Annotated in this window: 58 protein-coding genes and 6 pseudogenes (2 of these 64 running past the window's edge); 23 read left to right on the top strand and 41 right to left on the bottom strand. The window is 67.7% G+C overall.

Annotation, left to right across the window (positions count from 1 at the left end):
• The 3 genes from E5671_RS43545 to E5671_RS47185 all read right to left on the bottom strand — a co-directional run.
• Positions 1–167, bottom strand: the 5' end (the start) of a protein-coding gene (locus tag E5671_RS43545) for a flavin-containing monooxygenase (protein ID WP_237330379.1). It extends 964 nt beyond the left edge of the window; the window shows 167 of its 1131 coding nt (coding positions 1–167); it begins with the start codon at positions 165–167; its stop codon lies off the left edge, out of view.
• A 205-nt stretch (positions 168–372) separates the two neighbouring features.
• Positions 373–1035: a restriction endonuclease gene (locus E5671_RS43540; RefSeq protein ID WP_237330378.1), complete on the bottom strand. Its 663-nt coding sequence runs from the start codon at positions 1033–1035 to the stop codon at positions 373–375.
• 159 nt (positions 1036–1194) lie between these two features.
• Positions 1195–1326 carry a hypothetical protein gene (locus E5671_RS47185; protein ID WP_272902852.1) on the bottom strand — a complete coding sequence of 44 codons (132 nt, stop codon included), beginning with the start codon at positions 1324–1326 and terminating at the stop codon, positions 1195–1197.
• Positions 1327–1569: 243 nt separating this feature from the next.
• Here E5671_RS47185 and E5671_RS43535 point away from each other — a divergent pair, with 243 nt between their 5' ends.
• Both E5671_RS43535 and E5671_RS43530 read left to right on the top strand, forming a co-directional pair.
• Positions 1570–1839, top strand: coding sequence for a DUF1905 domain-containing protein (locus E5671_RS43535; RefSeq protein WP_160510809.1), 270 nt, complete (start codon positions 1570–1572; stop codon positions 1837–1839).
• Between the two features lie 414 nt (positions 1840–2253).
• Positions 2254–2439, top strand: a complete 186-nt coding sequence (locus tag E5671_RS43530; RefSeq protein WP_160509705.1) for a hypothetical protein — start codon at positions 2254–2256, stop codon at positions 2437–2439.
• 457 nt (positions 2440–2896) lie between these two features.
• On the opposite strand, the gene E5671_RS43525 is transcribed toward E5671_RS43530, so the two are convergent.
• From E5671_RS43525 to E5671_RS43500, 6 genes and pseudogenes are all read right to left on the bottom strand, one after another.
• Positions 2897–3307 (bottom strand): hypothetical protein, encoded by a 411-nt coding sequence (locus tag E5671_RS43525; protein WP_160509704.1) that lies wholly within the window; start codon positions 3305–3307, stop codon positions 2897–2899.
• Positions 3308–3334: 27 nt separating this feature from the next.
• Positions 3335–3925 (bottom strand): hypothetical protein, encoded by a 591-nt coding sequence (locus E5671_RS43520; RefSeq protein WP_160509703.1) that lies wholly within the window; start codon positions 3923–3925, stop codon positions 3335–3337.
• Positions 3926–4714: 789 nt separating this feature from the next.
• A complete protein-coding gene (locus tag E5671_RS43515; RefSeq protein ID WP_160509702.1) occupies positions 4715–5203 on the bottom strand; it encodes a hypothetical protein in 489 nt (162 codons plus the stop codon).
• Positions 5204–5295: 92 nt separating this feature from the next.
• Positions 5296–5667: pseudogene (locus E5671_RS46695) on the bottom strand (NF041680 family putative transposase); the annotation flags it as partial.
• A 282-nt stretch (positions 5668–5949) separates the two neighbouring features.
• Entirely contained in the window at positions 5950–6600 is a 651-nt protein-coding gene (locus tag E5671_RS43505) for a phosphatidylglycerol lysyltransferase domain-containing protein (RefSeq protein WP_160509701.1), read from the bottom strand.
• Positions 6545–6949 (bottom strand): hypothetical protein, encoded by a 405-nt coding sequence (locus E5671_RS43500; RefSeq protein WP_160509700.1) that lies wholly within the window; start codon positions 6947–6949, stop codon positions 6545–6547. The genes E5671_RS43505 and E5671_RS43500 overlap by 56 nt, the downstream gene beginning before the upstream one ends.
• A 159-nt stretch (positions 6950–7108) precedes the next feature.
• Here E5671_RS43500 and E5671_RS43495 point away from each other — a divergent pair, with 159 nt between their 5' ends.
• Positions 7109–7414 carry a hypothetical protein gene (locus E5671_RS43495; RefSeq protein WP_160509699.1) on the top strand — a complete coding sequence of 102 codons (306 nt, stop codon included), beginning with the start codon at positions 7109–7111 and terminating at the stop codon, positions 7412–7414.
• Here the strand turns inward: E5671_RS43495 and E5671_RS43490 are convergent.
• Positions 7403–8437 carry a DUF6236 family protein gene (locus E5671_RS43490; RefSeq protein WP_160509698.1) on the bottom strand — a complete coding sequence of 345 codons (1035 nt, stop codon included), beginning with the start codon at positions 8435–8437 and terminating at the stop codon, positions 7403–7405. The two genes, E5671_RS43495 and E5671_RS43490, sit on opposite strands and share 12 nt — an antisense overlap.
• 176 nt (positions 8438–8613) lie before the next feature.
• On the opposite strand from E5671_RS43490, the pseudogene E5671_RS43485 reads away from it, so the two are divergent.
• Positions 8614–8880: pseudogene (locus tag E5671_RS43485) on the top strand (helix-turn-helix domain-containing protein); the annotation flags it as partial.
• A 19-nt stretch (positions 8881–8899) separates the two neighbouring features.
• Here E5671_RS43485 and E5671_RS43480 read toward each other — a convergent pair.
• Positions 8900–9385, bottom strand: a complete 486-nt coding sequence (locus E5671_RS43480) for a nitroreductase family deazaflavin-dependent oxidoreductase (protein WP_160509697.1) — start codon at positions 9383–9385, stop codon at positions 8900–8902.
• 236 nt (positions 9386–9621) lie between these two features.
• Positions 9622–10548: a 2-oxoglutarate and iron-dependent oxygenase domain-containing protein gene (locus E5671_RS43475; protein WP_336606013.1), complete on the bottom strand. Its 927-nt coding sequence runs from the start codon at positions 10546–10548 to the stop codon at positions 9622–9624.
• A 155-nt stretch (positions 10549–10703) separates the two neighbouring features.
• Here E5671_RS43475 and E5671_RS43470 point away from each other — a divergent pair, with 155 nt between their 5' ends.
• Positions 10704–11726: a DMT family transporter gene (locus tag E5671_RS43470; RefSeq protein ID WP_272902851.1), complete on the top strand. Its 1023-nt coding sequence runs from the start codon at positions 10704–10706 to the stop codon at positions 11724–11726.
• Between the two features lie 237 nt (positions 11727–11963).
• Here E5671_RS43470 and E5671_RS43465 read toward each other — a convergent pair whose 3' ends face one another.
• Complete coding sequence (locus E5671_RS43465; protein ID WP_160509695.1) at positions 11964–12404, bottom strand: VOC family protein; 441 nt, start codon at positions 12402–12404, stop codon at positions 11964–11966.
• A gap of 354 nt (positions 12405–12758) precedes the next feature.
• Here E5671_RS43465 and E5671_RS43460 point away from each other — a divergent pair, with 354 nt between their 5' ends.
• The gene (locus tag E5671_RS43460; protein ID WP_160509694.1) at positions 12759–13688 is read left to right on the top strand and encodes an ADP-ribosylglycohydrolase family protein; all 930 of its coding nucleotides are present in this window, start codon (positions 12759–12761) and stop codon (positions 13686–13688) included.
• A gap of 426 nt (positions 13689–14114) precedes the next feature.
• On the opposite strand, the gene E5671_RS47845 is transcribed toward E5671_RS43460, so the two are convergent.
• The 5 genes and pseudogenes from E5671_RS47845 to E5671_RS46675 form a co-directional block, all read right to left on the bottom strand.
• Complete coding sequence (locus E5671_RS47845; RefSeq protein ID WP_443032815.1) at positions 14115–14492, bottom strand: hypothetical protein; 378 nt, start codon at positions 14490–14492, stop codon at positions 14115–14117.
• Between the two features lie 24 nt (positions 14493–14516).
• Positions 14517–14909, bottom strand: a pseudogene (locus E5671_RS43450) (GNAT family N-acetyltransferase); the annotation flags it as partial.
• 534 nt (positions 14910–15443) lie between these two features.
• Positions 15444–16277: a PIG-L family deacetylase gene (locus tag E5671_RS43445; RefSeq protein WP_160510806.1), complete on the bottom strand. Its 834-nt coding sequence runs from the start codon at positions 16275–16277 to the stop codon at positions 15444–15446.
• A 473-nt stretch (positions 16278–16750) separates the two neighbouring features.
• Positions 16751–16948 (bottom strand): hypothetical protein, encoded by a 198-nt coding sequence (locus tag E5671_RS46680; protein WP_237330377.1) that lies wholly within the window; start codon positions 16946–16948, stop codon positions 16751–16753.
• A gap of 175 nt (positions 16949–17123) precedes the next feature.
• On the bottom strand, positions 17124–17306 hold the full coding sequence (locus E5671_RS46675; RefSeq protein WP_237330376.1) for a hypothetical protein: 183 nt from the start codon (positions 17304–17306) through the stop codon (positions 17124–17126).
• 397 nt (positions 17307–17703) lie between these two features.
• Between E5671_RS46675 and E5671_RS43435 the strand changes: the two genes are divergently transcribed.
• Entirely contained in the window at positions 17704–18126 is a 423-nt protein-coding gene (locus E5671_RS43435) for a VOC family protein (RefSeq protein ID WP_160509693.1), read from the top strand.
• A 106-nt stretch (positions 18127–18232) separates the two neighbouring features.
• On the opposite strand, the gene E5671_RS43430 is transcribed toward E5671_RS43435, so the two are convergent.
• Positions 18233–19429 carry a sensor histidine kinase gene (locus E5671_RS43430; RefSeq protein ID WP_160509692.1) on the bottom strand — a complete coding sequence of 399 codons (1197 nt, stop codon included), beginning with the start codon at positions 19427–19429 and terminating at the stop codon, positions 18233–18235.
• A gap of 480 nt (positions 19430–19909) precedes the next feature.
• Between E5671_RS43430 and E5671_RS43425 the strand changes: the two genes are divergently transcribed.
• Positions 19910–20374 (top strand): hypothetical protein, encoded by a 465-nt coding sequence (locus E5671_RS43425; protein ID WP_237330965.1) that lies wholly within the window; start codon positions 19910–19912, stop codon positions 20372–20374.
• Positions 20375–20422: 48 nt separating this feature from the next.
• Here the strand turns inward: E5671_RS43425 and E5671_RS43420 are convergent, their stop codons facing one another.
• The 7 genes from E5671_RS43420 to E5671_RS43390 form a co-directional block, all read right to left on the bottom strand.
• The gene (locus E5671_RS43420) at positions 20423–21124 is read right to left on the bottom strand and encodes a response regulator (protein WP_160509690.1); all 702 of its coding nucleotides are present in this window, start codon (positions 21122–21124) and stop codon (positions 20423–20425) included.
• A 351-nt stretch (positions 21125–21475) separates the two neighbouring features.
• Complete coding sequence (locus E5671_RS43415; RefSeq protein WP_160509689.1) at positions 21476–21880, bottom strand: hypothetical protein; 405 nt, start codon at positions 21878–21880, stop codon at positions 21476–21478.
• A 31-nt stretch (positions 21881–21911) separates the two neighbouring features.
• Positions 21912–22298, bottom strand: a complete 387-nt coding sequence (locus tag E5671_RS43410; RefSeq protein ID WP_160509688.1) for a hypothetical protein — start codon at positions 22296–22298, stop codon at positions 21912–21914.
• Positions 22295–22702, bottom strand: coding sequence for a hypothetical protein (locus tag E5671_RS43405; RefSeq protein WP_160509687.1), 408 nt, complete (start codon positions 22700–22702; stop codon positions 22295–22297). The genes E5671_RS43410 and E5671_RS43405 overlap by 4 nt, the downstream gene beginning before the upstream one ends.
• A 34-nt stretch (positions 22703–22736) precedes the next feature.
• Positions 22737–23741 (bottom strand): peptidoglycan-binding domain-containing protein, encoded by a 1005-nt coding sequence (locus E5671_RS43400; protein WP_336606012.1) that lies wholly within the window; start codon positions 23739–23741, stop codon positions 22737–22739.
• The gene (locus E5671_RS43395; protein ID WP_160509686.1) at positions 23729–24127 is read right to left on the bottom strand and encodes a hypothetical protein; all 399 of its coding nucleotides are present in this window, start codon (positions 24125–24127) and stop codon (positions 23729–23731) included. The genes E5671_RS43400 and E5671_RS43395 overlap by 13 nt, the downstream gene beginning before the upstream one ends.
• Positions 24127–24561 carry a DUF2690 domain-containing protein gene (locus E5671_RS43390; protein WP_160509685.1) on the bottom strand — a complete coding sequence of 145 codons (435 nt, stop codon included), beginning with the start codon at positions 24559–24561 and terminating at the stop codon, positions 24127–24129. The genes E5671_RS43395 and E5671_RS43390 overlap by 1 nt, the downstream gene beginning before the upstream one ends.
• Positions 24562–24958: 397 nt before the next feature.
• Between E5671_RS43390 and E5671_RS43385 the strand changes: the two genes are divergently transcribed.
• The gene (locus tag E5671_RS43385) at positions 24959–25396 is read left to right on the top strand and encodes a hypothetical protein (RefSeq protein ID WP_160509684.1); all 438 of its coding nucleotides are present in this window, start codon (positions 24959–24961) and stop codon (positions 25394–25396) included.
• A 239-nt stretch (positions 25397–25635) separates the two neighbouring features.
• Here the strand turns inward: E5671_RS43385 and E5671_RS43380 are convergent, their stop codons facing one another.
• Complete coding sequence (locus E5671_RS43380) at positions 25636–26094, bottom strand: ATP-binding protein (protein WP_160509683.1); 459 nt, start codon at positions 26092–26094, stop codon at positions 25636–25638.
• Between the two features lie 170 nt (positions 26095–26264).
• Here E5671_RS43380 and E5671_RS43375 point away from each other — a divergent pair, with 170 nt between their 5' ends.
• Together E5671_RS43375 and E5671_RS43370 are read left to right on the top strand one after the other, a co-directional pair.
• Positions 26265–26738, top strand: a complete 474-nt coding sequence (locus tag E5671_RS43375; protein ID WP_160509682.1) for a hypothetical protein — start codon at positions 26265–26267, stop codon at positions 26736–26738.
• Between the two features lie 87 nt (positions 26739–26825).
• Positions 26826–27125, top strand: a complete 300-nt coding sequence (locus E5671_RS43370; protein WP_160509681.1) for a hypothetical protein — start codon at positions 26826–26828, stop codon at positions 27123–27125.
• Between the two features lie 506 nt (positions 27126–27631).
• On the opposite strand, the pseudogene E5671_RS43365 reads toward E5671_RS43370, so the two are convergent.
• Positions 27632–28134: pseudogene (locus E5671_RS43365) on the bottom strand (transposase); the annotation flags it as partial.
• Positions 28135–28223: 89 nt separating this feature from the next.
• Positions 28224–29453 carry an epoxide hydrolase family protein gene (locus E5671_RS43360; protein ID WP_202121485.1) on the bottom strand — a complete coding sequence of 410 codons (1230 nt, stop codon included), beginning with the start codon at positions 29451–29453 and terminating at the stop codon, positions 28224–28226.
• 193 nt (positions 29454–29646) lie between these two features.
• On the opposite strand from E5671_RS43360, the gene E5671_RS43355 reads away from it, so the two are divergent.
• Positions 29647–30222 (top strand): CGNR zinc finger domain-containing protein, encoded by a 576-nt coding sequence (locus tag E5671_RS43355; protein WP_160509680.1) that lies wholly within the window; start codon positions 29647–29649, stop codon positions 30220–30222.
• A gap of 52 nt (positions 30223–30274) precedes the next feature.
• Here the strand turns inward: E5671_RS43355 and E5671_RS43350 are convergent, their stop codons facing one another.
• Positions 30275–30847 (bottom strand): helix-turn-helix domain-containing protein, encoded by a 573-nt coding sequence (locus E5671_RS43350; RefSeq protein WP_160509679.1) that lies wholly within the window; start codon positions 30845–30847, stop codon positions 30275–30277.
• A 222-nt stretch (positions 30848–31069) separates the two neighbouring features.
• Between E5671_RS43350 and E5671_RS43345 the strand changes: the two genes are divergently transcribed.
• Both E5671_RS43345 and E5671_RS43340 read left to right on the top strand, forming a co-directional pair.
• Positions 31070–32026 (top strand): alpha/beta fold hydrolase, encoded by a 957-nt coding sequence (locus E5671_RS43345; RefSeq protein WP_336606011.1) that lies wholly within the window; start codon positions 31070–31072, stop codon positions 32024–32026.
• Positions 32027–32359: 333 nt separating this feature from the next.
• Positions 32360–32950 carry a DUF6461 domain-containing protein gene (locus E5671_RS43340; protein WP_160509678.1) on the top strand — a complete coding sequence of 197 codons (591 nt, stop codon included), beginning with the start codon at positions 32360–32362 and terminating at the stop codon, positions 32948–32950.
• Between the two features lie 28 nt (positions 32951–32978).
• Here the strand turns inward: E5671_RS43340 and thrS are convergent.
• Positions 32979–34211: pseudogene (gene thrS, locus E5671_RS43335) on the bottom strand (threonine--tRNA ligase); the annotation flags it as partial.
• Between the two features lie 218 nt (positions 34212–34429).
• On the opposite strand from thrS, the gene E5671_RS43330 reads away from it, so the two are divergent.
• Positions 34430–34924, top strand: a complete 495-nt coding sequence (locus tag E5671_RS43330) for a hypothetical protein (protein WP_160509676.1) — start codon at positions 34430–34432, stop codon at positions 34922–34924.
• Positions 34925–35056: 132 nt separating this feature from the next.
• Here E5671_RS43330 and E5671_RS43325 read toward each other — a convergent pair whose 3' ends face one another.
• From E5671_RS43325 to E5671_RS43305, 5 genes are all read right to left on the bottom strand, one after another.
• Positions 35057–36511 (bottom strand): cellulose binding domain-containing protein, encoded by a 1455-nt coding sequence (locus tag E5671_RS43325; RefSeq protein ID WP_160509675.1) that lies wholly within the window; start codon positions 36509–36511, stop codon positions 35057–35059.
• Positions 36508–38076, bottom strand: coding sequence for a family 20 glycosylhydrolase (locus tag E5671_RS43320; protein ID WP_160509674.1), 1569 nt, complete (start codon positions 38074–38076; stop codon positions 36508–36510). Before E5671_RS43320 ends, E5671_RS43325 begins: the two co-directional genes overlap by 4 nt.
• Before the next feature lie 50 nt (positions 38077–38126).
• On the bottom strand, positions 38127–38969 hold the full coding sequence (locus E5671_RS43315; RefSeq protein WP_160509673.1) for an ABC transporter permease subunit: 843 nt from the start codon (positions 38967–38969) through the stop codon (positions 38127–38129).
• Positions 38966–39850: a carbohydrate ABC transporter permease gene (locus E5671_RS43310; RefSeq protein WP_202122754.1), complete on the bottom strand. Its 885-nt coding sequence runs from the start codon at positions 39848–39850 to the stop codon at positions 38966–38968. Before E5671_RS43310 ends, E5671_RS43315 begins: the two co-directional genes overlap by 4 nt.
• Before the next feature lie 165 nt (positions 39851–40015).
• On the bottom strand, positions 40016–41284 hold the full coding sequence (locus E5671_RS43305; RefSeq protein WP_160509671.1) for an extracellular solute-binding protein: 1269 nt from the start codon (positions 41282–41284) through the stop codon (positions 40016–40018).
• 275 nt (positions 41285–41559) lie between these two features.
• Here E5671_RS43305 and E5671_RS43300 point away from each other — a divergent pair, with 275 nt between their 5' ends.
• Positions 41560–42378: a GntR family transcriptional regulator gene (locus tag E5671_RS43300; protein WP_336606089.1), complete on the top strand. Its 819-nt coding sequence runs from the start codon at positions 41560–41562 to the stop codon at positions 42376–42378.
• 93 nt (positions 42379–42471) lie between these two features.
• Here E5671_RS43300 and E5671_RS43295 read toward each other — a convergent pair.
• Positions 42472–43613: pseudogene (locus E5671_RS43295) on the bottom strand (alpha/beta hydrolase); the annotation flags it as partial.
• Positions 43614–43689: 76 nt separating this feature from the next.
• Between E5671_RS43295 and E5671_RS43290 the strand changes: the two are divergent.
• Together E5671_RS43290 and E5671_RS43285 are read left to right on the top strand one after the other, a co-directional pair.
• Positions 43690–44052, top strand: coding sequence for a VOC family protein (locus E5671_RS43290; protein ID WP_160509669.1), 363 nt, complete (start codon positions 43690–43692; stop codon positions 44050–44052).
• Positions 44053–44124: 72 nt separating this feature from the next.
• The gene (locus E5671_RS43285; protein ID WP_160509668.1) at positions 44125–44493 is read left to right on the top strand and encodes an SH3 domain-containing protein; all 369 of its coding nucleotides are present in this window, start codon (positions 44125–44127) and stop codon (positions 44491–44493) included.
• A 52-nt stretch (positions 44494–44545) separates the two neighbouring features.
• Here E5671_RS43285 and E5671_RS43280 read toward each other — a convergent pair whose 3' ends face one another.
• The 3 genes from E5671_RS43280 to E5671_RS43265 form a co-directional block, all read right to left on the bottom strand.
• Positions 44546–46636: a SpoIIE family protein phosphatase gene (locus E5671_RS43280; RefSeq protein ID WP_160509667.1), complete on the bottom strand. Its 2091-nt coding sequence runs from the start codon at positions 46634–46636 to the stop codon at positions 44546–44548.
• A 206-nt stretch (positions 46637–46842) separates the two neighbouring features.
• Positions 46843–47508: a class I SAM-dependent methyltransferase gene (locus tag E5671_RS43270; protein ID WP_160509666.1), complete on the bottom strand. Its 666-nt coding sequence runs from the start codon at positions 47506–47508 to the stop codon at positions 46843–46845.
• Between the two features lie 222 nt (positions 47509–47730).
• Positions 47731–48930, bottom strand: a complete 1200-nt coding sequence (locus E5671_RS43265) for a serine hydrolase domain-containing protein (protein WP_336606010.1) — start codon at positions 48928–48930, stop codon at positions 47731–47733.
• A 533-nt stretch (positions 48931–49463) separates the two neighbouring features.
• Here E5671_RS43265 and E5671_RS43260 point away from each other — a divergent pair.
• The 5 genes from E5671_RS43260 to E5671_RS43240 all read left to right on the top strand — a co-directional run bounded on the left by E5671_RS43260 (position 49464) and on the right by E5671_RS43240 (position 54905).
• Positions 49464–49742, top strand: coding sequence for a hypothetical protein (locus E5671_RS43260; protein ID WP_160509665.1), 279 nt, complete (start codon positions 49464–49466; stop codon positions 49740–49742).
• A gap of 140 nt (positions 49743–49882) precedes the next feature.
• Entirely contained in the window at positions 49883–50635 is a 753-nt protein-coding gene (locus E5671_RS43255; RefSeq protein ID WP_160509664.1) for a hypothetical protein, read from the top strand.
• Positions 50636–50867: 232 nt separating this feature from the next.
• Complete coding sequence (locus E5671_RS43250; protein WP_336606009.1) at positions 50868–52418, top strand: helix-turn-helix domain-containing protein; 1551 nt, start codon at positions 50868–50870, stop codon at positions 52416–52418.
• Positions 52419–52680: 262 nt separating this feature from the next.
• On the top strand, positions 52681–53643 hold the full coding sequence (locus E5671_RS43245; RefSeq protein WP_202121484.1) for a DUF5937 family protein: 963 nt from the start codon (positions 52681–52683) through the stop codon (positions 53641–53643).
• Between the two features lie 125 nt (positions 53644–53768).
• A complete protein-coding gene (locus tag E5671_RS43240) occupies positions 53769–54905 on the top strand; it encodes an acyl-CoA dehydrogenase (protein WP_160509661.1) in 1137 nt (378 codons plus the stop codon).
• A gap of 110 nt (positions 54906–55015) precedes the next feature.
• Here the strand turns inward: E5671_RS43240 and E5671_RS43235 are convergent, their stop codons facing one another.
• Positions 55016–55163 carry the 3' portion of a hypothetical protein gene (locus tag E5671_RS43235; RefSeq protein WP_160509660.1) on the bottom strand. It continues 347 nt past the right edge of the window, so only the last 148 of its 495 coding nucleotides appear in the window; its start codon lies off the right edge, out of view — the gene reads right to left on this strand; the stop codon is at positions 55016–55018.

Raw genomic sequence — 55163 nt, 5'->3', positions numbered from 1 at the left:
GGCCCGTTCGCGACCAAGGAGTCCCAGCGTTCCGTCCGCCAGCGCTCGGCGATCCGGTGCCGCTCAAGGACGATGTGCGGTATGCCCTCGGCCCCCAGGTGCTCACTCATCGCGACGCCGGCCTGACCCGCCCCCACGACGACAACTTCCGTCTCTTCACTCGCCATTTCGGCCTCCAGACAGGCGATAGTCCATCCATCTTTGGGCGCACCCGAAACCCTGTCCAACAGATGTTTCCGTGGAGAGTGATCTAATTTTCCGATGTGAAGGAGAAGATCTGCACCCATTGCGCGAGCGCGGTGTTGCGGGTTACGTCGCCGCCGCCGAGCTTGGTCTCTGAACATCTGGACGCGAGTCGTCCGCGGCTACCCGTCAGGCAGGCAGGTGCCGCGTGGTGCCGTCGCCGCTTCCGTTCAGCGGGATCAGGGTGGCCAGGTGAGCGCCCTTGACCCAGGAGCCCAGCAGGTCCCGGTGGAGGGCCACGATGTCCTGGCGCAGTGCCAACCCGAGGGCAGCCCTCGTGAACGAGCGGCAGGTGGTGACGAACAGGGCGACATCCGCGCCGTGCTCGAGGCGGGCGGTGCCGACGAACTTCTGCATGTCCTGCGAGGACACACTGCGGTGCGGCGCGTACTTCTTGCACTGGACCACGAGTTTGCGGCCGTCGGGTAGATAGCCGACGACATCGGCACCCAGGTCGCCGCTCTTGCCGCTCACGACGACCTTCGTGCAGCCGTCCCGTCGGCACAGATCGGCGACGTACATCTCGAACTCCTGCCAGGAGAGCGCGTCGACCTCCGTCATCGACAACTCCCGTGCCCTCGCCTCCTCTTGGGCCCGCCACTGCCGGTCCTGCCCGACCGCGAGCCGGTGCGCACGCCACAACCCCCATCCGGCCCCGCCCACCACCGCGATGGCGAGCACCGCCACCAGGACGGGCCACACCATCGCCCAGTTCCCGGCCACCCACACCGCGGCGACAACCGCAGCCACCGCGCCCCAGCCCTGTAACTGCCTGCGCGTACGCTTCCTCATCCGCCGACGCCGTCGTCGTGCTGCCATCACTCCCCCGCTCCCCATGCCTGCCCGTGGTCCGCAGTGTGAAAGGCCTGCTCGGCCCCGACAAGAGGGCCCTCTGCGGCCAGACGCCGACGCCTCCCCCACGTCTATGGCAGAAGTCGGCGACCAGACTGTTCACATGAAGCGGCGACCAATAACAAGCCGAATACGGCCGACCCGGACCGCAGCGCGCATGCGCCAGTCCAGACCCTGCTGCAGGAGCTGATCCGAGAGGACCACCTCCTGGTCGCCGTCGACGTCTTTCATGGCCAGCGATGAGTTTCCCCACCTGCCTCCGTCTGACCTGGTGAACGCCGAGGAGGCGGAGGAGGCGGAGGAGGCGGAGGAGGCGGAGGAGGCGGAGGAAACGGAGGAAGGCTATGAGCAAGACGACCCGCATCACACAGGTCGCCACAGCCGGGCCCGCTGAGCTGCCCATGTTCGCTGTGCGTGACCGGGATGGCAACAACCTCTTTCTGATCGAAAACTCCTGAACAGGTGGCATCCATGATGAACAAGCAGTTCACCGCAACCCTGCAGAAAAGCCCGAACAAGGGCGGCTGGACCTACGTCGTGTGGCCCGAGTCGGCCGAGTTCTTCGGCACCCGCGGCCTGGTGAAGGTCAGGGGCACGATCGACGGTCATCCGTTCCAAAGTTCGTTCATGGCTCTCGGGAACGGCACGCACAAGCTGCCCGTGAAGGCGGACGTGCGCAAGGCGATCGGTAAGGAGGAAGGTGACACCGTGACCGTTCGCCTGGAGGAACGAATGGACGCCTGACTCCGGACACGATCACCCCCTCGTGATCTGACGCGCCCCCCCACACCGCCGACGAACGCCTGCACGAGGTAATTGTTGCCGAGGGCGAGCGTTGCCTGATGCGGCACGAGACCGGGGTCCTCCAGAGCCCGCGGCCGAAACGTCGCGAGGACGCGTCGGACCCCCGGGCCGGCCGGGTGAGGAGGCCCGTCTCGGCGCGGCTCAAGGCGAGCCACTCCACCTAGCACGCCGGACACGAGCAGTACTCACTCGTGCGCCCGGCGTCCGCAAGCAGACTGAGGTGCCGCATCCTCACGTCCGGTGGCGCGAGGGCGGGGCAGTCGCCCATACCCTCCCCACCGGCCCCGGCTGATGGCACGCAGCATCTTCAGCCCTCGAGTCGCGCGAGAGCGCGCGGCACCTTAGACCGGACATATGAGCGAGAGTGAAGAGCAGGTCTATCGTCCCGGCGAGATCGTCCCTGAGTCGGGGATCTACGAGTGTGAGTGCGGACAGCACCACCGGTACAGCGCCGACGTGCGCGGCCACCGCTTCCCCCCGCCGCACGAGGGATGCACCGGCAGCGGCTGGAAACTCGTCATTTCCGCCCACGATTCCTGATCACTCGAGCGGGCCAGAGCTCCGTCCGCCGGTGGAGCCGAGGCCAGTGGAGCCGAGGCCGACGCAGGCCGACCGGGCCCGCCGGCGCTCCCGGTCGAGGGCGACGCCGTGAAGGACTTCGGCACGGGCGCGCCCCCCGCCCCGGCTCCCACCTGGCTGAGCCGGCCAGGTGGGAGCCGCTGACGCCCTGTAGATACTCAAGAAGCCCCGACTGGACGGGGGAGACCAGCCGGGGGCCGTAGAACGTGACAGGCGGAGGGCAGTCGCCTCTCGGCGAAGGGCTCCATGGGGCTTCAGCCGAACGATCGTCCCCATGGGCTATAGGTGAGGCCCGGGGACACTGTCCCCTCCGCAGCCACACCAAGAGGAACGATGAGCCGTACACAGATGTTCCAGACCGGCCAGTCTGGAGAGCCAACTCCTGAGGGTTGGCCCTCCAGGGCTCAACCCGCCAGCTTCACAACGGCATGTCGAACCGATGAGTGCTTTGCTGTTCGCCGCACGTCAGCGAGAGAGCGAGGGCGAGCGATCCGGCTCCGGGTGTTGGCCCTGGCTGCAGTGAGACCGAGCCTTCGGTGAACCGGCCTTCTGGGTCGGTACCGAACGCGCCACCGCCGTCCGTGTATTCCCCGCCGAGATCGTCTTCCGCTTCCAACGACAGAAAGATCGGCGGCCCGGCCTCCGTCATCGAACCGTCGGGCTCGTCCGCCCACCTCTCGGGAAGCGCAGGCGTGATGCGGTAGAAGAGTTCGATCTGCTCAGAGGTCCATGTGAGGCGCCGCACCTCCAGTTCGTGGTGGCCGCCCAGAACAGCAAACGTCCTGCCCGCACCGCCTCCACTCTTGCGCTTACCTTTGCCCATGCCCACTCCCAACGGTGTGCCGGCGCCTACCCCTCATCTCGACCCCTTGGGCGGCACCTGGCAGGTGATGTAACGCGTGGCGCCGGCTCGCGGGTTGCTGTGGCTCTTGATGAGCCAGTAGAAAGTGATCTTGTTCTTGGTGCGGATGGTGTGCTTCGTACTGCTCCCCTTGCGGTTGTACTTCTTCATACTGCCGTGGAAGTTGTACGTGCTCGCCCGGGGATGAGGACCGTACGGTGCATTGATGGCGTGGTTGTTCACCCAGGCGTTGGGCATGGATACCGTCACGGCCGGGCCGAGTTTGGCACGCGTCCGCGCCGTCAGTTTGAAGTTCCAGCGGACAGTACCCGCGGAGGTCCGGTCCCAGTCGACGTTGGCGACGCTGTGCTTCCATACCCCGGTGCACTTCTTGTCCGCCGCGGTGCGGGCATGTATCTCCTCGGCCCGCTGTTGGACGCGCGCGTAGGTGACAGCCGGAGCTTCCCCCTCCGCAATGCTGATCAGCTCCCCCACGTCCGTCTCGCCGTGCGACTCAGCCGCGTGCGCGGGAATTGAACCTCCTGCGAGGAGAGAGGCTCCGAGCACGGAACAGACCAGCAGCGAGTGCTGCCTCTTCTGAGGCATTTACAGCTCCCCGTTCAGTCATGCTCACCGCAACATCTGCGGTGAGCTCCTATCGGTCACGGAGACAGATGGAGCCTTCCCAACGCCCGTTCCCCCGAACGGCGTCAATAGATCGTTAAGCCTCGCGCCCTCCTTCAACTCGCTGGAAAGACGGCAGCGTTGGTATCCGTCCTGCTTGAGGCTTGAGGCCGGCCCTTGGCGGTTGGAGCGTCGCGAGAGGCTGCCTGTGTGCCCGCTTCGAGTCACGGTTGAACTCCGCCATCGACCAGCGATAGCAGTGTGCGATCAGGCCGGCGCACCAGGAGACGGCGACCTCGCTGCCGAGTAAGAGGCAGCAGCGGTTTGCCATGCCCATCCCGACCGCAGATGGTCGATGAACGCGTCCACCTCAGCGGGCTCCACTGCCACCGATACTGGCTCGCACGAGGAGATGGATGCACAGCTTGGCCAGGCGCTCGCCGCGAAAACGCGCAGCGACCTGGCATCGGCTCTCGTCTCACTCCTGGCAGAACGCGAAGAAGGCACGGTCACGATCGGCGTCCAGAGCGGACGGATCACGCGGGATGGCGTTTGGCTGATGCCACGCTCACTCTGCCTCGTGACGCTACCGTCCGGTTCGAAGATCTCCGCACCACGTGGAAAGACCCGCGCTACAAGACACGTCGGACCCCAGGCTCCGGCGGGCCGACGATCCGGATCTCCGGCGCCATGGAGTACGGACGGTTGAGGATCCGGCACACGCGGCATTGAGGCACACGGCCTTAACTTGCGTTTTAACCTCTGCCTCAATCAGTTCTTGGCTGGTCGAGGCAGACAACAGATCTCGTACTGGGCCTGGGCCGCGGTCTCCATCGTTTCGCCTGGTTCGGGGGCACCGCGTTCGAGGCGTTTGACCTGGCCGTAGACCTTGTTCAGAGCTTGGTTGACGACACTCGCTCGCCTGAGTACTTCTTCGGGGGCGATCATCTGTGCTTCGGAGTATCGATCGCGGTGCGCGTTCTTCGCCTCATCGAGTGCGTCGCTGTCGGCTGCCTCCACGCCGCGTTCCCTCATGACGTGCAGGTGGCGGTTGAGAGCGGTGGTGAACTGCCGAGCATCCCGGTTGAGTTCGGCAAAACAGGTACGTCGCAGCGAACGGTTCTCGCGGACCTCCTCATGGTCTCGAACGAGTTCTATCTCCAGGCGCTTCGCTCGTTCGGAGCCGCGCTGGGTGAGCAGCGCCCCTCCCAGGGTTCCGGCGACGCCTGCGACAGCGATGATGACTGAGCTGAGATCCATCGACGTACCCCGTGAAATTCTTCGGCCTCGTGCCCGCTGCACATGGCCCAGGCCGTCAAGTTTGCCGCTCCTCGGTGCGCCGGGGTTTGGTGCCCTTCTTGTGGTGGGCGGGGGCGGCTGTATGCCTCGCCGGTGGCGAGTACTCTGCCCACGTCATGACGGGTGGCCGGGTGGCGGTTCTTCGAACCCGGCGGCCGACCAGGCCCGGGACGAGACGGTTTCGGTGCACATGGCCGGGGAGCCGGTCTTCGTGCACAGGTTCCTGAACCCCCTGCGGACCCGGGCAGGCGTGAGCCTGTTCGGCGGGGCTGGTTTCTCCCATTGGGCGGCGGAGATCGGGGGCCAGCGGCCGCGCGAGCCGGAGCTGGGCATAGGCGGCGATCACCAGCCATGTCCACCCGTCGGCAGCCTCCGAGCTGCGAAGCCGGGGGCTTGGTTCACCCGAGTGTCTGCCTGAACAGGCGGATACCGCCTCGGCGACCATCCCGCGCACACGCGCGGGGAGCAGGCGCCCAGCACCCGGCCGACGAGGCCACGGACGGGGCCATCCCCGCGGGTGCGGGGGGGCACGACGTTCGCCGCGGGCGAGGACCGGGGACTCGACATCCACGTCGACGGTCAGCGCGACCACGGCAGACGCGCCGTTCAGCCAGTCCTCGCCGGCGGTGCGCTGCGGCCACGCCGTGCACCGGACAGCAGGTCGTGACACGGGCGGACTGCCCGGCGTCGGGTGCCGTCCATGCCGTTCACCATGGGGGCGGCTCCGCTGCGACAGCTCTGACGCCAGGGGAAAGGGCCGTTCCAGGAGTCTCCGTCGGCAGCGTCGCCAAGTTAGCTGTTACCGGTCGGCGTTCGCCGCCGAACTTGAGCTTGTACCGGTGCAGAGAGAGCTGCTCCGAACCTCCCAGGTTCACGCGCTGCACGCCGTGTTCCTGTAGGTCTTCGAGTGCCGCGTACAGTCCCGCCTCGGTAAGCCCGGGCCTGCCCGCGCAGACACAAAGGTTCGCGTAACACCCCACGGTCCCCGCGCCGATGGGCTCGAAGAGGTAGAAGCCGCATGCTTTCCCGTCCACGCTCAACACATAGGGATGAGCCTCTTCGGCGGGGTGCGCCAGCATGTTGACGTAGGCGTCGGCCCGCACATGCCGTTCGGCTGCCCACTGCGTGACCACGGCCCCTACGGCGTCGGCCCAGTCCGCCGGAGGGCACCCGCGATAGGCGCGCACACTGATCGTTCCCCCTCCGGAGTCGTTGCGGAACCGGTTGAGTCTCCTGCGCAGTTTGCTGTTGGCCGGCGTCATGAGGGCATCCCCGGTGAGCTCCTGCAGTTCGACGACGACTTCAGGAAACGAGGCGTCGTCCTGGGGCGCCCCGGCCGCCCAGGGGTAGCGCATCATCGGAACGAAACCCGCGTGCTGCAAGCAGTGATCCTGCGTCGGCGAGCGCCGCGTGCTTGGTGTAGACGGGGCGTCCGGACCGTTCGGCAAGCCACGCAACCAGATTCCGCACCACGGGGACAACGGCGTCTCCCACCGGGCGGACGAGCACGTAATGCCCGCGGTACAGGCCGATACTGACCAGCGTGCCGCCGTCGAAGTACTTGAAACCGCACCCCAGGCCGCGACAGGCCTGCGTGATGTAGGTCCAGCTGTTCCCGTAGGTTTCGCTCCCCCGCTCCGCGTGAAAGAACGCTCGGAACAGGGCCTGATCCCCGGGCCCAATAGGACTGACATCAACGGTACTCATCAGAGGGGACCTCGCCTCCGTCACGTATGGCGCCCGTTCCAGTGACACATCGGCTCCACCGTCAGTCATGCGGAACTGGGCCGGTGGAGTGATATGCGGAAGTCATATTCCAAGCGCGGTAACGCCCAACGGACGCTACGGACCGGAGTGCAACGACTGATGGGATTCCCCGGTGCTGCTGCCAAGATTCGCGCCGACGCCGCAGCCGCGCAGTTGGCCGACGACGTCCCCGCCCCGCCGGTGGTCTCGGTCGTGCTGCCAGCGCCGCGTCCGGCCGCAGCCGTTTCCGCCCCGGAGCCCGCCGATGTCGAGGGCGACCCGGAGCTGATCCTCGAGGCGCTCACCCGGGAGCAGGTCCTGGAGTGCCGCAACCGGGCCGCCGCCGACCACCAGGTCGTTCACGAGCACATCGAGCGGCACGGCGAGGGCTCGGCTCAGCCGAAGTTCGCATCTCTAGGGCAGTGAGGTGTGGACTCGGTGCAGATAGCTGAAGTCATGTTCGAGGCGACGCTGTACTACCGGCCGGATTTCGCGAGTGGCGACGTTGAGGGTAACGCCGCCGACCACGCCGAGTAACCAGTCCAGGCTGGGCAGCAACAGGGAGCCGGCGGCCGCCGCTGCGAGGCCCATGGTCACTGTCACCGACCGGTGCACCCAAACGATCCGGCTGTCGCGTGCCGCGGACCGGTAGTCCGTCAGTGCTTCGTCCAGCTTTACTCGGAGTTGGGCAAAGATATCGGCGGGGTGTTCGTAATCGCGCCGCAGGTCGCCTAGCAGGCGGTGCAGGGCACGCATCAGCCGTAGGCGTTCGTCCGTGTATTTCTCCCGGAAGGCGAGTACTTCGGCGAGCGTGGTCTCGGCGGCAGGCGCTGGAAGTAGTTTGCCCAGCTCTATCTCCCAGGCGAGGGCCTGGCCGTCCGCGGCCGGGCGCAAGGCCAACCGCTGTGCTTCCACACGATCGGTGTAGGGAAACAGGCGTCGTTCAGTGGCCAGTTGGGCGATCTCCCGGGCGAGCACCCCGACGACCAGTTCCTGAACCTCCCTTGCAACTGCCAGACGTCGTCCAGTACCCAATGGTCGGGAGGCCCACGTTTCGGCCAGACCCAGTTGGAGAAGCTGCCTCTCAAGCCACCCGTTGGCCTTCGTCGGGTGCAGGAACGCGTCAGGTGGCCATGAGGGACGGGGTGGCTCCGCGCTGGCCGCGAGACTCTCGAGCTCTTCGGCTAGGACCGCACTGACGTATGGGCGGGCCCGGGCAATTCGCATGGACGAGTTGGGAGGGTAGAGGCCGCCCACGATGTTCTGAGTGTGCGTGACGGGGGTGTAGAGCTGTCGCTGCTCCAACTCCTTCAGCGGCTGCCCGACTGCGGCGTCGCAAACCTCCGGGTCTGTGGGGACCACGGAAGCGATGCCGTCCCAGTACAGCAGCGCCTGGTGCACCACTTCGGTGGGCGGGTTCACCAACGGGTAGTACAGCAGGACAGCCACCGCGGCACCCTCAGTCCTCGACGATAGCGAGAGCTCACCGTAAGGGACGGACCGTGCTGGTTACGGCCGAAGTGACCACCTGAGCACCGAAGTGACGGATCTAGGCGTTGGACTGTTGACACGCCCCATGGGCGGTCACAACACCGCAGGCACGCGATTTCACCGGGAGGAGTGGGGTGCTGCGGGCTGAGACGTTGTGGGTGGAGACGTTCACCGGGTTACGGTTCGCTGCCTTTCAGCGGTTGCTGAAGGTGGTGCGGGAGCGGGGCGGCGACGGTCCCGGTGATGGTCTTCCGTGGTGTCTGCCGTTGGCGGATCGGGTCCTGTTGGTGACCGTCTTCTACCGGACGAACTTCACGATGCGGCAGCTCGCGCCGTTGTTTGGGCTTTCGTCGGCGACCGTGGGCCGGGGCGTCCAGCGGTTGGGACCGCTGCTCGCCCTGGGCCGGCGGGCCGCGCGGATCAAGTCTTCGTTGGTGACGGTGGGGCGTCCGCCGACTCTGCCGCGGGCGCGGGCTCGAGCACGAAGACGGGGATCACACGGTCGGTCTTGTCCTGGTACTCGGCGTACGGCGGATACGCGGCGACCGCGCGCTCCCACCACTCGGCCTTCTCGGCCCCGCTGATCTCACGGGCCGTCATGTCCCGGCGTACGGACCCGTCTTGAAGCTCCACGTGCGGGTCGAACTTGATGTTGAAGTACCAGACCGGGTGACGCGGGAAGCCGCCCTTCGATGCCACGGCCGCATACCGCCCCTCGTGCTCCACGCGCATCAGAGGAATCTTGCGGATCTTGCCGCTCTTCGCGCCACGCATCGTGACGATGACCACGGGCAGACCCGTGTCCCAGAGCGTCGTCCCCTGTGTGCCACCCGAACTCTCATACAGCTCGACCTGTTCGCGTATCCACTGCGCCGGGCTCGGCTCGTACTCGCCCTCCATAGGCATCGCATCCACCCCACCGTCGCGTACGGACTGTATTGCGCAGTTCAACACAAGCACCGCGCGGATTCCTAGACCGCCGAAACGGCTGGGTGCTCTGCCAAACGCCCGACTGGATGACAGGCGCTCAGCGCGGACGGCTACGTCAATGTCGTGCTCGCAGCTGTGGGCCTGGATTGGGCGTGGATGGTGCGGACGGCGAGCCCGCCCGGGGGGCCAGGCGGGACTGAGCTGTTCCGAGCTCAACGGGGTGCGGCCTCGGGCCCCCCGAGCAGGGATTCCAGCAGGGACTCGTACAGGCTCCCCGTGTCGAACGGGTCGTAGCGGGGCGGATTCTCCTCATCGACGAAGGGATCCAGAGGCGCGACCACCGTACTGTAGGACGGCCGGTGTTTGTACTGAATGGATATTCTGTCGACTGGCACAGGACCGACGCGGTGCAATGCCGACCGGTACGCCCCGTTCGTCCACCGCTGCGCGTAATCGCCAAGGAACACGAATAGCGCGTCCGTAGCCGCCGGAACGTGAATCCAGGAGCCGCTGTAGCTCTGCACTTCCAGGCCCGGTTCGTCCTGGGCGATAACGGTAAAGATGGCGTGATCGACGTGCGGAGACATCGCATAGTCGACCGTATTGGCGATCTCCGCGCCGTATCCGACCTTGTAGTAGTTGAGGCCCAGCCGGTGCATCGGCGACTTCATGTAGGGGGCGAAGGAATCGCCGCTCAGGGCAAGTCCTTCGACGCAGGCCGAGAAGATCCTGTCGCCCAGAACCGTCATGCGCTCGAAGAGAGCGGCGCACTGCCTGAAGGGCTCATGGTAGAAGTCGGCCGACCGGCCCGACGCCAGAGCGCCGGTCGTCCTGCCGATCCGGTACTGCTCACAGGCCTCGCCACCCGTGTGCGAGGTGCTCTTCTCCCGGCCCAGGCTCCGGTATCCCAGGAACTGCGAAGCCACACTGGCGTTGAATTTGATCTTCTCCCCGAGTGGCTGAAGGTAGAACTTTCGAGTCTCTTCGAACGCCGAAGCGACAAGGTCGACCGGTACTCCATGATTGCGTACGAAGAAGAATCCGTGCTGACGGCATGCTTCACTGATTTCAGCAACAGATTTCGTCGATGAGAGATCCACCGACGGTATGGCCAAATCTGCACTGCTTACGTGGTTCACTTCCTTCCTCCCATGACATCTCTGCATGCTCTTCCGGCGTCCGGTAATTCCAACCAAAAGCTGTCCGGAGGCCGGCACGTCGGCCCATGGTAGCTTCCTGGTACGGCAATTCTAGGCGGTCATTTCGGCCAACCACATGGCGTCCAGCGTGACAAATGAGGCCCAGTGTGACAGACGAAGAATTACCAAATAAGAGCCCCCTATTCCACTCGTCAACTTTCGAGGGGAATTGCCGGAGAAGCTCTCATGCGAGCCTCGGCGCCGTCCGGCCCGGCGGAACCCCGGCTCCCTCCAGGCCTCCGCACTCCCCGGAGGCCGGCGGCTCCGGCAGATGGGCGCTGGCCATGCTGGGGGTAACGGCGCTGTGGGGCTGGACGTATGTGGTCGTCCAGGACGCCATCGTCCTCATATCCGTCCCGGCGTTCCTCGCCTACCGCTTCCTCGGTGCGGCAGCCGTCGTCGGCCTCCTCCAGGCCCGCGAGATGAGCCGCATGACAGCGGGCGAGGTGCGGGGCGGCGCCGTGGCCGGAGGCGTGCTCTTCGCGGGATACGCATTGCAGACCGCTGGTCTCGAACACACCACTGTGTCGAACGCCGCCTTCATCACCGGCCTCGCCGTGATCCTCACCCCGCTGCTCGCGGCGCTCGTGCTGCGCACATCGCCCCGCCCGCGCCAACGCGCAGGCGCCGTCCTGGCCCTGATCGGTCTTTCGCTGCTCACTCTCACCGGCCTTTCGGTGAACCGTGGCGACATCCTGATGCTGGGCTGCGCCCTCTCCTTCACGGTGCAGAACGTGATCCTCGCGCGCGTCGGCCCCGGCACCCACACAGGGCTCCTCACCTTCGTACAACTGACAGTGGTGGGCCTGTCGGGACTCCTGTGGACCGTCGCCACCGGCCCCCTCACCGCCCCCGCCACGCAGAGCGTCTGGCTCGCTCTGGCCGTGACCGCGATCCCGGGCTCAGCCCTCGCCTTCTTCATCAAGACCAAGGCGTTCACCACCTCTTCGCCCGGCCGCATCGCACTGATCATGGCGATGGAACCCGTGTTCGCCGGGATCTGTGGCTACTGGCTCTCCGGAGACACTTTCACCGGTCTCAACTTCGGCGGCGCCGCCCTGATCATGTGCGCGATCCTGCTCGCGGAAACCGGCAAACGCCCGGGCCCTGACACGTAACCCGGGCCCCGGATTCGGCATTGGCATTGGCATCGGCATCGCGACCGTCTACCGCTACATACGCGAGGTCGTCGACGTCCTGGCCAGCCTCGCTCTCTCGCTGACCGAAGCGATGAAGAGAGGTCGAGCCGTCGCCAAGATCGGAGCCCCTCGCGTAGTCGTTCGCGAGGGCAGCCATTTCATCGCCCGTTATGCCGGGATCGATGGTTCGGTTCGGTTCGGTTCGGTTCCTCCTTCTCAGCGCAGCTGCTCGGCCAGTCCGACGATGATGCCCGCCGGGCCGCGGAGATAGCAGAGCAGATAGCTGTCCTCGAACCGGGCGATCTCGCCGACGAGTTCGGCGCCGTGAGGGCGCAGGCGGGCAACGGTGTCCTCGAGGTCGTCGACGGCGAACATGACGCGGTGCGTGCCCAGAACGTTGTGCGGCCGGTTGCGCGGCCCGGCGCTGATCACCGCGGGGCTGCGGTACTTCGCCAGCTCGAGCCGGCTGTGTCCGTCCGGGGTCCGGACCATCGCGATGTCACAGCGGACGCCGTCGAGTCCGGTGCACTGGTCGGCGACGAGGCCCTCGACCTCCGCCCTGCCCTCCAGCTCCATACCGAGTTCCACGAAGAACGCGATGGCGGCATCCATGTCCTCGACGACGATGCCGACGTTGTCCATCCGCTGAATCGCCATGCTGATTTCTCCTTCTTCCTCGCGCGGCCGACGGCGGCCGCTGATGTCCCTGGGACGAAGCTGGTCGCACGTTCTCGACATCCTCAGCCCGAGAACTCCGACGAACTCCGACGAATCTGGATCGCGCCTCAGCACCGCTGCAGCAGACCCGCGGGACAGGCGCCACCACCGAGCGTGGGTGCGGCGCAGGTGGCCGCTCCGATGAAGACGACCAGCCGCAGCGGGCGTCTCAGACCCAGGGTGTCTCAGGCGGCGTACGTCCGTAGGCGAGACGCGTTCCCCGCCGGTGGTTCGGGAAGTCGAAGAAAGAATATGGCCGCGCGGCCGTCGGCGCTGCACGGATAACCTGCGCGAATGAAGCGGATTCAGCGGGCCGCTGGCGCGGTCGTCGGCTCAGCGGTGGGTGACGCCCTGGGCGGCCCTTTCGAGTTCGGTCCCCAGGGAGCCTTCTCCGCGCGGTTTTCCGCGCCTGGTGCCGGTGGCGAGATGTGCGGCGGCGGTGGCTGGGATCCCGGCGAGGCCACTGACGACACGCAGATGGCCGTCCTCGTCGCGGAGTCCCTGCTGGAGCGGGGCGGACTGGATCTGCCGGACATCTTCGCCCGCTTCCAGCGGTGGGCAGCATCAGAACCCAAAGACATCGGCCTGCAGACCGAAGACGTCCTGACCAACGGCATGCCCTGGGACTTCGCCGCCGCGATCCATTTCCAGGTCAACCAACGAGCCGCGGGAAACGGCTCCCTGATGCGGGCATCGACCTCCGCGGTCCACTTCGCAGCCGGCGGCCGAGAGGCCACCATGGACGCGGCCCGCCGCATCGCCGCCCTCACCCACGGCGACCGCGCGGCTTGGGAAGGCACAGCGATCTTCCACGAACTCATCCGCGTCACGCTCGAGGACACCGATCCCCTCACCGCGCTCCCGGTCGTCCTGACTCTCGTCCACCCCGACCACCGGGACCGTTACGCCGCCGTCCTCGCGCCCGACTGGCATCCCGATCAGGCGACCGAGTTCAACGGTGCCGTCTGGCCCTGCCTGGGCTCCGCCATCTGGGCCCTGCGCACCACCACCAACTTCGAAGACGCGATACGCGCGGCGATCGACCTCGGCGGTGACACGGACACCGTCGCCGCGGTGACCGGAGGCCTCGCGGGGGCGTACTACGGGCTGGATGCGATCCCTGCCCGCTGGACCCAGCCGCTCCATGTCCCCCTACCAGGATTCGACGGACGGGTGCTGCGCATGGCGGATCTGCTCCACCTTGCACAGCGCCTGGAGGGTTGAAGAGAGACCTGCTTCGCGACGGCGCCTTCTACGAATTCCGCGCGGGCACCGCCGCACTCCGGCTTCATCGGCCGCTGCATCTCCTGGAGGGCCGCATCGACGAGGCGTCTGCCGAGGGGGACCGTCCGGGTCGAACTCGCCTCCACCGGCCGGCACTTGAAGGGGACAGGACGGACCTGGGCGCGATGGTCGGCCGGCGCGCGACAGGCAGGCCGGCGCGGGCGCCGCGCTTCAAGGTCGCCAGGTCGGCACGGTAGGCGCGGGGGCATGCGTACACGGTCCGTGGACACCGGGTCCGCAGCTCCCGTGGGCCAAAACATTGCGTGCATGTAGAGGATGTCTGCGCGCGGCAGAGCATCTTCCACGGAATTCTGCCGCTCGACCCGGCAGCCGTGTCGAAGAGCCGCAGCCCCAGCAGCAATGAGTTCACCAACCGGGATCACAGGAATCCGCTGAGCACCCAGGTCGCGCCGTCCAGCGCACCCAGACGCTCTCGCGCTGTGTAGAGGACTGCCAATGCCTGGGTGGGGCGCTCGCCGTGCCCGCACCCGGCATTGAGGACCGGGACACCGCCTGCCAGGCGAAGAGGTGGCCGGAGCCAGTCTCAGGGTGGCGGAAGACGATCAAGTCCCCGAGGTGGGACAGCATGACCGCCATGTCGCCGAGCGTCTCCTGGTAAAAGCCCCCCGCACGCGTCGTCGACGGGTCGGCGAAGCCGGTCGCCCGTCCACCCAGCCTCAGCATGGCGGACTCGTGCGACATGCGGGTGCGCGTACTGGGCTCGTAGAAGGCACTGCCGAGGATCCCATCCGCTACGGCATGCCCCAGTCACCCGCGTTCGAGGCCCCGAGCGATTCGCTTTTCCAGCCTGGCCCGGCAGTCCGGCCACTCCGCTGCGGTGATGGAAAAGATCGCAGAGTCACGGAGCGAACCGACCTCGCCCGGAGCCCACGACCGGGACCAGTACCGCAGTACGCCTTCGAAACGGGCGCCCACTCCTTCGATCGCCGCCCGACAACGGCTGTTACGTGCGTCCGTCTTCAAGTCGAGGCGTGCTACCCCCCAGTTCTCGAACGCGTGCCTGAACAACAAGTACTTGGCCTCGGTGTTCGTCCCCGTGCCCTGAGCCGACGCCGCAAGCCAGGTGTAACCGACCTCGACCGCGCACAGGCCCTCTCCGGTCGGCCACGGCCGCGGATCCCAGTAGGCCGTGGCCCCAACCACCCAGTAGCTCGTACGGGTTCACGTGGGTGCCTACGGCGGCCGAGGTTGAGGGGTACACCGACCCTCAGCTCGCCCGCGCCGCTGCCGGGAAGCTGGCTCCCCGTACGCGCAGGTGGAGCGTGTCTCGGGGGGGGAGTCAGGGGCGACCACCGACACCGCGTCCACAGCCGTGAGGAAGTCGCGGGGCCCGCGAAGGAGGGCGGGGCTGTCGGGCCCGCCGAGTTCGTCAAGGTCCTCCGACTTACCTTCGACGACCTTCGTGGGCGTGAACACGAACTTGCCGGTCTTCTTGGCGCTGGGAATCTCTTGCTCCGGGCTCGGCCGGCCGAGCCGCAGCGCCTTCGCAGCCGTTGATCATCCCACTCTGCAGGAACAGCCCACCGGCCCAGTACCATCACCACGACACGACAACCGCGCCTGGCAGGGACTGACGATAGGTCCCAGGGATGTGCGGATGGCCCGGTTTCGCGGGAAACCGGGCCATGCCCGGGCGGCCCGGTCGGTCGCACGGTCGGACAGCGGGCGGACGGATTAGCGCAGTCCGGAGAAGAGATCATTCTCGGGTACGGCCGCCCCGGTGGCGTCCTGGACACGTACGAAGGTCTCCATGCCCATCAACTCGCCGAACCTCTCCTTGCCCATCTTGAGGAAGAAGATGTTCTCGCCCTGGCTGGCGTGCGCGGCCAGCGCATCGAACTTCTGACCGCTGAACGCGACGGTGTCCACCCACGTGGTGATTTCATCGTCGGGGAGGCCGATCTCGGCCATCTCGGCGGCCTCGGCAGGATCCGGCTCCGGCATGTCCTCATTGAACTCGCGCATGATCTCCCCGAACCGCTGCATCATCGAGCGGGGCATCGTCGTCCAATACACCTTCGGCGTCAGCGCGGTCATCTCCAGCGCCGCCATCGTGATGCGGTGGGCCTGGATGTGGTCGGGATGGCCGTAGAAGCCATTCTCGTCGTAGGTGACGACCACATCGGGCCGGTAGTGCCGCATGAGTTCGGCGAGCCGGGCGGCGCCTTCCTCCACGGGGGTCTGCCAGAAGGATCCGGGGGCGTCGTTGCTCGGCCAGCCCATCATCCCGGAGTCGGCATAGTCGAGCATCTCTAGATCGCTGATCTTCAGGACCTCACAGCTCTCCTTGAGTTCTTGACGGCGCATCAAGGCGACGGCCGCCGGATCGTGTCCGGGATCGCCCGGCTTGACACCCCCCGGTCCGTCACCGCAACCGCCGTCGGTACACGTCACGAGAACCGTGCGGATGCCCTCAGCCGCATACTGCGCTAGAACCCCTCCGGTTCCGGTGGCCTCATCGTCGGGGTGGGCGTGTACTGCCATGAGTGTCAAAGGCCGGTCAGTCATCAAACAGTCCTCCTGCAGCAATATGTCCTGGTCCCAGTGCGCGGCGGGCGTACCGCGACCTTGGGGCCCGACTCCTAGCGGGGCGGATGACCTTGTGGTATCCGTTTCCCGGCCGAGCGATGCCGATGCCGGTGCCCCGGTCGATGCAACAGCGCCGACCGGACCAGCTGTTCCCGCCGCGGCCACTTGGTCTTCCACGCGTCGGATGAGACTGCCGTTCTGTCTCAGGGATGGTGTGGCATTTCGGGCTCCTGCTGACAGTGTCTCCCCAATGCCGGACAACATCGACACGTTGTCCCGTCGCCGCTGCGGGGGCACACCGTGCCCGCCTCACCAGCCCGCGATTAAAGGGACCCCCTGCGGGTGCACGGATGCCGGGTGATCGCTCCGGTGTTCACGGATTAGGAACTGGAAGGACTGCGGCGGTTCTGGCCATGGTCGGGCGTCGGCTGTTGGCGCAGCGGAGTTTCCGGTCATGTGGCCAGGTCCAGCCATTCCCCGACGGCCAGCACATGTGCGCGCCGTCCGGCGTGGGTGCGGAACTCATCCTCCGGGTCCAGGACCTCGGCGTAGCCCGCGATCTTGTCCGGCTGTTCCGCCTCGTAGTGCATCGGCACTGCGTACCGGGCGTCGAGGATCTCCGCGGCCGCGGCGGCCCGCCTCGGGTCCATCGCGGCGGGCAGCGGGCGCGGGGCTGCAGGTGCGGCGCGTCGACCACCGCGCCGTTGGCGGGCAGGAACACCGCGTCGAACGGGCTGAACCGGCGCCCGACGAGCCACCAGTAGCCGTGGAACACCGTGTCGCCGCCGTGGAAGACCCGCTGCCCTTCGCCCTGTACCACCCAGTTCAGCTGCGGATCGCCCAGCCCATCGACGGCAGGGACCGCGGTGACGCGAAACGGCCCGACTTCGCGGGTGGGCAGGCGTCCACGACTTCGGCAGCCAGCCGGTGCAGGGCGAGCTCACGCTCGGCCGGCAGCGTCGTCACGTTGTCCACGTCGTCGCCGTGATCGGGCGCCGGTCGCAGCAACGGTGCCCCCGGCGTCAGCGTGTCCGCGAGCGCGGCCGCGTCCGTACTGCCCGGCGGGTTCGATATCGACCAGGCATTGTTCGAGATCGTCCTCCAGCACGACCGGCGGCCGCAGGCCGGGCCCGCCGTGCGATCGAACGGGCCTTGGACCAGTCCTGACCGCAGGCCAGTCCGGGCACTGGACGAGTACGCCAAGGCTTCCTCGCCCAACCGGGACGAGTGCGCTAGCAAAAACGGGCTTAACGCCCTCCGGCCAGCCAACGCCCCTTGATGCACCGTCAAGTTGACAGGACTCGCACACCGAAAAATCGTGACGAAGGATGTCGTGATTCGTCAGTAACTTGGCTTCGCGGCGATCAGACAGCCGCCCGAATGACCCATCACGAAGGAGCGTCAAGTGGGGTCTCAGGTCAATCCGTGCATCACGTTCAACGGCAATGCACGGCAGGCGATGGAGTTTTACCGGGAGGTCTTCGGCGGCGAGTTGGAGTTGGGATCTGTGGCGGCGTTCGGCTCGCCGGACTCGCCCAACGCCGACAAGGTCATGCACTCTCGTTTGGACACTCCCGCCGGTTACACGCTGATGGCATGGGACCATCCCGATGAGAGGCCCGGCCACCCGCCCTATCGGCCCGGCAATAATGTCGCGATCTTCCTCGACGGCGACGACCGGGGGCTTCGCGACTACTTCGAGAAGCTGTCCGTCGGTGGCACCGTCACGCTGCCTCTGGAAGAGCAGATGTGGGGCGACGAGGCGGGCTCGCTGATTGACCAGTTCGGGATCAGCTGGATGTTCAACATCACCGCCCAGAGCCGCTGATCGGCGACCGGGTCTCCTGCCCGAGCTTGGGCCTTCGGCTTCTTGCAGCTCCTCACGGCTGGGCGACGCCGCGTACCCGAACGCCGTCCTCGTCAGAGTCGGCGCGTTAGGGGTGGGGCAGGGTGAACACCACCTCGTAGCCCTTGGGTTGGCGGGGGCCGGCGTGGAATTCGCCGTCGTGCAGACGGACGCGCTCCCGCATACCCTGTAGACCCCGCCCGCCCGAGCGCCCGCCCGGGAGTTCCTCGCGCCCGGGTGCGGGAGCGCCCTTGCGGGGGCCGCCTTCGTCGCGGACGGCGACGGCGAGACCGGCGGTTCCGTGGTCGATCGACAGGACGACACGGGTGCCGACCCCTGCGTGCCGCAGCACGTTGGTCAGGGCCTCCTGGACGATCCGGTAGGCACACAGGTCGGCGTGCGGCATGAGGGGGCGCGGGGTGCCGGTGACGGTTGTCGTGACGTTCAGGCCGACGGCGTCCATCGAGGCGGCCAGCGCGGCGACGTCCTGCAGGCCCACAGTGCGACCGTCCTGTGCCTCCCCGGGAGCATCAGCGTCGTCCGGCGGCACGCGCAGTACGCGCAGCAGGTCGCGCATGTCGGCCAGGGCACGGTGGGTGGAGGCCTCGATGGTGCTCAGGGCGTCGCGGGTCTGCCGGGGGTCCTTGTCGCATACGAGGCGGGCGAGTCCGCTGTGCAGGGACACGACCGACAGATGATGGGTCACGACATCGTGGAGTTCCCGGGCGAGGCGGAGCCTCTCCCCCGCCACGGCCTGGCGGGCCAAAGCTCCTTCTTGCTGTCGCAGCCGGTCGGTGAGCCGCACGAGGCGCCGGTTGCTCTGCCGCAGACGGCGCTGGTTGTAGCCGATGCCCCAGACGATGGTGACGAACGCCAGGGTCTCCACGACGGCCAGCCACATGGAAGACGTGCCCGCGCTGAGGGCGTGGTGGATCCATACGGCGGTGGCGAGGGCCGCGCCGGGCGCCGCCTTGCGGGGCGGGTCCACGGAGGCGACGGTGAGGAAGGCCAGCATCGGCGACCAGACGTTGACGGTCGGCTGGTATCCGGCGGCCGTGTAGGCGGCCAGGGCGGCGCTGGTGACCAGCAGGACCGTCCAGGGCATCCGGCGGCGCAGCGCCAAGGGCAGATTGACGGCCACGGTGAGCACGACGGCTGTGGAGTCGAAGTCCGGCCACCGCGGCGCGTGGTGGGTCACCGCGTATACCAGCGTGATGGCCAGGACAGCCACGGCGATGCCCAGATCGACGGCGTACTGCCGAGCTCGCTCATTTCCCGCCCGCATTGCTGCAGGTTAAACGAACCGTGCCGTCACAGCCCCTGATTCGGCAGGACCTGGTGCGGGTGGGACGGAGCAGCAGCACTGCGCAGCGGGTGCCGGGCCGCCGCGTCCCTCCGTCGCGGGTTGACGGTGCTCTACACCCTCGGGTGGAGACGAGGGCCCGGCTGAACCTGAGTGGTAGGTGGATGTCAGTCGGCCATGCGATGTACGGGACGGATGCCGAACCGTAGCGTGCTCCTCGCGGCGCAGGATGCGCCGCGTGCCTCGGTGCTCAGCGGGGCAGGAGTCACCACGACACAGCAGAGCACGCGAGTGCCCCTGCCGGTGACGCACGCACCGCACAGCGCGCCTGTCCCCCCGAGCACCGCCCCGCCTCACACCACCCTCCGAGAGGAACCCCGCATGAACCCGTTCAAGCGCCCCCTGTACGCGACGCTGGGCACCCTGGGTCTGCTCACGGCGGCGGTCGTGCCCGCGTCAGCCATGTCCGCGTCGTCGGCAAGCGGTGCCGCGGCCTCCGGGGAACGAGCCGCGGCGGTGACCAAGATAAGTCACGCCGACGCGACGAACCGCTTTCGTGCCGCAGGCATCAAGTGGACGTCCAGCGGCGGCTGTTCCGACCGTCAGCGCCCGAACTGCACCTCGTTCGAGCAGCTCAACCTCAACACCGCCCGGGGCGCCGTCACCCTCGACAGCGCCAGCGGCTGCGCGCTGACCATCACCGGCGGCACGGAGGTCGGCCACGCGAGCGGCACCTACAGCCACTGGAACGGCTACAAGCTGGACTTCAGCCCGACGACCTGTGTGTCGAACTACATCACCCGCAACTTCACCCGCATCGCGGACCGCGGGGACGGCGCCAAGCAGTACAAGTCGGGCTCCGGCAACATCTATGCCCGCGAGAGCAACCACTGGGACGTCACCTACTACAACTGCGGCGGCTGCTGACCGCGCCAGCGGTGACGGCGGGCGCGCCGGCCATGGCGGCGAGCGCGCCTAGCCGACGGCCTCGACCTCGCCGACCTCGCCCGTCCGGCGCGGCAATTGCCCCATGAGCCCTGCCTCGTAGGCGAGAACGACCGCCTGCGCCCTGCTGCGCAGCGCGAGTTTGGTCATCGCTCGGTGCAGATGCGACTTGACGGTGGCCTCGGACACGACGAGCGCCACGGCGATCTCGTCATTGGTCAGGCCCCGGCCCACGAGCCGCAGCACTTCGACCTCACGGGCGGTGAGCTGCTGGAGGACCGCCGCCTGTGGGCGCGGTCCGCAGTGCCGCGGTACGTACGCTTCGATGAGCCGACGCGTCACCGACGGGTCGAACAGTATGTCGCCCGAGGCGATGAGGGAGATCGCGGCCAGGAGGCGCTCCGGCGAGGAGTGCTTGAGCAGGAAGCCGGAAGCGCCGACGCGCAGGGCGGCGTAGACGTACTCGTCCACGTCGAACGTCGTGAGGATGATGATGCGCGGCTGCGGCGTCAGGCTCAGGGCGAGGATGCGTTCGGCCGCGTCGATACCGCTGCAGCCCGGCAGCCGGATGTCCATGAGGATGACGTCGGGGCGGTGTTCCGCCGCCATGGCGACGGCTTCTTCCCCGTCTGCCGCTTCCGTGACCGCCGAGAAGTCCGGTGACGTCCGCAGAATCGCGGCTACACCTGTCCGGATCAGATGTTGGTCATCGACAATAAGCACGCTGGTCACAGATGAGCCCCCGCCCCCGTCTTGTTCCAACCCGCTGGCGGCGACCACCGGTTTTGGCGCGGCGTTGGTCACGAAGGTGGCAGCGTGCACCCGCCCCCTTCACGCCCCGCCCAGACGGTGGTCGCGTCGCAGCAGATCCTCACGCGCCGGCACAGGCTGTTCAAGCACGTTGCGCAACCTGGGCGATTTTTGGCCGAAACGGCGTCACCGCCCTGTGGCCGCCGCCCGCAACTGGGAGGGCCCGCAACTGCCACGGATCGGGGGGGACGGAGGGACATGGTGCGGGGCGGGCAGCCCGTTTCCGGGCCGCCCGCCCCGCACCACTGCAGGCTCCTCTCCAAGCACCGCTCCCTACGGACCCGGGGGGCAAGTGGACTGTGGCTCGATTTTCACAGCCGTCACGACGACGTCGGCGGGCAGGCGCGCCGAGGCCACATTGGGAGGCAGGCACATGGTGTAGGTGTCGCCGCCGTTCAGGAAGCGCACCCGGACCCGGTCGTCATTGCGGGTGTTGACGATGTAGTCCGCTCCACGGCTGCGTGAGCCCAGCGCCTGGAAGTTCTCGGTGACGTCCTTGTAGGCGGCGGTGGGCCGGTTGTTGTTGTAGTCGCTCTTGGTCAGATAGAAGCAGACATAGGGCCACTGGCAGCCGTCCCTGGAATCCGCGGCCGCCGGTGTGGCGGTCAGCGGAACCAGGCCGGCCGCGGCGGCGGCCCCCGCGATCACGGCGGCGGCGATTCTTCTGCTCTTCAGCACAGCGTCCTGCCTCTCCTTGTGGGGCCCGCGCTCAGCACGCGCGGGAGTCCTCGATCTTGATGTGGGTCACGGTGGTGTGGGCTCCGAGCGAGAGGGACTTGTTCGGCCCGAGGCAGACCTCACCGGTCCTGCCGCCGAACGTGTACCGGATCAACGCCCGGTCGTCGTTACGGGAGTTGAAGACCCAGTCGGCTCCCTTGCTGCGCGGGCCCAGCTCCTGGAAGTGACGCGTGATGTCCTCGTAGCCGGCCGTCGGCGCCCTGCGCGACCAGTCGTCGCCGGTCAGGTAGAAGCAGACCTTGGGCCAGTCGCAGCCGTACGCGGTCGAGGCGACGGCGGGCGCGGGCTTGAGGAGGCAGAAGGCCGCGGCGCCGGCCAGTGCGGTGGCGGCGGCTTTGATGTGGACGGCCCGCCTCACGAGTACACGTTCCAGTTGAGGCTTCCGCTCCAGGCGGCGCCGCTCTCGCTGATGTCGCCCGCGTCGCCCAGGCAGAACACCGTTCCTGCCCGGAAGTCGGAGCCGATCAGCTTGCGCTTGCCGTCGTCGCCCGGGTAGAAGTGCACGTTCCTGCCGCGCACGCTCTTGTCGCCGCACTTGTACCAGAAGACGACCATGTCGGCCGGAACCCGGTTGATGCGCAGATAGATGTGGGAGCCGCCGGCCGTGATCGTCCGCTTGGTCTTGTAGTACGTGGTGGTCGACTTGACCCAGCCGGAGAGGTTGGCGGAGCTTGCCGCCGCCGGGTCGGCCAGGCCCACGACACAGGCCAGGGAGACGGCCCCGGCGAGTGCTGTGCGTCTGAGTGTCTTCGTGCCCTTCATGACGTGACCTCCTTCGTGATGCGGCCGGCTGCGGTCAGCAGGTGTAGTCGGCGTCCGGGTCCGGGTTGTTGTGCACGGCTTCGCAGTAGCGGACATGCAGGTGGTTGTCGTGGTTGGGATACGAGACGGTCAGCCCCTCGGAGATCAGCTGGGGGTCGTTGAAGTAGACGACCTTCACGTGGCCGGGGGCGGCCTTGCGTATCTCCTGCACCAGGCGCCTGGTGGCGGCCCGGTCGTAGGCCGCCGACCTCCAGGTGATACGTCCCGCGGTGCACTGGGCGTTGTCGGTACGGACAGGCCACAGGTCGGCGTCCAGGCCCTGCTCGTGGCTGGCGTGACCGGGAATGTCCCCGCCCAGCTCCCAGCTCAGATCACCGACGGGCACCTTGCCCTGCCCCGTGGCTCCGAAGGCCTTCGCTGCCGCTTCGACCTGGGCGACGGCTGCGGCGGTGCCCCAGTTCGCGGAGGTGTTGCCGTCCGGGTTCTGGTCGCAGAGGTTGCCGGTCGCGAAGTCGAGCTTCTCGTAGTGCCACAGCAGGTTCTTCCAGGTCTGCGGTCCGACGACACCGTCCGCCGTCAGGCCCGCCTTGGTCTGGAAACGCTGAACCGCGGTACGTACCGCCGGCCCGAACACGCCGTCCACGGAGAGCCCGGCACCGGTCTTGGCGTTGAGTGCGCTCTGCAGCGCACGCACCGCGGGCCCCGAGGAGCCTTCCTTGACCGTCCTGGCCAGCGCCGCCCAGGTCGCGGGACCCACGATGCCGTCGGCGGCCAGGCTGTGTGCCTGCTGGAAGCGCTTGACGGCCTGCACGGTGGTGGAGCCGAACACGCCGTCGGCCGTGGTGGGCTGGCCGCCCGCCGCCACCAGGTGCTGCAGGGCCAGCACATCGGTTCCTCGGTTGCCCGCGGACTGGGTGGGATAGGCGGCCCGCTCGTACGCGCTCGCCCCTGTGGACGCCCCCATGACCAGCGCGAGCCCTGCCGCAACGGCCAGACACAGGCGCACACCACTGCGCGGGCGGCCCCTCAGGGGCGGCACTGCGGCGAGTCCATGATGCGAATCTTGTCCACGGTCCCGATCGGAACCAGCAACTTGCTCTCGCCGGGCGCTACGCACCGGGTCCTCCCGTTGGTGAAGTGCAGTTTCGCGCCGTCGTCGCGGCGGGTGTTGACGGCGTACTCGGCGCCCTTGCTGGGACCCAGGAGCTGCCAGCCGGAGGTGATGTCCTTGAACCGGCCGGACTCCGTCTCGCCGATGTAGAAGCAGACGTACGGGTAGCCGCAGCCCGCACCGGTGCCGGCACCGGCACCGGCACCGGCCTGCGCATCAGCGGCGGAGGCGGAGGCGGGCGACGGGCCGGTCCCGAGAGCCACCCCGCAGAGCAGTGCGGCGGCCGCGCCAAGCGCCGTACGCACAGCGGGCATCAGTAGCTGTCCGTGCATTCGTGCTGGTCGCTCCCGTTCGCGTACCAGCTTCCGCACGCCCACGCCTTGATGTCCTTGTCGTTCACCATCACGCTGAAGTAGCCGCCGCCACTGGCTGCGATGTTGCCCGAGTACACGTTGCCCTTGGTGTTCCTGATCGTCAGCTTGATGCCACGGGGCGCATGGCCGCCGATACGAGCCCAAGCCGACCTGCATGAAGGGCTGTAACGCAGCTCCATGTCGATGAAAGGGCCCTTCTTGACCGTCCGCGCGTCGTTCGCGCAGGTGGTCTTCGCCGGGTTCAGACCGTTGCAGGAGGCGCCGTAACAGCTGGCGGTCGCCGCCGCGGGCGATGCGTTCACGCCGGCCAGGACGAGAGCCAGGGACAGGGACGCGGTCGCGCCCCCTGCGGCACGGCGCAGGGACCTTTTCATGGCGAAGCTCCTTCACGTCGCCCGGCGCGTTGCCGGGACGGATGGGAAACGCGAGAAGCAAAGCAGCGGTCCGGCAACGGAGCGTCCAACCGACGGTTGAAGTTCGACCACACCCACCGCGGTGCCCAACACCCGCTCGCCAACCAGGGGTTGAGGCATACCTCAACCCCTGGACTGACGACGCACCGCGCCTCGGGCACGTCCGCTCAGCCGCGGCACGGACGTGCGCTACCGCCAGGGTTTACCTGCTGCCCCACTGGGTGGAGCGGCGCTTCAACCCTCCAGTTGACGCGCCCGACCGGCTCACGTCCGTAGCTTTTGGTGTCGTAGACCAGCACCAGCTCCAGCACCAGTTCCAGCACCAGTCCCGAGCCCCAACTCCGAATGGAGAACCGGCATGTCTCTCACCAAACGAGCCGCCGTCATCACCTCAGCAGCTGCCCTCACCGGGGTGGCCTTCCTGCCCTCGGCCGGCGCCGCGGACACGACGTCTTCCATATCTACCAGCAAGGTCATCCAGACCCGGGACGGCAGCCCGAGGGCCATCAGCTGCGACAAGGGCGACGTCTGCTTCTACAACAGCGACTGGAAGCGCTGCAGTTGGCCGGTGGCGGACGTCAACTGGTCCACGGGCGTCCTCCAGTGCTCCTGGGCGAAGACCCGCAACGTGTACTACGTGTGGAACAACGGCACGTCCAACGCCTCAGGGGTCGCCTACTACCTCAACGCCGACTACAAGAACCGGGTCGGCTGCACCCGTCAGCAGAAGAGCGGCTACCTGCAGAACACCTACAAGGTCGCCTCACACAAGTGGATCAGCGGCAACTGCGGCTGAACTGCCGTGCCCCAAGGGCCCGAGGGCAGCTGAGCGTCGCCTTCTGCGGGTGGCGGCCACGATGCGCCGGGCCCTTCGGTGTTTCGGTGTTTCGGTGTTGATGGGCGTGGGAGGCGTGGGCGTGGGAGGCATGCGACATGCCTGAGGGGTGCGGCTGCCAGCAGCGTCAGCGTCTGGCCCCTGCAAGGGCCCTCCTGCCCGATGGAGCCCGGCGCCTGACCGAGCGCCGCCGGTCATAGCTAGTGGCCGACCCTGTCGCCGCCTGGGGCGTCGGCAAGACCGACTGCCGCGGTGATCCGCTTGCCCACCGGTTCCCGGTGCACCTGGAAGCTCTGGCAAACAGCCATCACGATCTCCAGCCCGTGCTGGCCGATCCTGCCTGCATCCGGCGCCAGGACTGCGGGGAGGGCGGTGCTGCTGTCCCACACGGTGACCTCAACTGCGCCGCCCTGAACCTCCAGTGTCAGCAGACAGGGCCCAGGCGCGTATCTGATGACGTTGGTCACCAACTCGCTGACCACCAGCTGGACCATGCCCATTGCGCGGCCGGACACGGGAAGCCCATGAACGGTTTGCACATCTGTCAGGAACGTTCGGGCCAGAGACCGTGCCGAGGCGATCTCCTCGCTGCCCTCGTACACCTCTGAAACCGACAGCAACCCGCTGAACAGTGCACTTCGTCCTGTCGTCTGATCCATACGGTCCGCCTTGCTTCCAGCAGCACTGCGCGATGCAGTCCAGCTACCCACATCGCCATTTTCTAAGGTTCGGGTACGCACAGAACCACCTCCCGCCCCGCCCCTTCACGGCCCCTCCCCCGTGGCAGTGGAGATTGGCTTGTCGGAGGCAGCCAGTAGCCTCAGGCACCATGGGAATTCAGATAGATGTGGTGGCGGGTTACCCGATCAACGATGAGATGGAGAGGGTGCTCGGGCTGGCCGAGGTGGTCGGCGAGCCCGTCACTGTCACGTTCATGTGGGAGGGGCGTGAAGAGGCAGAGCGCGCGGTGCTCGTGCCCGCGGCCACGCTGGCGCTCTGGGAGCACTGGGCCCCCGCTGCCCGCCCCAAGGGTGACGCCAGTGACGAGAGCCGGGCTGATGCGGAAGCGCCGGAACTGGCCCACCCAGTTGAATTCGGCGCGTTCACGCTCTTTCGTCGTCGCGTGGGAGGCCGCACGGCGGTCGCTCGCGGAGGCGTGGTGGTCGCCGAGCTAATGGACCCCGGCGAGGCGCACTGGCTCCAAGAGCAGGCCCGCGGTGTCCGCCAAGGTTTCATGGATCCGAAGCAGAAGGCGGCGTTCGAGGAGTTCCTCGCCCGGCAGCCACCCCTAGATGAACAGTGACTCGCTCACCAACTCATGCTGCGGCCGCAGCTTCTGGCGTCAGAAGGGGGTGCCAGAACCCGAGTTCGTCCGTGGCACGCCGCGCCGGTGACCTCTACCTGGTACCCACGGCTGACCGGCCGCAGCACCTCGATGAGCAGTGGGCAGAGCTTGGTCCCATGGAGCACCGGCCGGTGTGCCGCGGCACGATGCAGGTCTACGGATGGCGCTCCGTCCGGTGCGGTCTCGGGGTTCCTCCCGCCGGGTCTGAACATCTACTGGGGTGCGTACGCCGCGGTCATCACCACGACGGCGCTCAAGGCGAAGAACGCCAAGAAGTGCATCAAGGTCAAGTTCGCGGCTGGGATATTCCTCCCGGGCCAGTACTCCGGTGGACACTGCAAGTAGTAACAACAGCAACGCGATCGGAGAATGGCTTTGAGCAGCTCGTGGCTCATCTACAGCGGAGCCCTGATGGTGCTCCTGTCTATCGGGGTCCTGTTTTTCGTAGGCAGACCTACGACACCCGCCTGGCGTGACACCACGTCGATAGCCTGCGGCGTCATCGTCTTTGCCGTCGTGTGTGTTCTGGCTCTGCTCCTTCACGCACCTGCTCAGATTGCGGTGTCTGGGGCGTGCTTCTGGATGGCTGCAGCCATCACCAGCGTGCATGCCATGCGCGGCCGTATCAGCTCGCGAAGCTGACCACGACGGGCCCGCACCCTCGGCATGAAATCGCCAGGAGTGCGGGCCGTTTTGCGTTGCACCGAGCGTGTAGCCGTTGGGGCGGCGTTGCTGATCCTGACGCAGAGAGGTGGCATCAGGGCCCAGCCGCAGGCCTCATCCGGTGTCGCACGAACAGGTACCTCCCCGTACTAAGGGTCCCTCAAAAGGATCTTGGGCGCGGAGGCCCTCTATCCGGCGAGGTTGAGGTTGTGCAGGCGGGCGATGCCGAGCATGGCGTGGTGGACGCCGTCGCCCTTGAGGCGGCAGTCGCGGAGGATCTTCCAGGTCTTCATGCGGGCGAAGACGTGCTCACCGCGGGGGCGGACCTGTTTGTGCGAGCGGTTGTGCTCCCGCTTCCAGCCGGGCAACTCCTCGCCCGGGGTGCGTCGGTGGGGCAGGAGGAGTCCGGTGCCGGGATAGCCGCCGTCGGCCATCGTCAGGGTCTCGGCCACGGCTGCCTTCGCTCCGGATTCCTCCCACGCACTTGCAGTCGTTGCGGTTGCCAGGCAGGGGTTCGCCGACCACGACGACCAGACGGGAGTCGGCGTTGATGACGACCTGGTGGTTGGTGGAATAGCGATGGTTCTTGGACTTGCTCGGCGATGCTGTGGTCGCGGGTGGGGACCAGTGTCCCGTCCACGATGAGCACGGGGCCCTTCGCGAACCTGCGCCTGGGCTGGAGCGCGAGGAGCTGAGCACGCCACCAATCCTTCAAACAGCTTGTGCTCGGTTCCCGATCATTGTGGGGCAGCCCTTAGCAAGGGGTAGCTGTGCCCCACGTCATGACCATCTACCGCTAGCGGCCAGCACTGCCGTGAGGCCCTCTTGTAGATCCTTGACGAAATACTCGGGAACCTCCAGCGACGGGAAGTGTCCGCCGGTTTTGGGCGAGTTCCAACGGACGATCTGTCGGAACCGCTCCTGTGCCCAGGCGCGCGGACACTTTTCGACGTCGCGGGGATACACGGTGATTGCTGACGGGACGTCGACCCGAAGTCCGGGGTCGAGCGAGTCGTGGCTTTCGTAGTAGATGCGGGCTGCCGATGCGCCTGTTCGCGTCAGCCAGTACAGGGTGACGTCGTCAAGGACGCGGTCTCTGGAAATCCTCTCGAACGGGCTGTCTTCGGTGTCCGTCCACTCAGCGAACTTGTCAAGGATCCAGGCGAGAAGCCCGACTGGTGAGTCGACGAGCGAGTACCCGATGGTCTGCGGTCGGGTCGCCTGCTGCTTCGCGTACGCCGCGTGGTGGCGCCAGAAATCGCGGGTTTCCTCGGTCCATTTGCGCTCGTCCACCGTCAGCCCGTCCGTTGTCAATCCGGGCGGCGCCTGCGCGGTCGTCGTATGGATGCCGAGAACGTGCTCCGGGAACCTGCCGCCGAGGACCGTGGTGATCACACCTCCCCAGTCGCCGCCGTGGGCTACAAACTTGCTGTAGCCGAGCCTACCCATCAGTTCCACCCAGGCTGCCGCGATCTTTTCCGTTCCCCACCCGGTAGTGGCCGGTTTGTCGCTGTAACCAAAACCTGGCAGCGACGGGGCTACGACGTGGAACGCCGGCGCGTCTGCGTTTTTCGGATCTGCCAGTTCGTCTATTACGTGGGTGAATTCAGCAATGCTGCCTGGCCAACCGTGCGTCAAGATCAGAGGGGTGGCGTCTGCGCGGGTGGATCGGCGGTGCAGGAAGTGGATTCCCAGATCGTCAATGGTGGTGCGGAACTGGCCGATCTGGTTGAGGCGCGTTTCGAATGACCGCCAGTTGTACTCGGTGCGCCAGTAGTTCACGACGTCGACGAGGTCGGCGAGAGGAACGCCCTGATCCCATCGGCGCGGGTCGGGGCCGGCGCGATAGACCGTCTCAGCTTCCGGCAGCCGTGCTGCGGCCAGTCGGGCGCGCAGGTCGTCGAGGTCAGTGTCGGTTGCGTGGGCTTCGAATGCTTGCACCTCGGCATGCACCTCTGTTTGCACGCCTTCTTGCGCGTCTGCTTGCGCGTCGTTGGTTTGACGGTTCATGAGATGCCCCCGCCGGGGTGAGCTGACGTGGTGACAACGCCTCGATCGATGGCGTTCGCAGCGTCGGTGACGCACCGGTGTGTGGTCATGAGACCTCCTGGTCATCGGTGGAACCGGCCGGGGACCTACTGGAACCGGCTAAGACGGTTCTAACAGGCTTCGATGCTGGCGCGCAACCAGCTAAGGTGGTTCCATGAATGCTCGGTTCCCTGACTTCCGTCTCGGCAAGGTGCTGGCGACCAGCTTCACCGGGACCCTGTCGGAGCGTCAGGGCGACCCAGTGGAGCGCATCCCCACGCCGGACCGACTCGTCGACTGGCTAGCGGTGAGTGGCCTCGCCGTGGAGTCCTGCACCCCCGCCCAGCTCGAACGCGCTCGGGAGCTGAGGGAATCAATTCACGCCGCCGCGACAGCGGCCGCGCGCCGAGACCCTCTCCCTGCTTTCGCTGTCCAGATCATCAATGACTGCAGCACTCAAGGTCGGGCCGCGGCCATCTTGACGCCCGAGGGCAATCGGCAGTGGCGACTCAGCTCGGCTTCCTCCGTGGAGGACGCCCTAGGCGTCATCGCCGCCGACGCGATCAGCATCATCACAGGCGAACGAGACGGAAAATTGGCCTTGTGCGCGTCGCCAACCTGCCAAGCAGCCTTCTTCGACACCAGCCAAAGCCGCACCCGCAAATGGTGCGAAATGAACACATGCGGGAATCGTCAGAAGAAGGCGCGCTTCAATGCCTACAAGCACGAAAGCCCCGGATCAGCAAAGTAGTTGCTGCTCTACTTAGCCTGCGAAATTCGGGGCGGCACGCCGGGCGGGCGTGTCAGACGTCGGTGACGTGCACTCGCTCGCCTTGCTGCCCGTAGATGGCGATGGTCTCCGCCGGTATGTCGTCCCGGGCGTTGCCGATCCAGTGCGGGGCGGCTGTGTCGAACTCCGCGGCTTCACCCGCCGTCAGTTCCGTCCGGGTGTCGGTCAGGACGAGTTGAACCGTCCCGTGGAGCACGTAGAACCACTCCCGGCCAGGATGCATGTGGAATCGCGGTGCCGGGAGTCTCGACATCGGCGGGTAGATCACCTTGTACGCGCGCATGCCACCCGTCTTCACGCCCAGCGGCACGAAGGTCAGCCCGTCCTTGTGAAAAGGGCGCAAGTGGACCCGCGGGTCGCCGGTGGACGGCGCGGCCACGAGTTCGTCGAGCGGCACCGCGTAGGCGCGGGCAAGGGGCAGGAGCTGTTCCAGAGTCGGGCGGATGTGTCCGCGTTCGAGCCGCGAGATGGTGCTCTGCGTGAGCCCTGTGCGCTCCGCCAGAGTGGCGAGCGTCAGGCCAAGGGCCTTGCGGAAGCCCCGCAGCCTCGGGCCGACGTTCTGCAGTACCGCCTGATCTTCCGTCACCGGCCGACACTTCCACTCTGATTCACCAGGCCCCCCGCCCAGGCGCCGGGGCCCCACACGAGTCCGCTCAGATCCTCGCGACGCCGCTCCGGGCTCCTGACATGCTTTTTGCAAGTCTGCAAAAGGGGGTGCAGTTTCGCAAGGGTCTCTTTGAAGATCGCACCATGACACTCACTCGAAGCACGAGGCGTCCCGGCCGCCGACGCCTGATCCTCCAAACAGGTGCACTCGCCTTCTCACTCGCCGTGGGGCAGCTCTGTCGAGTGGCACGCGCTCGACGAAGCCGCAACGAAGCACGACGCGGTGCTCAACGCGACGTTCAAGCACAAATTCGCGAAGGTTCGCGACGTGCGCATGCACTACGTCACGGGCGGCAAGGGTCCGGCGCTGGTGCTGCTGCACGGCTGGCCGCAGACCTGGTACCAGTGGCGAAAGATCATGCCTGCGCTCGCCCGGCATCACACCGTCTACGCGCTCGACCTTCCCGGCCTCGGCGACAGCAAGGGAAACCCGGCGAGCTTCGACAAGAAGACGCTGGCCCGCTACGTCCACGGACTGCTGCGTGATCGCATCGGACTCGACAAATTCGACCTGGTGGCACACGACCTGGGCGCCGGAGTCGGGGCCCAGTACGTCTCGCAGTTCCCCCGCCAGGTCAACTCCTACGTGCACATGGATTATCCGCTCCCCGGGCGGAAGCTCCCCGCTGCCCAGTTCCGGACGTTCTCCTGGCACATGGCCTTCAACAGCCAGCAGGCGATCCCCGAAAAGCTCGTCGACGACCGGAACGACATGCGCGAGTACGTCACGGCGTTCTCCACCCAAGTCGCCTATGGCGGAACGGCTTTCGGCGGCACGAGGACCGAGCCCCCCTTCACCGAGGCGGAGACCGACGAGTACGTCCGCACCTACAGCCGACCGGACGCGCGGCACGCGGGATTCGAGCTCTACCGAAGCCTGGACAAGGACGAACGTGACAACGCCGCCGCACCGCCCACGCACACCCCCACCCTCCTCCTCACGGCGACCGGTTCGCTCGCCGCCACCCGGCCGACCCTGACGCCGATGCTGCGCAACGTCACGCGCGCGGTCGAGATCCCGAAGTCGGGGCACTGGCTCGCTGAAGAGAACCCCGACGCCGTGGCGCGCGAGATCCTCAGGTTCACCGCCGCCCCGTGACGGCCGGCCACACCATGCCTAAATGGCCGCTGTGGTCCAAGGTGGACAGTCTGGATACGACACAGTCGGTCGGCCTGGACCCCGGGGCTGGCCCGCTACGCCGAGGAGGGTCGGCCGGGTCAGTGACGCTTGCGCCAGTCGCGGCTGCTGGAGTGTTCGTGCCAGGCGGGGCGAGGGCGGCACGACCGGTCCTTGAACTCCCTCACCTCACCTCACCTCATCTCATCTCATCTGGGCCGCCTACCCTTTGGGCTCAGCCATCTAGACACAATGGCCGCAGACCCCGCAGACCCCGAGGTCCCCCCCCCGGACCCCGACAAGAAAGCCCCACACGTGGACTTGGACGAGATGTTCGGCGAAGGCTGGTGCGTAACCCTCGCCCCCCGCCCACTCATCGAAGCCCTCCACCTCATGGGCGTCGCCAGCCCCCTCCCCTGTCCCGAGGGCCTGAACCAAGCCGCAGACTTCCTCCAAGAGCGCCAGGGTGAAGGTGCCTTCATCCTCGGCCGTGAAATGCCCGGCGGCTGGACCCTCACCATCGAATTCGAAAGCTGGATCGGCTTCGATGACGATGTCCTACGCACCCTCGCCGCCGAAGGCCACACCGCCATCAGCGCCTACCGCGACCCCGACACGAAGGCGGCCACCATCGCCCACGACGGCGCCATCCTCGGCCGCCTCGAACTGTCCGGCGGCTACTTCGACGGCCCCTCCGGCAGCGTGGACACCAGCCACCCCGTCGTCGGCTCCCTCACCGCGGCCGGCTTCGACGCCTCCGATGACTGTGAACCCACCGGCGAAGCCGACACCGAAGAGCCCGAAGGCTGCCTCATCCTCGCCGTACGTGTCCTGACCGGTGTCACCCTCACCGCAGCCGACTTCGGGGGCCCCTGGACCGGCGGCCGCCCCCGAGCCGCCTACTAATTCGGTCAGGCGCTCATCGCACCGCCGGCTATGCAGCAGTGTTGCCCCACAAGTCGGTGCTGTGGGCATCGACGAGTGCACTGATGTGGGTGAGTACCTCACTGACCGGCTGCGGGTCGAGTCGGCGTCCGTCACGCAGACGCAGTGCGACATGGTCGTCAGCAGCTTCCTTGGCGCCGATGACGGCTTGGTAGGGAACCACGCGGGCCTCTCGGATACGGGCGCCCAGAGTGCCGCGATCGGGTCCTGCGATCTCGGCTCGCAGCCCGAGGGTGGCGCATCGCCGAGCGAGGGCCGCCGCGTGCGGCAGTTCGGTGTCGGAGATCGGGAGGATCACCAGTTGAGTGGGGGCGAGCCAGGCGGGGAAGGCGCCGCCGTGCTGTTCGATGAGATGGGCAACGGCTCGCTCCACACTGCCGATGATGCTGCGGTGGACCATGACCGGGCGGTGTTTGGCGCCGTCCGCGCCGATGTAGTGCAGATCGAACTGCTCGGGCTGGTGGAAGTCGACCTGGACGGTGGAGAGGGTGGACTCCCGGCCGGCGCCGTCGGTGACCTGGACGTCGATCTTGGGGCCGTAGAACGCGGCCTCGCCCTCGGCCGCGTCGTAGGGCAGACCGGAGCGGTCGAGGACCTCGGTCAGCATGGCGGTGGACCGTTGCCACTTCTCGGGGGCGGCAACGTACTTGCCTCCGGAGCCCGGGAGGGAGAGCCGGTAGCGGGTCGGGGTGATGCCGAGCGCCTCGTACGCCCGGCGGATCATCTCCAGCGCGCCCTGCGCCTCATCGGCGACCTGGTCCAAGGTGCAGAAGATGTGCGCGTCGTTGAGCTGGATGGCCCGCACCCGGGTCAGCCCACCGAGCACGCCGGAGAGTTCGGAGCGGTACATGCCTCCCAACTCAGCCATGCGCAGGGGCAGTTCGCGGTAGCTGTGGGAGCGGGAGCGGTAGATCACCGCGTGATGAGGACACAGGCTCGGCCGCAGCACGACCTGCTCTCCTCCGAGGTCCATCGGGGGGAACATGTCGTCGCTGTAGTGCGCCCAGTGCCCCGAGATCTCGTACAGCTCCCGCTTGCCGAGGACCGGTGAGTACACGTGGCGGTAGCCCGCTCGCCGCTCGGCGGCGCGGATGTACTCCTCCAGGGTGTGCCGTACTGCTGCGCCGTCGGGCAGCCAGTACGGCAGACCCGCGCCGATCAGCGGGTCGGTGTCGAACAGGCCCAGTTCCCGGCCGAGCTTGCGGTGGTCATGCATGGCGGTCTCCTCGCGGACATCGGGCGAGTGACCGCAAGGCGAAGCCCCGGGGCACTCGCCCCGGGGCTTCGGATCAGATCATCTGTCAGCGCGCCGGGACACTCTCTGGCGTCGTCGTCATAGCAGCGCGCTTCATGCGCGAGACGTTAGCAGGCCCTGGCGATGTCCACACCGTCATTTCATGCCACGCGTTTCACATGGCGTTGTGTGGCAACACGGACTGCATGGCTGACGAGAGAAGAACCTCTGATGACAACGCCGGAAAAACTCGGCAGAGCACGAAGACGGCAGCCGCCAAGGGGCGGTCCACTGCGAATACAGGGGCGCGCAAGGTGAACACCACCGCACAGAAGGCCAAGCAGGAATCGGCTGAGGCCAAGCAGGAGTCGGCTGAAGCTGCCGAAAAGGCCAAGGGATCCGCCGAGGAGGCGGCCGACGCCGCCGGTACTGGTGCGCGTTCCTTCGGTGTCGCGACACAGCGTGCGAAGCAGGCGGCGGCCGCGGGTATCGAGAGTGGCGGCAAGACGGTCGCATCGGCCACCGGCAAGGTCGCTTCAACGGCAGTCGCCGGCTGGACCCTGGTGAAGAACCGCAAGGCCATTGCCGCAGGTGCCGCCGCAGGTGTGGTCAGTGTGGCCGGACTTTCCTTCACCGCCGGGCGCCGGACAGCGAAGATCCAGGGCGGACCGCTGACTCGGCTGACGCATGGACGGATCTGACTTCAGCCTCATAGACCGCCAACCACTTCAAGTCCCAAGGCGTGGCGCCGCGTGCCGGTGCCCGCACGCCGATGCGGGTGTGCGGGCACCGGCCATTCGTGTCCTGTCCTTCACCTCACCCTGTCCTTCACCTCACGAGGAGGGCACCGTGTCCTCGAAGGCGGTGCCCGCGCTGCGGTATGCGGCCACCTTGGCGGCCACCTGTGCGGGGGTCAGGACCTGATCCTTGACGTGCAGGACGTAGTCCACCTGCTGGTCGTACGCGCGCGGGCTTGTGCTGGTCTGTCCGGCGAGGTCGATCAGCCACTGGTTGAAGTTGATCGACATGGGCCGCTCCGGCAGATACGCGGCGTCGTGCGTGCCGAACGGCTGCCCGTCGACGTAGTACTTGATGGAGTTGTTGTCGATCGTCACGACCAGGTCGTGCCAGCCCGCGTAGCTCTGCCGGCTCTCGGTGTGCTGGTTGACTGCCTGCCAGGGGTCCGGGTTGTAGGTCTCCCAGGACGTCGTGTACAGGATGTTCGACGGCTCGCCCCAGCCTCCGTTGGGCAGGTACTCGAAGTCGTACTCGGCGTAGTCGTCCGCCATCGGCGCCTTGAGGTCGTTGATGGTGAAGAACGTCTGCACCAGGTGGTCCCCGTCCGGACCGCTCTTCGGCGCGTCGCTGAACTTCACACGCGCCGCGTACGTGCCGTTCTTGAACTTCATGGCCTTGGTGAGCACTTCGGTCTGCTTGGTGCTCTCGCCCGTTCCCGCCGTCGACGTCTCCAGGTTCATCACGGAGTTGCCGCCGGAGGCGGAGAACGTCACGTTCTGCGGCGCCCAGGTGGCACCCGGCACCCCGGGGCCACCGGAGTTGGAGCGCACGTTCCAGCCGTGGGCTGAGATGGCCGGGTCGTCGTACTTCGTGTAGTTGAAGTCGTCGAAGAGGCTCGCTCCGGAGCCGGGCGGGTCGGTGGGGTCGGTCGGGTCTGTCGGGTCCGTGGGGTCGTTGCCTTCGGGGGCGGTGCCCCAGACCGTTGCTCCGTCAAGTTGGGCGGTGACCTTCGTCCAGTTCGCGTACGAGTTCTGCGCGGCGCCGAAGGAGTAGTCGTCGCTCTGGTTCAGCGACTGCCAGTCGGAGCGGTGGAAGCGGAGCTGGAGGTCGCCGCTGTCGGCTCCGGCGGCGAGGGAACCGGCGCCCGACGTGAAGCCGATCTCCAGGTAGCGGTCGGCGGTGGCGGTCGGGTGGGCGAGCGTGCCGAACGTACCGGTGATGTTGCCGCAGCCCTTCACGGCCCACGAGCAGGCGAAGCGGTAGGTGGCGCTCGCGGAGTCGGCCTTGAAGTAGTAGCGCAGCTTCACGCCGCTGAGTGCCACGGTGGACGTGCCGGTGTTCTTCACCTTGAGCCACGGTTCGGCCTGGTCGCTGCCGGTGGAGCCGGTGTGGTACTGCACCGACACGTCACCCGACGCAGAGCCCGAGGCGGCGGCGCCTGCCTCCGTGCTGGGCAGCGCGGCGAGACTTGTGCAGCCCAGCAGGGCGGCGAGAGCGTAGCGTGCCGATCTCGTGAGCGCGGTGCGTGAGCGCTTTCGTGCAGGACTCATCTCGGTTCCTCTCCGAAACGGTGGGGGACGGGGACGTACGGGTCGAACGGTCCGTGCCGCACGCCGAGTGCGGCGAGCCTGGCGCCGTGTGCGATCAGGCGTGCGCGTGCCTGGGGCCAGGGCGAGGCGCCGTGCCACGCTCGGTCGGCGAGCGCGGCGAGGCGGGGGAAGGCCAGGTAGTCGACGTGACCAGCGGTGGGGGCGAACTCGGTCCACAACTGGGCTTGCACGCCGAGGAGTTCGCCGCCCTCGGTGGTGGGGTCGGCGGGTGGCTCGTGGTCGTGAACGGCCCGCAGATCGACCACGGTGCCGGGCTGGGCGGGTGGTTCGGCCGGGGATGTGGACTGGGCGTAGTCGAGGTAGGTGGCGCTGTGGTGGCTGCTGACCACGTTGTGGCCGCGTTTGAGGGCGATGCGGGTGTGCTCGGGATCGCGCCAGGTCATGACGGTGAACTCGGGCGGAAGGCCCTCCCCTGTCTCGGCCCACGCGGTCGGGATCCGGCCGCGCTCCAGAAGGTGGGTGCCCATCCGGCCGAGGAACCAGCCTCGTAACTCGCCTGGCCCTGACAGCCCTTCCGTCTCGATGCGCTGCCGTGCGGCCGGGCTTGTGGCCCACTCGGTCGTGGGGCATTCGTCGCCGCCGACGTGCACATGCGGGGAGGGGAATACGTCCAGGACGGTGTCGAGGACGGTGCGGCAGAAGTCGAGGACGGGCTCGTGGACGCCGAGGACTGTGTCGCACACGCCCCAGCGGGTCCACACGTCGAGCCGGCGGCCCGGTACGGTGCCGAGTTCGGGGTAGGCGGCCAGGGCCGCGCGGGTGTGGCCGGGCATCTCCACTTCGGGCACGATCGTGACGCCGCGGGCGGCGGCGTAGGTGACGAGGTCGCGCAATTCCCTGCCTGTGTAGGCCCCTTGGTGCGGGGTCCCGTCGAAGGCGTCGGACCCGGCGGGGCCCACCATCGACTGTGCACGCCGTCCGCCCACCTCGGTCAGCAGCGGATAGTCGGCGACCGGCAGGCGCCAGCCCTGGTCGTCGGTGAGGTGCAGATGCAGCACGTTCAGTTTGTGCAGGGCCAGCAGATCGACGTAGCGGCGCAGGAACGGCACGGGCTGGAAGTGGCGTGCCACGTCGAGCATGAAGCCGCGCCAGGCGCGCCGCGGTACGTCGGTGATCTCGACGCAGGGCAGTTGCCAGGGCACGCCCGGCCGCGGACCGTTCGCCAGGGCCTGGGCGGGGAGCAGCTGCCGTATCGTCTGGATGCCGCGCAGCAGGCCGGTGGGGTGGGCGGCTCGCAGCAGCACGGCGTCGGGCGAGATCGTCAGGCCGTAGCCTTCCGTGCCGAGACCGCTGAGACCTGGGTCGTGCGCGAGGACGAACGGCCCGTCGGGGGCGGCGGTGAGCGGGAGTCCGGTGGCGGGTGCGATGAGGGTGCGCAGCAAGGTGGCGGCGGGTTCGGCGCCCGGTGTGATGCGAAGCGAGGTGTCTTGGTCGAGGGTGAAGTGGCCTGGTCGGTGGGTCAGTTGGGTGGGAGCGGGTACGAGCGCGGGGCGGGGCGCGGGCACGGCGGACCTCCGGTGCGGGCGTGGGGATGCGGGACGGGCGCGGTGGCGGGTCAGCCCTTGACGGCGCCGGCGGCGAACCCGGATGTCACGTGTCGCTGCAGCAGCAGGAAGATCGCCAGCGCGGGCAGCGCGAACAGGGTCGAGGCGGCCATGGTGGCGCCCCAGTCGGTGCCGAACGTGTTGTGGAACGAGGACAGCCACACCGGAAGCGTCCGGTGGTCCTGCTGCTTGATGATCAGGAAGTTGGCGTAGGCGAACTCGTTCCACGCCGTGATGTAGCCGAACAGCGACGTTGCCATGAGACCGGGCGCGAGCAGCGGGAACGCCACATGCCGGAACGCGCCGAACCGGGTGCAGCCGTCGACCTGTGCCGACTCCTCCAGCTCAGCCGAGATCGTCGCGATGAATCCGCGCAGCACGACCACGGTGAAGGGAAGCGTCATCATGAAGTAGACAAGAGTCAGTGTCGGCAGCCGGTCGAGCATCCCGGTGTCCCGGGAGATGATGTAGACGGGGATGATCAGGGACTCCCACGGTGCCATCTGCGCGATGAACACCATGAGCATGAACTGACGGCGTCCGCGCCAGCGCATCCGGGCCACCGCGAACGAGGCACCGAGGGCGACGAGCAGGGCGAGGGCGACGGCAGTCAGGGTGACGAGCACGCTGTTGCGCCAGAACAGGGCGAATCCGTCCGCGTCGATGGCTCGCCGGAAGTGGTCGAACGTCCAGCTCTGCGGGAGCAGTTGGGGGTTGTCTGACTGGATGTCACGTGACGGTTTGAAGGCGGTGGTGACCATCCAGTAGACGGGGAAGAGGCAGACGACGACCGTCACGGTGGCGGCGATGTTGAGCGGCAGGCGGCGCAATGCGCGTACGCGCGAGGTCGTCACAGCTCGTTCTCCTGTCGGAACATCTGGCGGAAGTAGGCGACAAGGACGCCGGACATGAGCAGCACGGTCAGCATCGACGCGGCCGATCCGAGGTCGTAGCGCTGCTGGGCCAGTGCGGTCTGCACGGCGTAGACCGGCAGGATCGTCGTGGCGTCGCCGGGGCCGCCGCGGGTCATCACCCAGATCTGCACGAACGCCTTGAACGTCCAGATGACTTCGAGAGAGAGCACGAGCATGAAGATCGGCCGTACGATCGGCAGGGTGACGGAGTGGAAGATCCGGAACCCGGACGCGCCGTCGATGCGCGCGGCCTCGTAGAGCTCGGCGGGCACGGTGGTCAGCGCCGAGTACAGCGTGATGGCGGCGAACGGCACCGACTGCCACACGACCAGGGTGACGAGGATGGCGAACGCCGCCGGTCCGTGGGCCAGCCACGGATAGCCTTCGAACCCGCTGAAGCCGAGGCCGGTGAGGGCGTGGTTGACGATCCCGAACTCGGAGTGGAAGAGCCACTGGAACACGGTGGTCGCCGCGACTACGGGCATCGCCCAGGCGAGCACGAGCGCGCTGAGCACGGCCGTGCGGCCGAACCGCCCGAGCCGCTCCACCATCAGCGCCACGAGTGTCGACAGGATCATGATCAGTGCGACGTTCACGGCCATGAAGAGGAAGGTGCGGCGCACCACGGCCCAGAACCGTGGGTCGGAAAGCAGTGCCGTGTAGTTGTCGAAGCCGGTGAAGTGCGCCTCACCGAGGATGAGTTGGCGCAGACCGAAGTCCTGGAAGGAGATCAGGACGGCCCGCGCCAGCGGGTAGACGAGCAGGTACAGCATCCCGAGGACGGCGGGCGCCACGAGCAGGTACGGCCAGATGCCGGACATCGTGGCGCGGCGCTTGGCGGTGACGGGCGTACGCCGAGGCGGTCGGGACACCACTGGGTCGCGGACGATCGTCACGGCGCACTCCTCTCGGTGTGAGTTCTCGGTGTGAGTTCTCGGTGCGGGGTTTCGGTGCGGGGTTTCGATGCGGGCCGGTCAAGGGGCGGGTCAGGAGCCGGACTTCATGGCGTTGGTGATGGCGTCGGACGCCTCGGCAGCCTTGCGCTTCGGATCGCCTCCGGTGAGGACGGCCGTCAGGTAGTCCTTGATGGGGTTCTTGGCTTCGACGGCGGCCCAGCCCGGCGTGTTCGGCGTCGCGTGGCCGACGGCCGCTCCGACTGCCATGGCGGAGGCGCCCGGATCGTCGGCGACCGCGCCGGCGAGCGTGGTCTTGTTGGGGACGTAGCTCATGGCGACGGCGAGCTTCTTCTGCCATGTGTCGCCGGTCAGTTCCTTGACGAAGGTGTACGCGGCGTCGTGGTGCTGCGACACCGTCGGGATGACCAGGTCGGAGCCGCCCGTGAAGACCGCGCCCGGGGTGTCCGCCGTCTTGCCCGGGATCGGGAAGAAGCCCAGCTTGTCCTTGAGTTCGGGGTTGTTCTGGGCGATGACGTTGGCTCCGCCCGGCGTGCTGATGATCTGTGCGATCTGGCCCTTGGCCATGACCTCGGCCTGCGGCGGCTGCGCCTCGTCGGAGTCCTTCGGGCCCTTGCCGAGGGCCTGAAGCTTCTTGTAGAAGGCCATGGCTCGCAGCGCCTCGGGGCTGTCCAGCGAGCCCTTCCAGGTGCCGCCCGACTTGGTGGCGAGGTCGCCGCCCTCGTCCCAGACGAAACCGGCGTAGGTGTACCAGTTCTGCCCGGGCAGGTAAATGCCTTGCTGTGAGCCCTTGTTGAGCCTCTTCGTCGCGGTCACCCACTGGTCGCGGGTCTTGATCGCGGCGGTGTCGACGCCGGCCTTCTCGAAGAGGTCCTTGCGGTAGATGACGACGCGGTTCGCCGCGTAGTACGGGATGCCGTACTGCTTGCCCTGCCAGGCTCCCGGCTCGGCGAGTCCCTTGAGCCAGGCGTCGCCGCCGAGGTCGTCGACCTCGTCACTCAGGTCCAGCAGACCGCCGCTCTGCGCGAACTGAGCGACCTGGGTGTTGCCCGTCTCGATGACGTCGGGGGCGTCGTTGCTGGCCAGCGCGGCGGTGACCTTCTCGCCGATGCCGTCCCACTCCTGGATCTGGATACGTACGTCGATGTCCGGGTGCGCGGCTTCGAAGCCCTTCTCGAAGTCCTTCTGGAAGGCGGACGAGACGCTGTCGCGCATGAGCCACACATCGATCGCGGTCTTCCCACCGCCGGCAGATTCCCCGTCACCGGAGCCGGACGAACAGGCACTGAGCCCGGCGACCGCGACGAGCGCGGACACACCGGCAAGTAAACGGAACTTCACGGTTCACCTCTGGGGTGCCGGACCTGACCAGCTGCTAACTGGTCAGGTGACCTCTGGTGAGGGAGAAAGCTGGCATAGACCAATGCATGCGTCAACCCCCGCTGCAACCAGGGGAGTTAATGTTTTGGCTTTCGATCTCCCCGCTTCCGTGGTCAACTGTGGTCAACTGGTCAGACAGCTGGTTGTACGGCAGGAGGGGGCGGGCGGTGGCGACCGACGCGAACGACGCGGGCGGGACAGCAAAGGCGGGGGTCGGTCGGCGCTCCTCAGGAGCGGTGCTCAAGCGGGAACGGGTCCGTGACCACCTTCTGCAGCTCATCGAGTCACAGCGCCCCGGTGATCCCATCCCCTCCGAGCGTGCGCTCTGCGCGGACCTGGGCGTCTCGCGCCCCACCCTGCGCGCGGCCGTCGACGAACTGGTCGCAGCGGGCGTTCTCGTCCGCGAACACGGGCGTGGCATGTTCGTCGCGCCGGAGAAGATCACCCAGGAACTGATCTCGCCCGCGCACGGGCTGAAGGTGCCGCGCGCGGGGGGCGCCTGGTCCAGCCGGCTCCTGGAGTTCACCACCATCCAGGCCGGCGCCCGCGTCGGCCGCAAGCTGCACCTCTCCCCCGCCGCCCACATCGTCTACGTAGCCAGGCTGCGGCTCGTCGACGGCGCCCCGATGGCCATCGAGCACCTGCACATCCGAGCTGATCTGGTGCCCGGCCTCTCCGCGCAGGAACTGGAGAGCGGCGATCTGTACGAGCACTTGAGCGCACATCACGACGTTCATGTCCGCGAAGCGACCCAGACCATCGAGCCGACGGTGGTGACCCGGGCCGAGGCCGAGGTGCTCGAAGTGCCCGAACTCTCCCCCGCTCTGCTGGTCGAGCGGCTCACCTCGGACCATTCCGGCATCCCGGTCGAGTACGTCCACTCGCTGTACCGCGGCGACCGCTACCGCATCGTCTCCCGGCTCACCCTCGGCCCGGCCGCGACCGCGACCGCGCCGGAACAGCTGGCCAGCCACCACCCCGGCATCCCACCCGGCGACTTCGCCCACCGGGACACGGTCGCCTCCTCGACCCACGGCGATGTGCAAGACATCTGAACAGGGCACTCGCCGACTCCTGACGGGCCGTCGACGTCCGCAGTGCACAGCCGGTGGAACCGCCATGCCCTCCCCGGGCATGCGGGATTCCCCCTACTGCCCGGCAGACGCTCGGCAGGTCAGGTCCTTGGCCGGGAGCCTGCCCGTGGTGAGGTAGACCGTGGCGCTCCTGTCTGCGCAGGAGTTGGTGCCGTGGACGATGTGTCCCTCTCCTCCGGCGACGGTGACCATGCGGGAGCCGCGCAGGGCCCGGTGCATGGCCCGGGCGGCGGCCAGGGGCGTCTGGGAGTCCCACTCGTTCTGCACGATCAGCACTCTGCTGCTGTTGTCCACCGGGGTCGCGGGCTCGCTGCCCGGCGTCCAGAAGGCGCACGGCTTGATGGTGGACGCGAAGTCGCCGTACAGCGGATACCGGGCCCTGTCGCGGATGGCGTCACCGCGGTACCGCTCGGGATCGCGCGGCCACGATGCGCGGGTGTCGGCGCACAGGACTGCCCAGGCGCTCGCGGCCTCGTTGTCCGGGGGAACGACGTCACGGGCGAACGCCGACGGGGGCGAGGCCGAGGCCAGGGTCGGGGTCGGGGTCGGGGTCGGGGTCGGACGAGGTGTGCCGGACGGGCCGGACGGGCCGGACGGGTCCGGCTTCCCGCCCCCGGCCGCCGCCCGCTTCAGCCCGGCGACCCATTCGGCGGCCTCCCGGACGCGGAAGAACGTGGCGCGTCCGGCGCGGATGCCGTCCCCGGTGAGGGGAGTCCCGTTGTCGTCGATGGGCCTGCGGTCGGCCCGGGCGACCAGGTCCCAGAAGGTCTTGCGGACCTGAGCCGGGGTGCGGCCCAGGTGGTACGTCGCGTGCCGCCGGGCGGCCCATGCGCTCCATCGCGCGAACGCGGGCTCGGTCGCCTGCGCCATCTCCGGAACATGCCCCGCCCGTACTCCGCCGGGTCCGCCGCACTGTCCAGTACGAACCGGTCGGCGCGCCAGGGGAACATCTGCGTATAGACGGCGCCGAGGTAGGTGCCGTACGAGAAGCCGAGGTAGGAGATCTTCTCCTCGCCCAGCACGGCACGAATGACGTCCATGTCGCGAGCGGTGTTGCGGGTGGTGAGATGCCGCAGCCTGTCGCCCTCCCGGGCCCGGCACTTGGCGGCCACCGCGCGTGCCCGCCGCACGTCCTTCGCGAAGGTCTTGGCCCGGTACGCGGGCTCCGCGTCCTGCTCATCGCGCGTCAGACCGCAGCCGGATCGCGTGATCGCCGCCGATCCAGGTACCGCTCGGTCCGAGGGGCGTCTCCAGAGCTAATACGGTGGTCCGATGATGTCGATCAAGAAGTTCCAAGTCACCTTCGACTGCGCGGAACCTGAGCGCCTCGCCCGTTTCTGGTGCGAGGTGTTGGGCTATGTCGTACCGCCGCCACCGCAGGGGTTTGCCACGTGGGACGACTTCAAGCGCTCCCAGCCACCTGAGCAGCAGGATTCATGGTTCGCATGCGTCGATCCCTCAGGTGAGGGCCCGCGGCTGTACTTTCAGCGCGTTCCCGAAGGGAAGGCCGCCAAGAACCGGCTGCATCTTGACGTGCGCGGCCGCGGGCCTGACAGCGCGCCGACGGTATCTGTACGTCAGCCGGAAGGCGCGCTGTTCAGCAGATCGGGGTACACGCCCCACTCTGGAGGGTGACGCAGCTGGCTTGAAAGAAATCGTTTCAGCAAGGGTGAGGCGCCGCGCCGTCTCATGCCAAGGAATCACGACGTGCCGAGATCAAGCCTGTTTCTCTCCCTGCTGGTTGCCTCGCTCCTGGGCCTGGGCGGCATTGCCGCCGGACCTGCCGTTGCTGAAGATGTCAACCGTGCGCCGACCGGCTGCCCACGCGTAGAGGTAGACGCCGATGCCAACAGCGGATGGGTGCAGACCGCGCGCGTACACCTGCGTATTCGCGAGCACCCCACGACCCGCAGCCGTGTACTGGGCCATCTTCGGCCGTGCACGGTCATCGCCGTCAGCCGCAGCCAGGCGGGCCAGAGAATCGGCAACACCCGTACCTGGTACAAGCTGCAAGGGCAACGAGGCTGGGTCAGCGGCGCCTACGCACGCACCCTGCGCCCCGTGCTCACCAGTTGAGACGGGTAGGTACGCGAGCGCCACGGCCGGGCCCAGGGTTCTGGTCGGCCGGTCAGTCGTCAGTAGGGCCGTCGTGGACCGCCGCGATGAGCAGGGCGACGTCGTCGTGGCCGCCGGGATGCCGCTGGACGGTCAAGAGCCAGTCGCAGGTCTCCTCCAGTGACACGTCGGGGATGGCGTCGAGGTGGGTGAGCAGGTTCTGCAGTCGGGTGTCGATGTCCTGGTCGCGGGTTTCGACGAGACCGTCGGTGTAGAGGAGGAGCCGGTCGCCGGGGCCGAGGTCGAGGGTGGTGGTGTTGAAGGGGACGCCGCCGACACCCAGGGGTGCGCCGGTGGGCAGGTCGATCACTACGGCGGGCTTACCGCTGCGGATGAGGACCGGGGGCATGTGCCCCGCGTTGGCTAGGTGGCACCGCTGGCGATGAGGGTCGTAGACGGCGTAGGTGCAGGTGGCGATGTAGTGCTCCAGTCCGCTGGTGATCTTGTCCAGGTGGTGGAGCACCTGGGCAGGGCCCAAGTCGAGTTCGGCGAAGGCGCAGGTTGCGGTGCGCAGGCGTCCCATGGTTGCGGCGGCGTCGATGCCGTGGCCCATCACATCGCCCACGACCAGCGCGGTCCTGTCATGGGCGAGGGGGATGACGTCGAACCAGTCACCGCCCACTTCGTTGGCGGACCTGGCCGGCTGGTAGCGGGAGGCCACCTCCAGGCCGACCAAGGGTGGTGGACGATCCGGCAGCAGGCTGCGTTGGAGAGTGATGGCGGTGTTGCGGACGCTTTGGAACCAGCGGGCGTTGTCGATGCTGACGGCCGCGCGCATGGCCAACTCCCCAGCCAGCACGGCGTCGTCGTGGTCGAAGGGGCAGGGGTTACGGGTGCGTTTGAGGTCCAGGGCGCCGATCACCTCGCCACGGGCGATCAGCGGTACGGCGAGGTAGGAGTGAACGCCGGCGCTGTGCAGGAGGGTTGCCGCCTGGGCGCTGCGGGCGATCTGCGGCAGGTCGTCGGCGTCGACGTGCGGAAGGAGGACGGGCCGACCGGTGCGGACGCATTGTGTGACCAGGCGGTCCTCTGCGTACGCGGCGATGCTGCCGGGGCTGTCCGCGGCGTCGACGGCCGGGCTGGGGTGGGCGGCGGTCAGGGCCAGTGCCCGGAAGACCGTAGGGCCACCATGGCCCACTGTCGCTGGGCTGCCTTCCAGGACGGAGTCCAGGATGTCGACGGCGGCGACATCGGCGAGGTCGGGGACAGTGAGGTCGGCGAGTTCATGGGCGGTCTGGTAGAGGTCGAGGGTGGTACCGATCCGGACGGAGGCATCTGCGATGAGCGCCAGCCGGCGCCGCGCACGGTCAGCTTCCAGGGACGCTCGGTGGCGTTCGGTGGTGTCCACGAGTGAGACGGCGATGCCCAGCACGTGTCCGTCCGAGGCTTCCAGCCGGTAGTACGACGTGGACCAGGCGTGATCGTTGTCCGGGTCGGCCGGGGTGCGGCCGCTGCTGGCCTGGTCGACGATCGGAACACCGGTGGAGAGGACCTGGCGCATAGCGGCCTCGATCGCGTCGACACGCAGGGTGGGCAGGACATCGCCGATGCGGCGGCCGAGGTGTTCCTCGGCGGAGACGCCGTTGATCCGCTCCAGTGCGGGGTTGACAGCGACGTAGCACAGGTCGGTATCGAGCACGGCAAGGCCGATGGGCGACTGGGCAACGAGCCGGTCGGACAGCGCCAGGTCCCGCTCCACGGCGCGCAAGGTGGCCTGATCGCTGGCCAGGCCCAGCGCGTACAGATCCCCCCGGTCGTCCTCCAGGCGCATGTTGCGGAACTCGACCATCCGGCTGGAGCCGTCTTTGTGCCGGACGGGGAAGACCCCCGCCCAGCTCCCGCCACTGCCCATGACCTCGGCGAACAGCTGGCTGACCAGATCCAGATCATCTTCGTGGACCATCAGGCGAGCCGCGTACCGGCCCAGTGCTTCGCCCGCCGTGTAGCCGAACAGCTGCTCGGCCTGCGGGCTCCACAGCACGATACGGCCCTCGGCGTCCAGGACCACCGCTGCGATACGCAGCGAGTCCATCAGGGCACTGGGCGGATCCGGCCCGGCCCTCGGCTGCCCGAAGGCTGATCGCCGAGCTTGAGTCTGGCCCATTCCCAGCCCTCCCTTCGCTCCCCGGATGCCGCGTCGGCTGTGACCGCCTTCTTCCATGGTCCGCCCAAACTGCTCAGTACCCCAGCCCAGCCCTGATCGCCTGCGGAACCGAGGCGGCGTGCGAGGCGATGATTGCGTAGTACACGCGTTAATCCCCGCTGCCGGTACTCGTCGATCAGATCGAGTCGTCGAGCGATGGATCCTGGTCAGCGCTCTCCCAGTACAACATCGTCTCGTAGAGCCGCCGCCCCATCACGTCTGCCGCGTTGCGCCCGATGGACACTGACGGCATAGCCGCCGCCCTCGTAGGGGTGGGCGTCCCACGTCGCGAAGCGGTCGACGAGGGTGAGGCCGGCCGCGGCGCAGTAGGCGTCGTACTCGGGCAGGGTGATCGTGGGCGCTACCGGCAGGTGGGCTTCGTCCAGGCCGAATCCGGCGACCATGAAACCGCCTGGACGCAGGGCCGCCGCCAAGCGGCTGACCACCGTGGCTTCGGTACCCGTAGCAAGGAGCGGGAAGATGTTGCCGGCGGCAACCACGAGGTCGAAGCCTGCGGCACCAGGGAGCTCGGACGTCTCCAACGTGGCCAAGTCCGCCTGGATCCAGGGCAGTTCGGGCGCCTGCCTGCGCGCCACGGCCAGCATGGAAGCATCGAGGTCGACCCCGACACAGTCGTACCCCAGCTCTGCCAACCGGATCATGACCCGGCCGGTGCCACACCCGGCATCCAGCACCCGCGCCCCCGCGGGCACCAGCGCGGCACACAACCGCGCCTCACCGTGCATGTCCTTGCCAGTGCCGGCCAACGCCGCAAAACGGGCGGCGTAATCCTCCCCGGACGTCCCACCAGTCAGTTCTTCCCAACGACTCATGACAGACACGGTAGACGCACGAGGCACGTGAGCAGCGTACGAGCGCTCGGAAGTGTGCGGCGCCGAGCCCATCTGGTCACTCGGCTCGATCGCTGGCAAGCACATCGGCCCGCCAGGCGCCGCCGGGGCCGGGACTCCCAGCGCTGCCCGCACCCGAGATCGGTCAGACGGGCGAACATGGCCCCCCACTGCGCGCGCACGGCCCGGAACGCCATGTCCTGCCTACCGCTTGCGCAGCAGCGCGCAGACGAGGTTCTCCTCCACGGTCCGCAGCCGTTTCAGGAGTTCCGGGTTGCTGCTCTTGTTGACCTGGGTGGTGAGGGAGACGGTCAGCGACCGCTTGCCGTCCGGGGCGGCCGCGATCAGTTGCGTGTAGCCGGGGAAGTTGCCTGTGTGGCCGTACACCACTCCGCAGCGGGTGGTGTACCGGAAGATGGCCAGACCGGCCTTGTTCTTGCCGGGTCCCGCGGGTTCGGACGCGCCGTTCACCCAGTTCAGCTGCTGATGGCGGGTCCGGTCGGAGATCAGCTTTCCGCCGGCGTAGCCGCGGATGAAGGCCGTCATGTCCTTCGGCGTCGAAATGATCCCGCCCGATGCCCACACGCCCGACGCACTCAGTACCTCGCTGAGGTCCTGTGGCGAGTTCGGCGGGTTCGGCGGGGTGCGCGGGTTCGGCGGGGTGACGTCGTAGCCGTGCATGTACGGCCTGGGCATCCGGTAACCCTGCGGCAAGCTGGTGCTGCGCAGGCCCAGCGGGCGGTACACGAGTTCGGCTAGCAGGTCTTCGTAGGGGCGGCCTGTCACCGCCTCCGCCATCAGTGCCACGGCGATGTTGTCGGAGTTCGAGTAGGTGTACCGGGCCCCCGGACGGAACACCAACGGCTCGTCGGCCACGAAGTCAAGCAGTCGGCGGGAGTCGAAGTGGCGGCGCGGGTTCTCGGTCACCGCGGCCAGGAACTTCGGGTCCGCGCTGAAGTCCGGAAGCCCGCTGGTGTGGTTCAGGAGCTGGCGCAGCGTAACCCGGTGCCATGCGCGCGGCAGCCGAGGAAGCACCTTGCCGATGGTGTCGTTCAGCCGCAGCTTCCCGCGGTCGACGAGCTGGAGGGCGACCGCGCCGCTGTACGCCTTGGCCGTACTGGCGATGCGCATGTGGTCGGTGGTCTTGATCGGACGGTCGGTCCCGGTCTTCGCGACCCCGGCCCGGTAGACCTCGGTGCGGGACCCGCGCTTGAGCACGGCGATCGCTCCCGGCGGTCCGCCGGGCGCGGTGGTCAGTTCCTGCAACTGCCGTCGCAGGGCGCGGTCGCCGTCTGCGGGAACCTCCGCGGCGTGGACCGGGGCCTGCCCCGGAGGAGCCATGCAGGCAGCGGCCAGCAGAGCGACAAGGGGCAGGCGGACCTTCGGAAAGCTGGGAACTGGCACGGAAGGACTCCTGAGACGTGAGCGCGGTGGGACGTCAGAACGACCAGCTGCCTTCAGGGCATCTGATCTTCTGGACCCACCGGCCTTCCAGCACCAACGTGCTTCTCACCGGGGCTCCTTCCGATTCATCCCATAACGTGATGTACAGAAACAAACCGCTACCCAAAGGTCTACGTGACGCGGCCGTATTGCGCCTCAACGAGTGACACGGATACGCCGCCGGTGGCTGCTGAGGCGCGACAGCATCGGGGTTTGAGTGCCGCCTCCTCCCCAAGCGGAGAACTATCTGGCGCAGGCGCAGGCGCAGGCGCTGCCGCAGGCACAGGTACACGCACAGGCGCAGGTGGGCGGCGAAGGTCGCGGCCGTACGGGAGAAGGAAAGACGATGCTGGATCTGTCGGAACTGTTCGGTGAGGGCTGGTGCGTGACGCTCACCCCCATGGGGGCCGCCCAGGCTCTCGAATGCTTGGGGGTGCGGGAGGCGTCCGTTGCCCCTGACGGCGTGGACATGGCCAGCCGGCGGCTGGGCGGGGATGGATCCCGGCACGCTCGCGGCCCTGTCCACGGACGGACGCGTGGCCGTCTCCGCGTTCCAGGACCCCAACCAGATCATGGTGGACGTCGCCGCCGACGGAGTCGTGCTGTGCGAACTGGACGTCATCGCCGGGTACTTCACTCCCCCGACCAGCAGTGAGCATTCGGCGGTGCGGGCTCTGCTGGCCGCGGGGTTCTCCCGCGATGACGAGCCGACAGGTCAGGCTGCCGCCCTCGGCTTCGCCGAGCGGGCCGTTCTCGCCCTGCGGGCCGTGTGACACTCCCTCAACTCCTGAAAGCTGCATAGCTGTTTTGCCGCATACCGGGGACTGCGGCCGGCGCCCAGGACGCGCCCGAGCCGGTTCCGGCGAAGGCTCCGGCCAAGAGCGCGAAGGCCGAGCCGGAGCAGACCCTCAAGATGAAGGTCGGCATCACCCGGCAGGAGCTCGCCGAGCTCCGCGCCAACGGCAAGGAAGCCCGCGACAAGGGATACAAGAGCCTCCCGGTGCCTGACGGCGGGGTGCGGAAGAACGAGGTGGCTCCCAACCGCACCTCGGGCAAACCGGCCAAGCCGGCCAAGCCGCTGACGGTCCTGGAGGGCGCCCGCGCATCGAACCAGGCAGCGGCCGACAACGCCAGAGGAGCAGCCCCCGCAGCCGAGGCCGGGGATGCGGGCGTCACGGCGGACGACGAGAACAACTACCAGGGCTGGGTTCCCATCGGCGATGAACCGAACGAGGAGCGATTGGACGCCTGTTATGAGGGCGATGGGGCCGGCACGGGCATCGGGCGGATCTACAACCGCTTCACATACTGCTCCCGCGTGGGCCTGTCGATCGAGTCCTGGGAGATCGACGGTTCCGGCGTCCCCGTCGAGCTGGAGGGCACCACCTCCGCGGACATGAAGATCTTCGGGCAGGGTGACGCCAAGAACCGCAGGACCCGCATCTTCGCCACGATCGAAGAGGACTCCGTCGACTACGACTGGGGTCCCATCGACGACTGGTGGACGGCTCCGAAGATCGCCTACAACCAGTGGTACGTCGAGGCGTTCACCGACAACAAGGCGAACAGGGACCACAAAAACGGTGCCTGCTTCAAGACCCGTCCTGAACGGGAGACGTACCGCGATACGGGCCTGCCCAACGGAACCGAGCGGTGGGGAGCATGAGCGCTGCCTGCCTGATGGTCATCCTTGGGCCCGTCGTGGCGCGAAGGCGGTCCGCTCCCGTCATGCGCGGGAGCGGGCGCCGATTCCCGCTCCCCCGCTCCCCCATCCGGGCCGGTTTCGACGCTCCCGGCGCCCCCAGCCGATGAGAAGCTGTGAGGACAACCCTGGGGCGGTGGGGGGCGGCTCGCAGCTGTTGGGCGGCTGGGTCGTTGAGCAACGGGCGGAGAAGAACGTGACGCCGGCAGAGGGACACGGGGCCGTGGAGGACGACAGGGAGCACGGGCGGGAAGCCCTCCTTGGCGGGCTACTGCGTGAGGTGAGACGTCAGGCGTCATGCGAGGCCGGACCGGACGTCGGCAAAATACTCGACTGGCTGCACCAGCAGACCGGCGTCGACGCCGCGGTGATCGCGGAGGACGCGGGCACGGTGGAGTCGTCCACGGCAGGCTTCCCCCGGAAGGTGCTGGCGCCACTCGCCGGGCTACTCGCGCGTCTGTCCGGTGGGCACCTGGCCGCGGCCGCGACACTGGCCGAAGAACTGCACGTGCGTTGTGAAGCCCTCGGACCTCACGGACCTCGCCCTGTACTCGTGGTGGTCTCCCGATCGGAGCCGACTTCGCAGACCGTCGCGCTGACGTCGCACACCGGCAGCGTGCTGGCCTTGTTGCGCCATGCAGAGGCCGGCGACCGGACTCGACGCGTCTACCACGAGAAGGCACGGCAGTTGCGGTTCGCCGTACTGCACGGGCTGTTGGCAGGGGGACCGCTGCTGGCCCGCCGGATGACGACCGGGGCCGTGCCCCCGCTGCTCGACGCCGATCGGCTGCGCATCCATCTGCTGCGCTGCCCTCCGGCCGACCGCGACCGTATCGCCCAAACCCATCAGGATCCTTCCGGCTACCAAGGGACGGCCCTGATGGTGCACTGCCCCGTGTTCAAGGAGCACTTGATCTGCCTCATCGCCGAGGACGAGGGCCAGGACGAGGACAAGAACGAGGGCGCAAGCAGTGACGGCGGTGACGGGAGTCCGGCTCGCGGGCTGGGTGACGTGCTGCGCCGTCTCGTCCGGGACAACCCACGCTACGCCCTGGGCGTCAGCGGCGTGCAGCCCCTGGACGCGACAGCCGAGGCCTACACGCAGGCCACTCACGCGTTGGCCGCCGCCCGTACAACTGCCGGCCGTGTGGCTTTCCACCAAGGTCAGACGCCTCTGACGGGCGTCCTTCCCCCTCAGCCCGCCCTCGCCTGGGCCCGCGCGCTTCTGCGGCCGCTGGACAACGCCCCCAAGACCAGCGCCGACATCACCCGCCTGGCCATCACCATGCCCCGTTCCGGCGTGGCCCGTCTGCTCGGCCTCAGCCGCAACACCGTCGCCGCGCATCTCAGACGGGCACAACACGCTCTCGGGCAGGACCTCGCCGACGTCCGCTCCCGCGCCGACGTCCACTTGGCCCTTACTCTCACCAGCTCTTGTCCGATCCCTGAACCCGACCTCCAACGGCCCCCTGCCCTGGACGACTTGCTGAGTACCGAGTCCGCCGTCGCCTGGGCGCAGACGGTCCTGCGGCCCTTGCAGGCCCGCCACCGCCGCACCCTCCAAACGTGGATCGACGCCAACACCGACGCCCAGCGAGCCGCTTACCGCATGAACATCAGCCGCAACACGGTCCGGGCGCACCTGCGTACCGCCGAGGCCGTCCTGGGCCTCGACCTGCTCACCACCAGCACCGGCACCCACGACGTCGTCCACGCGCTGCGCATCGCCGCGGCCCGAGCCATCTGAGCAACGTGCACAACCAGCGCCCGGAATTGAGCACCGTGCACATTGGCCTCATGGCACGGCGGCTTCTAGCGTAAGAGTGACCGCCCGCGTACGAGACACCGCCGAGCCCTGACCAGGATCGGCGGACCCGAACGCACGGGGCAGGCACCCGCATGCCCTGACACTTCGGCCGGCCCGAAGGGCGCCGGCAGCACCAGAACGCAGAGGTCCTGCGCGGGCAGGACAACGCCGTAGCGGACCATCGGGGGAAACCGTGCTGCGTATGCACTTCACTGTGGGAGATCTGTCACGGACCAGGGTCGCCGACGGACCGGACCCACTGTGGGAAATCGTCCTGAGCATGCACCAACTCCGCGAAGGGAGAAGGAAGTCCCGGATCGGCACCGCGGAACGGACATGTCCGGACCGGCGGCAGATGATGCGCGTGCTGACCCCGCTGATGCCGACCCGCGGCTACTTTCCGGATTTCCTCACCCCAGCGGCAGCGTCGGGTGGGCTGGAGAGCGGGATCGACGCCGTGCTGTCCACCCCGAAGCGCCGACTACGCGATGAACTCTCCCTGCTTGCGCAGCACAACCCGCTGCCCTCCTGGACCCGACGCCTCGCCGACGGCGATGTGGACACACTGCGCTGGCTGGGCCGGGCCCTGCACCGGTACCACAAGTACGTCCTGGGCCCCCGGTGGCCTGGCATCGCCGCCCGTGTCGAGGCCGACCGCCGGCACCGCACCGGGGTTCAGTGCCGCGCCGGGACCGAGGCGATGCTGCACAGCTTCGGGCCCATGCTGAGCTGGCAGTCCTCCGTGCTCTGCGCCGATTACCCGGTCGACAGGGACGTGCACTTGGGCGGGCGTGGGCTGCTGCTCGTCCCTTCGTACTTCTGCCGCCGTACGCCGGTCGCCCTCCTGAACGAACAGTTGCTGCCCGTTCTGGTCTACCCCGCCTGCCCGCCTGTGCCGGAGCAGGCGTGCACGCCACATTCCAGGCTGGCGCCACTCCTGGGGCACACCCGCGCCGCGGTGCTGCAGACACTCCAAGAGCCCCGCACTACCTCCGAGTTGGCCCACCATGCCGGTGTTTCGCTTTCATCGGCCAGTGAACATGCGGCGGTACTGCGCAACGCCGGACTGGTGGCCAGCGTACGAGAGCGCCAGCGGGTCCGGCACATCCTCACGCAACTGGGCGCCGACCTGCTCAACGCCGGTATGCCACCTGCCTGGCCCTAGCTCGGCTCTGTCGCTGTCGAGATCGATGAGTTGTCCGTCGACGACTTCCGCGAGAACCGCGCCCGGTCCACCCGCGTCCCAACCAGGAACGTAGGAACGGCACTAGTTGCGAGGAGCGACCATCCATGGCGGTCTCGGCCGGATTACATGTCAGCCCGGAATTTCCCGCGACGCTCGAGCGAATCGACGCAATCGGTGGGGCGCTTGACGCGGACGCGGACACGGCCGAGGAACTCGGCAGACACACCGAGGACACCGCACGGGCGTTGCTGGACGCCGGGGTCGTGAGGGCCGCACTGCCGCAGAACCTCGGGGGCCACGAGTTCTCCCCGCGCCAACTGATAGAGACAGTCGAGCGGGTCAGCTACCACGATGCCGCGGCCGGTTGGACGATGATGGCGCTGCAGTTGATGACCGGCACCACTGCGGCCTATCTCGATGCCGTTGCGGCGGCCGACTTGTTCCCGGATGTCGCGGGCGGGGAACACGCGTTGTTGGCGGGGCACGGCACCCGGCCCGGCCGGGCCGTCCCGGTCGAGGGTGGCTATCTGGTGAGCGGCAGTTGGCAGTTCGCCTCCGGTATGGCGCACGCCACCCATATCCACAGTGCGATCCAGGTCGAGGGCACCGGCGAGCTGCGGGTGCTGGCGATGCCGAAGGCGCAGGTGGAACTCGTCGACAACTGGGATGTACTCGGGCTGCGTGCGACGCACACGTATATCGCCACAACGACGGATCCGGCCAACGGTGGCTCGATCTACCGCCTCGGCTTGGTCAACATGTCCGCCATCGGGCACACCGGCTGGGCGTTCGGTGTCGGGCGGCGCCTGCTCGATGAACTGAAATTGGTCGCCGCGGCCAGATCCGGCACACGTAACGCCGCCGTCGACACCGCGCAGTTCCACGCGGCGTACGCGAGCGCCGAAGCCAAGCTTCGTTCGGCGCGGGCGTGGGCGATGGAGGTGTGGCACGGCATCGAAGTCACCCTGGATGCGGGCGCGTTGCCGAGTACCGAGCAGGACACGCTGCTCAGGCTGGCGCTCAACCACACGACGTGGACCGTGCAGGAGGTAGGTCAGACGGTGCACCGATGGGCTGGGACGGCGGCGATCCGGCGCGGGCCGATCGACCGGTTCCTGCGTGATCTCGGCACAGGTACCCAGCACATCACCTCAAGCCCCACGGTCCTGCAGAACTGCGGGAAATGGCTCAGCGGCGCACAGCCCCAAGCACACTGGGAATTTCTCGACTTGGCGCCGTGAGGCCACCGACCCACCGACCTTCCCATCGCCCGACGGGCCATGGGAGGGTCGGTGGGTCGAGTCAACGGCTCCGGATCGGGTAGCCGTGACGGCAGCCGTGACCTCCCGGGTCAGCGCATGAAGTTGCTGCAGTCGTCCTTGTCCACCCAGCGGTGCGAGCTGATCCTGTTGTCCGCGACGTATCCGGAGGAGAACCTGTCGAAGCCGTAGTCGTCGGCGCCGTCGACGAGGGTGGAGGCGTACTGCTCATTCTGGGTG

Source organism: Streptomyces sp. BA2 (genome assembly GCF_009769735.1).
Taxonomy (GTDB): Bacteria; Actinomycetota; Actinomycetes; order Streptomycetales; family Streptomycetaceae; genus Streptomyces.
Note: the sequence above shows the minus strand (reverse complement) of the source record. Positions and strands in the feature narration are given on the sequence as shown.

Excerpts from the sequence above, each read along its gene's own strand:
- E5671_RS43540 (WP_237330378.1), bottom strand. The coding sequence starts at position 1,035 with ATGAGGAAGCGTACGCGCAGGCAGTTACAGGGCTGGGGCGCGGTGGCT.
- E5671_RS47185 (WP_272902852.1), bottom strand. The coding sequence starts at position 1,326 with ATGAAAGACGTCGACGGCGACCAGGAGGTGGTCCTCTCGGATCAGCTC.
- E5671_RS43535 (WP_160510809.1), top strand. The coding sequence starts at position 1,570 with ATGAACAAGCAGTTCACCGCAACCCTGCAGAAAAGCCCGAACAAGGGC.
- E5671_RS43530 (WP_160509705.1), top strand. The coding sequence starts at position 2,254 with ATGAGCGAGAGTGAAGAGCAGGTCTATCGTCCCGGCGAGATCGTCCCT.
- E5671_RS43520 (WP_160509703.1), bottom strand. The coding sequence starts at position 3,925 with ATGCCTCAGAAGAGGCAGCACTCGCTGCTGGTCTGTTCCGTGCTCGGA.
- E5671_RS43515 (WP_160509702.1), bottom strand. The coding sequence starts at position 5,203 with ATGGATCTCAGCTCAGTCATCATCGCTGTCGCAGGCGTCGCCGGAACC.
- E5671_RS43505 (WP_160509701.1), bottom strand. The coding sequence starts at position 6,600 with ATGATGCGCTACCCCTGGGCGGCCGGGGCGCCCCAGGACGACGCCTCG.
- E5671_RS43500 (WP_160509700.1), bottom strand. The coding sequence starts at position 6,949 with ATGAGTACCGTTGATGTCAGTCCTATTGGGCCCGGGGATCAGGCCCTG.
- E5671_RS43495 (WP_160509699.1), top strand. The coding sequence starts at position 7,109 with ATGGGATTCCCCGGTGCTGCTGCCAAGATTCGCGCCGACGCCGCAGCC.
- E5671_RS43480 (WP_160509697.1), bottom strand. The coding sequence starts at position 9,385 with ATGCCTATGGAGGGCGAGTACGAGCCGAGCCCGGCGCAGTGGATACGC.
- E5671_RS43470 (WP_272902851.1), top strand. The coding sequence starts at position 10,704 with ATGAGGCCCAGTGTGACAGACGAAGAATTACCAAATAAGAGCCCCCTA.
- E5671_RS43465 (WP_160509695.1), bottom strand. The coding sequence starts at position 12,404 with ATGGCGATTCAGCGGATGGACAACGTCGGCATCGTCGTCGAGGACATG.
- E5671_RS43460 (WP_160509694.1), top strand. The coding sequence starts at position 12,759 with ATGAAGCGGATTCAGCGGGCCGCTGGCGCGGTCGTCGGCTCAGCGGTG.
- E5671_RS43445 (WP_160510806.1), bottom strand. The coding sequence starts at position 16,277 with ATGACTGACCGGCCTTTGACACTCATGGCAGTACACGCCCACCCCGAC.
- E5671_RS46680 (WP_237330377.1), bottom strand. The coding sequence starts at position 16,948 with ATGGACCCGAGGCGGGCCGCCGCGGCCGCGGAGATCCTCGACGCCCGG.
- E5671_RS43430 (WP_160509692.1), bottom strand. The coding sequence starts at position 19,429 with ATGCGGGCGGGAAATGAGCGAGCTCGGCAGTACGCCGTCGATCTGGGC.
- E5671_RS43425 (WP_237330965.1), top strand. The coding sequence starts at position 19,910 with ATGTCCGCGTCGTCGGCAAGCGGTGCCGCGGCCTCCGGGGAACGAGCC.
- E5671_RS43405 (WP_160509687.1), bottom strand. The coding sequence starts at position 22,702 with ATGAAGGGCACGAAGACACTCAGACGCACAGCACTCGCCGGGGCCGTC.
- E5671_RS43395 (WP_160509686.1), bottom strand. The coding sequence starts at position 24,127 with ATGCCCGCTGTGCGTACGGCGCTTGGCGCGGCCGCCGCACTGCTCTGC.
- E5671_RS43390 (WP_160509685.1), bottom strand. The coding sequence starts at position 24,561 with ATGAAAAGGTCCCTGCGCCGTGCCGCAGGGGGCGCGACCGCGTCCCTG.
- E5671_RS43385 (WP_160509684.1), top strand. The coding sequence starts at position 24,959 with ATGTCTCTCACCAAACGAGCCGCCGTCATCACCTCAGCAGCTGCCCTC.
- E5671_RS43380 (WP_160509683.1), bottom strand. The coding sequence starts at position 26,094 with ATGGATCAGACGACAGGACGAAGTGCACTGTTCAGCGGGTTGCTGTCG.
- E5671_RS43375 (WP_160509682.1), top strand. The coding sequence starts at position 26,265 with ATGGGAATTCAGATAGATGTGGTGGCGGGTTACCCGATCAACGATGAG.
- E5671_RS43360 (WP_202121485.1), bottom strand. The coding sequence starts at position 29,453 with ATGAACCGTCAAACCAACGACGCGCAAGCAGACGCGCAAGAAGGCGTG.
- E5671_RS43355 (WP_160509680.1), top strand. The coding sequence starts at position 29,647 with ATGAATGCTCGGTTCCCTGACTTCCGTCTCGGCAAGGTGCTGGCGACC.
- E5671_RS43330 (WP_160509676.1), top strand. The coding sequence starts at position 34,430 with ATGGCTGACGAGAGAAGAACCTCTGATGACAACGCCGGAAAAACTCGG.
- E5671_RS43325 (WP_160509675.1), bottom strand. The coding sequence starts at position 36,511 with ATGAGTCCTGCACGAAAGCGCTCACGCACCGCGCTCACGAGATCGGCA.
- E5671_RS43310 (WP_202122754.1), bottom strand. The coding sequence starts at position 39,850 with ATGTCCGGCATCTGGCCGTACCTGCTCGTGGCGCCCGCCGTCCTCGGG.
- E5671_RS43290 (WP_160509669.1), top strand. The coding sequence starts at position 43,690 with ATGATGTCGATCAAGAAGTTCCAAGTCACCTTCGACTGCGCGGAACCT.
- E5671_RS43280 (WP_160509667.1), bottom strand. The coding sequence starts at position 46,636 with ATGGGCCAGACTCAAGCTCGGCGATCAGCCTTCGGGCAGCCGAGGGCC.
- E5671_RS43270 (WP_160509666.1), bottom strand. The coding sequence starts at position 47,508 with ATGAGTCGTTGGGAAGAACTGACTGGTGGGACGTCCGGGGAGGATTAC.
- E5671_RS43260 (WP_160509665.1), top strand. The coding sequence starts at position 49,464 with ATGGATCCCGGCACGCTCGCGGCCCTGTCCACGGACGGACGCGTGGCC.
- E5671_RS43255 (WP_160509664.1), top strand. The coding sequence starts at position 49,883 with ATGAAGGTCGGCATCACCCGGCAGGAGCTCGCCGAGCTCCGCGCCAAC.
- E5671_RS43245 (WP_202121484.1), top strand. The coding sequence starts at position 52,681 with ATGCACTTCACTGTGGGAGATCTGTCACGGACCAGGGTCGCCGACGGA.
- E5671_RS43240 (WP_160509661.1), top strand. The coding sequence starts at position 53,769 with ATGGCGGTCTCGGCCGGATTACATGTCAGCCCGGAATTTCCCGCGACG.